47 protein-coding genes, 2 tRNA genes and 2 pseudogenes (1 of these 51 only partly in view) are annotated in these 57,671 nt (G+C 71.1%); 10 read left to right on the forward strand and 41 right to left on the reverse strand.

All coding sequences use genetic code 11. From position 1 onward, the window contains the following. The 7 genes from ACPT94_RS00215 to hrcA all read right to left on the reverse strand — a co-directional run. A protein-coding gene (locus tag ACPT94_RS00215; protein ID WP_425244765.1) for a S41 family peptidase crosses the window boundary here: on the reverse strand, positions 1-665 show its beginning. 2,596 nt of this gene lie to the left of the window's left edge; the window shows 665 of its 3,261 coding nt (coding positions 1-665); the start codon lies at positions 663-665; its stop codon lies beyond the left edge, outside the window. 61 nt (positions 666-726) lie between these two features. Beyond that, the gene (locus ACPT94_RS00220; RefSeq protein WP_425244766.1) at positions 727-1,278 is read right to left on the reverse strand and encodes a hypothetical protein; all 552 of its coding nucleotides are present in this window, start codon (positions 1,276-1,278) and stop codon (positions 727-729) included. Positions 1,279-1,399: 121 nt separating this feature from the next. After that, entirely contained in the window at positions 1,400-1,792 is a 393-nt protein-coding gene (locus ACPT94_RS00225; protein ID WP_360340975.1) for a VOC family protein, read from the reverse strand. Positions 1,793-1,846: 54 nt separating this feature from the next. Continuing rightward, the gene (locus ACPT94_RS00230; RefSeq protein ID WP_360340972.1) at positions 1,847-2,593 is read right to left on the reverse strand and encodes a 16S rRNA (uracil(1498)-N(3))-methyltransferase; all 747 of its coding nucleotides are present in this window, start codon (positions 2,591-2,593) and stop codon (positions 1,847-1,849) included. After that, positions 2,590-3,681 (reverse strand): nitronate monooxygenase, encoded by a 1,092-nt coding sequence (locus ACPT94_RS00235; protein WP_360340969.1) that lies wholly within the window; start codon positions 3,679-3,681, stop codon positions 2,590-2,592. Before ACPT94_RS00235 ends, ACPT94_RS00230 begins: the two co-directional genes overlap by 4 nt. A 146-nt stretch (positions 3,682-3,827) precedes the next feature. After that, the gene (dnaJ, locus tag ACPT94_RS00240; RefSeq protein WP_360340966.1) at positions 3,828-4,964 is read right to left on the reverse strand and encodes a molecular chaperone DnaJ; all 1,137 of its coding nucleotides are present in this window, start codon (positions 4,962-4,964) and stop codon (positions 3,828-3,830) included. Further along, positions 4,965-5,981 (reverse strand): heat-inducible transcriptional repressor HrcA, encoded by a 1,017-nt coding sequence (gene hrcA / locus ACPT94_RS00245; protein WP_189937794.1) that lies wholly within the window; start codon positions 5,979-5,981, stop codon positions 4,965-4,967. It lies immediately after the preceding gene. A gap of 162 nt (positions 5,982-6,143) precedes the next feature. Here hrcA and ACPT94_RS00250 point away from each other — a divergent pair, with 162 nt between their 5' ends. Both ACPT94_RS00250 and ACPT94_RS00255 read left to right on the forward strand, forming a co-directional pair. Next, a complete protein-coding gene (locus ACPT94_RS00250; protein ID WP_425244767.1) occupies positions 6,144-6,887 on the forward strand; it encodes an MBL fold metallo-hydrolase in 744 nt (247 codons plus the stop codon). 31 nt (positions 6,888-6,918) lie between these two features. Continuing rightward, positions 6,919-7,791: a DUF3097 domain-containing protein gene (locus ACPT94_RS00255; RefSeq protein ID WP_360340960.1), complete on the forward strand. Its 873-nt coding sequence runs from the start codon at positions 6,919-6,921 to the stop codon at positions 7,789-7,791. Here the strand turns inward: ACPT94_RS00255 and ACPT94_RS00260 are convergent. The 3 genes from ACPT94_RS00260 to ACPT94_RS00270 all read right to left on the reverse strand — a co-directional run bounded on the left by ACPT94_RS00260 (position 7,769) and on the right by ACPT94_RS00270 (position 11,660). Beyond that, the gene (locus ACPT94_RS00260; RefSeq protein ID WP_360340957.1) at positions 7,769-8,347 is read right to left on the reverse strand and encodes a Uma2 family endonuclease; all 579 of its coding nucleotides are present in this window, start codon (positions 8,345-8,347) and stop codon (positions 7,769-7,771) included. The two genes, ACPT94_RS00255 and ACPT94_RS00260, sit on opposite strands and share 23 nt — an antisense overlap. Positions 8,348-8,446: 99 nt before the next feature. Continuing rightward, positions 8,447-9,679 carry a radical SAM family heme chaperone HemW gene (hemW, locus tag ACPT94_RS00265; protein WP_360340954.1) on the reverse strand — a complete coding sequence of 411 codons (1,233 nt, stop codon included), beginning with the start codon at positions 9,677-9,679 and terminating at the stop codon, positions 8,447-8,449. 49 nt (positions 9,680-9,728) lie between these two features. After that, a complete protein-coding gene (locus ACPT94_RS00270) occupies positions 9,729-11,660 on the reverse strand; it encodes a SpoIIE family protein phosphatase (RefSeq protein ID WP_360340951.1) in 1,932 nt (643 codons plus the stop codon). 254 nt (positions 11,661-11,914) lie between these two features. Between ACPT94_RS00270 and ACPT94_RS00275 the strand changes: the two are divergent. Together ACPT94_RS00275 and ACPT94_RS00280 are read left to right on the forward strand one after the other, a co-directional pair. After that, positions 11,915-13,592: pseudogene (locus ACPT94_RS00275) on the forward strand (ATP-binding protein); the annotation flags it as partial. Beyond that, positions 13,589-13,882, forward strand: a pseudogene (locus ACPT94_RS00280) (response regulator); the annotation flags it as partial. The pseudogenes ACPT94_RS00275 and ACPT94_RS00280, both read left to right, overlap by 4 nt. Positions 13,883-13,895: 13 nt before the next feature. Here ACPT94_RS00280 and ACPT94_RS00285 read toward each other — a convergent pair. Next, entirely contained in the window at positions 13,896-15,770 is a 1,875-nt protein-coding gene (locus tag ACPT94_RS00285) for an AMP-dependent synthetase/ligase (protein WP_360340945.1), read from the reverse strand. 198 nt (positions 15,771-15,968) lie between these two features. Then, on the reverse strand, positions 15,969-17,837 hold the full coding sequence (gene lepA / locus ACPT94_RS00290; protein WP_360340942.1) for a translation elongation factor 4: 1,869 nt from the start codon (positions 17,835-17,837) through the stop codon (positions 15,969-15,971). 252 nt (positions 17,838-18,089) lie between these two features. On the opposite strand from lepA, the gene rpsT reads away from it, so the two are divergent. Next, entirely contained in the window at positions 18,090-18,356 is a 267-nt protein-coding gene (rpsT, locus tag ACPT94_RS00295; protein ID WP_360340939.1) for a 30S ribosomal protein S20, read from the forward strand. A 303-nt stretch (positions 18,357-18,659) separates the two neighbouring features. On the opposite strand, the gene ACPT94_RS00300 is transcribed toward rpsT, so the two are convergent. From ACPT94_RS00300 to leuS, 9 genes are all read right to left on the reverse strand, one after another. Continuing rightward, positions 18,660-19,058: a nuclear transport factor 2 family protein gene (locus tag ACPT94_RS00300; protein WP_360340936.1), complete on the reverse strand. Its 399-nt coding sequence runs from the start codon at positions 19,056-19,058 to the stop codon at positions 18,660-18,662. 542 nt (positions 19,059-19,600) lie between these two features. Further along, the gene (gene holA, locus ACPT94_RS00305; RefSeq protein ID WP_360340933.1) at positions 19,601-20,587 is read right to left on the reverse strand and encodes a DNA polymerase III subunit delta; all 987 of its coding nucleotides are present in this window, start codon (positions 20,585-20,587) and stop codon (positions 19,601-19,603) included. Positions 20,588-20,858: 271 nt separating this feature from the next. Continuing rightward, entirely contained in the window at positions 20,859-21,104 is a 246-nt protein-coding gene (locus tag ACPT94_RS00310) for a hypothetical protein (protein WP_360340930.1), read from the reverse strand. A 47-nt stretch (positions 21,105-21,151) separates the two neighbouring features. Beyond that, a complete protein-coding gene (locus tag ACPT94_RS00315) occupies positions 21,152-22,048 on the reverse strand; it encodes an arylamine N-acetyltransferase family protein (protein ID WP_360340927.1) in 897 nt (298 codons plus the stop codon). Between the two features lie 4 nt (positions 22,049-22,052). Next, the gene (locus ACPT94_RS00320) at positions 22,053-24,806 is read right to left on the reverse strand and encodes a ComEC/Rec2 family competence protein (protein ID WP_360340924.1); all 2,754 of its coding nucleotides are present in this window, start codon (positions 24,804-24,806) and stop codon (positions 22,053-22,055) included. 170 nt (positions 24,807-24,976) lie between these two features. Next, positions 24,977-26,098, reverse strand: a complete 1,122-nt coding sequence (locus ACPT94_RS00325; protein ID WP_360340921.1) for a ComEA family DNA-binding protein — start codon at positions 26,096-26,098, stop codon at positions 24,977-24,979. Positions 26,099-26,277: 179 nt separating this feature from the next. Continuing rightward, complete coding sequence (locus tag ACPT94_RS00330) at positions 26,278-27,123, reverse strand: DegV family protein (RefSeq protein WP_360340918.1); 846 nt, start codon at positions 27,121-27,123, stop codon at positions 26,278-26,280. Positions 27,124-27,207: 84 nt separating this feature from the next. Continuing rightward, entirely contained in the window at positions 27,208-27,942 is a 735-nt protein-coding gene (locus ACPT94_RS00335; RefSeq protein WP_360340916.1) for a hypothetical protein, read from the reverse strand. A 165-nt stretch (positions 27,943-28,107) separates the two neighbouring features. Next, positions 28,108-30,978 (reverse strand): leucine--tRNA ligase, encoded by a 2,871-nt coding sequence (gene leuS, locus ACPT94_RS00340; protein WP_425244768.1) that lies wholly within the window; start codon positions 30,976-30,978, stop codon positions 28,108-28,110. A 436-nt stretch (positions 30,979-31,414) separates the two neighbouring features. Between leuS and ACPT94_RS00345 the strand changes: the two genes are divergently transcribed. Both ACPT94_RS00345 and ACPT94_RS00350 read left to right on the forward strand, forming a co-directional pair. Continuing rightward, the gene (locus tag ACPT94_RS00345; RefSeq protein WP_360340910.1) at positions 31,415-32,743 is read left to right on the forward strand and encodes a ferric reductase-like transmembrane domain-containing protein; all 1,329 of its coding nucleotides are present in this window, start codon (positions 31,415-31,417) and stop codon (positions 32,741-32,743) included. Next, entirely contained in the window at positions 32,740-34,350 is a 1,611-nt protein-coding gene (locus ACPT94_RS00350; protein WP_360340907.1) for an NADH-ubiquinone oxidoreductase-F iron-sulfur binding region domain-containing protein, read from the forward strand. The genes ACPT94_RS00345 and ACPT94_RS00350 overlap by 4 nt, the downstream gene beginning before the upstream one ends. A gap of 178 nt (positions 34,351-34,528) precedes the next feature. Here ACPT94_RS00350 and ACPT94_RS00355 read toward each other — a convergent pair. The 4 genes from ACPT94_RS00355 to ACPT94_RS00370 form a co-directional block, all read right to left on the reverse strand. Beyond that, positions 34,529-34,601 (reverse strand) — tRNA-Ala (locus ACPT94_RS00355). Between the two features lie 134 nt (positions 34,602-34,735). Beyond that, positions 34,736-34,969, reverse strand: coding sequence for a hypothetical protein (locus tag ACPT94_RS00360; RefSeq protein ID WP_003976229.1), 234 nt, complete (start codon positions 34,967-34,969; stop codon positions 34,736-34,738). Positions 34,970-34,972: 3 nt separating this feature from the next. Further along, positions 34,973-35,146: a hypothetical protein gene (locus ACPT94_RS00365; RefSeq protein ID WP_360340904.1), complete on the reverse strand. Its 174-nt coding sequence runs from the start codon at positions 35,144-35,146 to the stop codon at positions 34,973-34,975. Positions 35,147-35,215: 69 nt separating this feature from the next. Then, on the reverse strand, positions 35,216-36,694 hold the full coding sequence (locus tag ACPT94_RS00370; protein ID WP_425244769.1) for an MFS transporter: 1,479 nt from the start codon (positions 36,692-36,694) through the stop codon (positions 35,216-35,218). A 94-nt stretch (positions 36,695-36,788) separates the two neighbouring features. Here ACPT94_RS00370 and ACPT94_RS00375 point away from each other — a divergent pair, with 94 nt between their 5' ends. Continuing rightward, positions 36,789-37,685, forward strand: a complete 897-nt coding sequence (locus ACPT94_RS00375) for a helix-turn-helix transcriptional regulator (protein ID WP_360340901.1) — start codon at positions 36,789-36,791, stop codon at positions 37,683-37,685. A 70-nt stretch (positions 37,686-37,755) separates the two neighbouring features. Here ACPT94_RS00375 and ACPT94_RS00380 read toward each other — a convergent pair. The 7 genes from ACPT94_RS00380 to ACPT94_RS00410 form a co-directional block, all read right to left on the reverse strand. Further along, positions 37,756-37,828 (reverse strand) — tRNA-Ala (locus ACPT94_RS00380). A gap of 118 nt (positions 37,829-37,946) precedes the next feature. Further along, positions 37,947-38,633, reverse strand: a complete 687-nt coding sequence (locus tag ACPT94_RS00385) for a histidine phosphatase family protein (RefSeq protein WP_360340898.1) — start codon at positions 38,631-38,633, stop codon at positions 37,947-37,949. Next, positions 38,633-39,076, reverse strand: coding sequence for a ribosome silencing factor (gene rsfS / locus ACPT94_RS00390; protein WP_360340895.1), 444 nt, complete (start codon positions 39,074-39,076; stop codon positions 38,633-38,635). The genes ACPT94_RS00385 and rsfS overlap by 1 nt, the downstream gene beginning before the upstream one ends. A 102-nt stretch (positions 39,077-39,178) precedes the next feature. Continuing rightward, positions 39,179-40,912 (reverse strand): LCP family protein, encoded by a 1,734-nt coding sequence (locus tag ACPT94_RS00395; RefSeq protein WP_360340892.1) that lies wholly within the window; start codon positions 40,910-40,912, stop codon positions 39,179-39,181. Positions 40,913-40,928: 16 nt separating this feature from the next. Further along, entirely contained in the window at positions 40,929-41,555 is a 627-nt protein-coding gene (gene nadD / locus ACPT94_RS00400; RefSeq protein ID WP_189937735.1) for a nicotinate-nucleotide adenylyltransferase, read from the reverse strand. A gap of 79 nt (positions 41,556-41,634) precedes the next feature. After that, positions 41,635-41,799, reverse strand: coding sequence for a hypothetical protein (locus ACPT94_RS00405; protein ID WP_356559726.1), 165 nt, complete (start codon positions 41,797-41,799; stop codon positions 41,635-41,637). 151 nt (positions 41,800-41,950) lie between these two features. After that, positions 41,951-42,112 (reverse strand): hypothetical protein, encoded by a 162-nt coding sequence (locus ACPT94_RS00410; RefSeq protein ID WP_360340888.1) that lies wholly within the window; start codon positions 42,110-42,112, stop codon positions 41,951-41,953. Positions 42,113-42,254: 142 nt separating this feature from the next. On the opposite strand from ACPT94_RS00410, the gene ACPT94_RS00415 reads away from it, so the two are divergent. After that, a complete protein-coding gene (locus tag ACPT94_RS00415; protein ID WP_360340885.1) occupies positions 42,255-43,346 on the forward strand; it encodes a M48 family metallopeptidase in 1,092 nt (363 codons plus the stop codon). Positions 43,347-43,360: 14 nt separating this feature from the next. Here the strand turns inward: ACPT94_RS00415 and ACPT94_RS00420 are convergent, their stop codons facing one another. The 5 genes from ACPT94_RS00420 to proB all read right to left on the reverse strand — a co-directional run bounded on the left by ACPT94_RS00420 (position 43,361) and on the right by proB (position 48,473). Beyond that, positions 43,361-44,431 carry an SCO2583 family membrane protein gene (locus tag ACPT94_RS00420; RefSeq protein ID WP_360340882.1) on the reverse strand — a complete coding sequence of 357 codons (1,071 nt, stop codon included), beginning with the start codon at positions 44,429-44,431 and terminating at the stop codon, positions 43,361-43,363. Positions 44,432-44,564: 133 nt separating this feature from the next. After that, the gene (locus ACPT94_RS00425) at positions 44,565-45,149 is read right to left on the reverse strand and encodes an SCO2584 family spore wall biosynthesis protein (protein ID WP_489686578.1); all 585 of its coding nucleotides are present in this window, start codon (positions 45,147-45,149) and stop codon (positions 44,565-44,567) included. 148 nt (positions 45,150-45,297) lie between these two features. Next, a complete protein-coding gene (locus ACPT94_RS00430; RefSeq protein WP_360340876.1) occupies positions 45,298-46,584 on the reverse strand; it encodes a glutamate-5-semialdehyde dehydrogenase in 1,287 nt (428 codons plus the stop codon). 98 nt (positions 46,585-46,682) lie between these two features. Beyond that, a complete protein-coding gene (locus ACPT94_RS00435; protein WP_360340873.1) occupies positions 46,683-47,210 on the reverse strand; it encodes a DUF8830 family protein in 528 nt (175 codons plus the stop codon). A gap of 156 nt (positions 47,211-47,366) precedes the next feature. After that, the gene (gene proB, locus ACPT94_RS00440; protein ID WP_360341006.1) at positions 47,367-48,473 is read right to left on the reverse strand and encodes a glutamate 5-kinase; all 1,107 of its coding nucleotides are present in this window, start codon (positions 48,471-48,473) and stop codon (positions 47,367-47,369) included. Between the two features lie 237 nt (positions 48,474-48,710). On the opposite strand from proB, the gene ACPT94_RS00445 reads away from it, so the two are divergent. Continuing rightward, positions 48,711-50,096 carry a polysaccharide pyruvyl transferase family protein gene (locus ACPT94_RS00445; protein WP_425244770.1) on the forward strand — a complete coding sequence of 462 codons (1,386 nt, stop codon included), beginning with the start codon at positions 48,711-48,713 and terminating at the stop codon, positions 50,094-50,096. A 192-nt stretch (positions 50,097-50,288) separates the two neighbouring features. Here ACPT94_RS00445 and ACPT94_RS00450 read toward each other — a convergent pair whose 3' ends face one another. The 4 genes from ACPT94_RS00450 to obgE all read right to left on the reverse strand — a co-directional run bounded on the left by ACPT94_RS00450 (position 50,289) and on the right by obgE (position 57,634). Then, a complete protein-coding gene (locus ACPT94_RS00450) occupies positions 50,289-51,509 on the reverse strand; it encodes a glycosyltransferase family 2 protein (RefSeq protein ID WP_360340867.1) in 1,221 nt (406 codons plus the stop codon). 249 nt (positions 51,510-51,758) lie between these two features. Further along, positions 51,759-53,831 (reverse strand): hypothetical protein, encoded by a 2,073-nt coding sequence (locus ACPT94_RS00455; RefSeq protein WP_425244771.1) that lies wholly within the window; start codon positions 53,829-53,831, stop codon positions 51,759-51,761. A 178-nt stretch (positions 53,832-54,009) separates the two neighbouring features. Beyond that, positions 54,010-55,509 (reverse strand): SDR family NAD(P)-dependent oxidoreductase, encoded by a 1,500-nt coding sequence (locus ACPT94_RS00460; protein WP_425244772.1) that lies wholly within the window; start codon positions 55,507-55,509, stop codon positions 54,010-54,012. A 679-nt stretch (positions 55,510-56,188) separates the two neighbouring features. Further along, a complete protein-coding gene (gene obgE / locus ACPT94_RS00465; RefSeq protein ID WP_360340858.1) occupies positions 56,189-57,634 on the reverse strand; it encodes a GTPase ObgE in 1,446 nt (481 codons plus the stop codon). Between the last annotated feature and the right edge of the window lie 37 nt (positions 57,635-57,671).

Raw genomic sequence — 57,671 nt, forward strand, 5'->3', positions numbered from 1 at the left:
TCGGCGAGCGACGAGTAGAGCGCCCCGGTGCCCTCGTGGTCGGAGAGGAAGGCGATCCGCTCCCCCACCCACACCGGGTACTCGATGTTCCCGTCGAGTTCCTCGTGCAGCCGCACGAAGTCGCCGTCGCCCTCCCGGTCGATCCACAACTTGCCCGCCGTCCCGCCCCGGTAGCGTTTCCAGTGCGCGGCCTCGCGCCCCATGGGCGCGGACAGCAGCACGGTGTGCGGGCCGTAGGCCACGGCGCCGACGGGCCCGTACGGCAGGGTGGTGGCCGGTCCGCCGTCGAGCGGGACGGCGCGGGCCCATGTGCGGCGCAGGCTCGCCTGGTCGTGGGCAGCGAGGGCGAGGACGTGACCTTCGGGGGTCCAGCCGCGCACCTGGGTGCGGGGACTGCCCCAGTAGGTCAGCCGGGTGGCGGGCCCGCCGTCGACGGGGGCGACGTGCACCTCGGGCGCGCCGTCGCGGGTGGAGGTCCAGGCGACGGTGGTGCCGTCGGGCGAGATGCGGGGCAGGGAGACCGGCACGTTGTCGGCGCTGACCCGCCAGGCGCGCCCGCCGTCGAGGGGGGCGAGCCACACGTCGTCCTCGGCGGTGAAGGCCACCAACTCGCCGTGCAGGTGCGGGAACCGGAAGTACGCAGCAGGCGTCGCGGACTGTGTCACCCGATCACTCTAGGCAAGGACACGGGCCCAGGTCAGGGGTTTCGATCAGTTCCCGCCCTGCTCACTTGCCCTCGGCCCCGCAGTACGTGGTCTCCTGGCACCAGACGGTCTTGGTCACGGTCACGGTGACCGTGGGCCGCCCCGGTTGCGCCGGCTGCCCGGAACCGGGCGGCGCGACGGGCGAGGGCGTGGCGGACTTGCAGTCCCCGAGCCCGCTCACCCGGAAGAGCTGCTTGTTTCCCACGTTCGCCTTCAGGTCCCCCCGCACACACGAGCCGTCGACCGCCCGCGTGACCTGCCCGGTGACGGTGATGTCCCGTCCGTCGCCGGTCTCCCCCTCGCAGTCGACGGACGCGACGGTCTGCACACCGGCGCTGCTCCCGCCGCCCCGGTCGTCTCCGTAGTCGGCGGTGCAGGTCAGCCACCGCACGTCCACGTCCCGCCGCTCGATCTCGGCCGTCGCCGTCCGGTCGGTCGTGTACGCCACGGTCGCGGCGCTGACCCCACCGGGCTCGCATGCCACGACTCCGCCGACGGCCACGACGGCGAGCCCCGTCACAGCCACCGCGCGCATCGCGTACGGCCGGAGCCGAATCCGTCCCGAAACCCCCATGCGGGGCAGCCTGCCACCGTCCCGGCGGTCGCGGTAGGGCGCATACGGCCACTCGTCACCCACGGTCCACGCCGGCCGCGCGCGGGAGTTGGACAGCGGGAGCTGTTCCCGTGCCCAGCCGTCAGCCGCGCAGCAGCAGCCACTCCTGGAGTTCCACGAGGTTGCCCTCCGGGTCCTTGACATGGGCGACGCGCATGCGGTCGGTCATATGGGCGGGGCCGTGGACGAGGGTGGCGCCGCGGGCGGTGATCTGCGCGCAGTAGGCGTCCAGGTCGTCGACGCGCAGCGCCACCAGGGAACGGTGACCGCTGGCCTGCTCGCCCAACTCCCCGAGCACCTCCGCCATCATCGCCCGGTCCTGGACGGCGATCCCCGCCGAACCGGTCGCGGGGGAGAACTTCTCGTACGGCCCCTGCTCCGCCCCCGACTGTGGCTTGAGGCCGAGGACGTCGGCGTAGAAGCGGTAGCAGGCGGCGAAGTCCGTGACGAGCAGCCGCACTTGGGCGAGTTCCACGGTGTACTCCCGGAGGGCAGACGACAAGAAGACGGGCAGTCGGACAGGCAGGGGTCAGGACCAGCGGCCGGTGCGGCCCAGGATCAGGGCCGCGGCCGCCGTCCCGGCGGTCGAGGTGCGCAGCACGCTCCGCCCCAGCCGGTACGCCCTGGCTCCGGCCTCCTCGAAGAGCGCGAGTTCCTCGGGGGAGACGCCCCCTTCGGGGCCGACGACGAGCACGATCTCGCCCTCGGTGGGGAGGTGGGCGGTGGCGAGCGGCTCGCTGCCGTAGTCGCGGTCCTCGTGGAGTACGGCGGCGAAGTCGGCCCGGGCGAGAAGTGCCGCGACCTGCTTGGTGGTCGCCGCGTCCGCGACCTCGGGGAAGCGGACCCGGCGGGACTGCTTGCCGGCCTCGCGGGCGGTGGCCCGCCACTTCGCCAGCGCCTTCAGCCCGCGCTCGCCCTTCCACTGCGTGATGCAGCGGGAGGCGGCCCACGGCACGATCGCGTCGACGCCGGTCTCGGTCATCGTCTCGACGGCCAGCTCGCCGCGGTCGCCCTTGGGCAGGGCCTGCACGACGGTGATCCGCGGCGACTCGGCGGGCTCCTCCACCAAGTCCCGCAGACGCACCACCAGCCGGTCCTTGCCCTCGGCGGCGACGACCTCGCCCTCGGCCCAGCGCCCGGCGCCGTCGGTGAGGACGACCGTCTCACCGGCCCGCAGCCGCTTCACGGAGACGGCGTGCCGCCCTTCGGGCCCGTCCAGCACGAACTCGGCGCGGCCGGAAGGGAGTTCCTCGACGACGAAGACGGGCGCGGTCACCGGCCACCGTCCTCGTCGCCGGTGCCACCGCCCGGCAACACGGCCCGCGCCGCGCCGGCCTCGGCCACCAGCACCTCCACCAGCTCACCCGCCGGGAGCTCGCGGGCCATCCGGTGCCCCTGCCCCGCCCACAGCGCCATGCCCTGTGCGTCACCGGCCTTGGCGGCCGCCTTGCGCAGCGGCGAGGTGAGGTGGTGGACCTCCGGGTAGGCGGCGGGGGCGTACGGGCCGTGCTCGCGCAGGAACCGGTTGACCAGGCCGCGGGCCGGGCGGCCGGAGAAGGCGCGGGTCAGCTCGGTGCGCACGAAGAGGGGGTTGGTCAGCGCCTGCTTGTGCACGGCGGCCGCGCCGGACTCGGGCGTCGCCAGGAACGCCGTGCCCATCTGGGCCGCGCTCGCGCCCGCCGCGAGGACCGCGGTGATCTGGCTGCCGCGCATGATGCCGCCGGCGGCGACGAGGGGCAGGCTCACGGCCTCCCGGACCTGGGCGAGCAGCGAGAGCAGCCCGATGCCGGACCCGTCGTTCTCCGAAATGTCTCGGTGGGTGCCCTGGTGTCCGCCGGCCTCCACGCCCTGCACGATCACCGCGTCCGCGCCCGCCTGCTCCACGGCGAGGGCCTCCTCGACGGTGGTCGCGGTGACGAGCGTGAACGTTCCGGCGCGGCGCAGGGCATCCAGCACGTCCCGCTCGGGCACACCGAAGTGGAAGGACACCACCGGCACCGGGTTGTCCAGCAGCACGGCCAGTTTGGCGTCGTAGCCGTCGTCCCGGCCGCTGTCGGGGTCCCCCAGCTCCGTCTCGTACCAGGCGGCCTCGCCGGCCAGCTGGTGGGCGTACACCTCGACCGCACCGGTCTCCGCGTACTCCGGCTGCGGCATGAACAGGTTCACGCCGAAGGGACGGGCCGTGAGCCCCCGCAGCTGCTTGATCTCCTGGTACATGCCGTCGGCGGTCTTGTACCCGCCGGCCAGGAACCCGAGCCCGCCGGCCTCGGACACGGCGGCAGCGAGCTGCGGAACGGAGACGCCGCCCGCCATGGGGGCCTGCACGATCGGGTGAGGGAAGAGATCGGTCAGCGCGGAGGACATGACGGCATGTTGTCACGTCCTCCGAACAAGTCCGAATCCGGCTGTCCGTTTGGTTCTCGGACTGCCGAGTCGGGTGGTGGGCGGGCGAGACCGGGGTCCAGGGGGGCGGAGCCCCCTGGCGGGTCGAAGGGGCGGAGCCCCTTCCCTCACCGACCGTTGAACGCGTCCTTCAGCCGCGAGAACAGCCCCTGCTGCCCGGGCTGGAACTGCCCCTGAGGCCGCTCCTCGCCCCGCAGCTTCGCCAGCTCGCGCAGCAACCGCTCCTGCTCGGGATCCAGCTTCGTCGGCGTCTGCACCTCCACGTGGACGATGAGATCGCCGCGCCCGCCACCCCGCAGGTGCGTCACACCCCGTCCGTGCAGCGGAATCGACTGCCCGGACTGCGTGCCGGGCCGGATGTCGACCTCCTCCAGCCCGTCCAGCGTCTCCAGCGGCACCTTCGTGCCGAGCGCCGCCGCGGTCATCGGGATGGTGACCGTGCAGTGCAGATCGTCGCCGCGCCGCTGGAACATCGGGTGCGGCAGCTCATGGATCTCGACGTACAGGTCACCGGCGGGACCGCCGCCGGGCCCGACCTCGCCCTCACCGGCGAGCTGGATCCGCGTGCCGTTGTCGACACCGGCCGGAATCTTCACGGTGAGCGTCCGCCGCGACCGCACCCGTCCGTCGCCCGCGCACTCCGGGCACGGCGTGGGCACCACGGTCCCGAAGCCCTGGCACTGCGGGCAGGGCCGCGAGGTCATGACCTGGCCGAGGAAGGACCGCGTGACCTGCGACACCTCACCGCGCCCACGGCACATGTCGCACGTCTGGGCGGTGGTCCCCGGCGCCGCGCCCTCACCGTTGCAGGTGGAGCAGACGATCGCCGTGTCGACCTGGATGTCCTTGGTGGTGCCGAAGGCCGCCTCGTCGAGGTCGACCTCCAGCCGGATCATCGCGTCCTGACCCCGACGGGTACGCGAGCGCGGCCCGCGCTGGGACGCCGTGCCGAAGAAGGCGTCCATGATGTCGGAGAAGTTGCCGAAACCACCGGCTCCGAAGCCGCCCGCGCCGGCGCCGCCGGCCTGGGAGAGCGGGTCGCCGCCGAGGTCGTAGACCTGCTTCTTCTGCGGGTCCGACAGCACCTCGTAGGCGGCGTTGATCTCCTTGAACCGCTCCTGGGTCTTCGGATCCGGGTTGACGTCCGGGTGCAGCTCGCGGGCGAGCCGCCGGAAGGCCTTCTTGATCTCTTCCTGCGACGCGTCGCGGCGCACGCCGAGGACGGCGTAGTAGTCCGTGGCCACTTACGACTCCGCCAGGATCTGTCCGACGTACCGTGCCACTGCGCGTACCGCTCCCATCGTTCCCGGGTAATCCATGCGGGTCGGTCCGACCACGCCGAGCTTGGCGACTGCCTCGCCGCCCGAACCGTAGCCGACCGACACCACCGACGTGGAGTTGAGTCCCTCGTAGGCGTTCTCGTGACCGATGCGGACGGTCATGCCCGAATCTCCCGCCTCGCCCAGGAGTTTGAGGAGCACGACCTGCTCCTCGAGGGCCTCCAGGACGGGCCGGATGGTGAGGGGAAAGTCATGTCCGAAGCGGGTGAGATTGGCGGTGCCGCCGATCATCAGCCGCTCCTCGTTCTCCTCGACGAGGGTCTCCAGCAGGGTGGAGAGCACCGTCGAGACCGTGCCGCGGTCCTCCGCCTCGAAGGCGTCCGGCAGATCCTCCACCAGACGCGGCACGTCCGTGAACCGGCGGCCCGCGACCCGGCTGTTCAGCCGCGCGCGTAGATCCGCCAGCGAGGTCTCGCCGAACGGCGCCGGGCAGTCCACCATCCGCTGCTCGACCCGCCCGGTGTCCGTGATCAGCACGAGCATCAGGCGCGCGGGCGCGAGCGAGAGGAGCTCGACGTGCCGCACGGTGGACCGGGTCAGCGACGGGTACTGCACGACGGCGACCTGCCGCGTGAGCTGGGCGAGCAGCCGTACCGTCCGCGCCACGACGTCGTCGAGGTCGACGGCGCCGTCGAGGAAGTTCTGGATGGCCCGCCGTTCGGGGGCCGTCATCGGCTTGACTCCGGCCAGCTTGTCGACGAAGAGGCGGTACCCCTTGTCCGTGGGAATCCGCCCGGCGCTGGTGTGCGGCTGGGCGATGTACCCCTCGTCCTCCAGGGCGGCCATGTCGTTGCGGACCGTCGCCGGGGAGACGCCGAGGTTGTGCCGCTCCGTGAGCGCCTTGGAGCCCACCGGCTCCTCGGTGCCCACGTAGTCCTGGACGATGGCGCGCAGTACCTGGAGCCGTCGTTCACTCAGCATGCGCGCACACCTCCAGAAAGTCGTCCCCTTGGCGCCTTGCCTGGCACTCTTCACTTCCGAGTGCCAGCGCCCCCGGCCCAGTGTACGGCCGTGGGGTACGCCGTGGGCAAGGTCGGTCCCGTCGCACCCCGCCCGGGAAGGTTGTCCCGCTAGCGTCGCCTCATGACGGTGACTTGGGAAGAGCTCGGGTGGGAGCGGGTCGCGACGGGCGTCGGGCGGTGCCGCCTGCCGGTGTGGGACTGCACGGCCGGGCTGGTCGTCGGGCGTGAGGCGGCGCTGATGGTGGACGCGGGGTCGAGCCTCGCCGAGGGGACGCGGCTGCGGGTGCATGCGGAGGAGCTGGCGGGTCACCGTGTGACCCATCTCGCGCTCACGCATCCCCACTTCGACCATGTCCTCGGGGCGGCGGCGTTCGCGGGCGCGGAGGTGTTCGCGGAGGTGTTCGCGGAGTCGGTGCTCACGCGCAAGGGCCTCGGGGCGGAGGAGCTGCGCGCGGACGCGGTACGCAACGGCCTGGACGAGACGGCGGCGACGGAGGCCGTGGACACGCTCGTCCGCCCCCGCCACCTGGTCTCCGGGGAGTGGACCCTCGACCTGGGCGGCGGCAGGCAGGTCCTGCTGGCGAACGTGGGCCCCGGTCACACCGCGCACGACCTGGCGGTCCTCGTCCCCGGAAGTCCCGGCTCACCGGAGGTGGTGTTCTGCGGCGACCTGGTCGAGGAGTCCGGCGAGCCCCAGGCCGGCCCCGACGCCGTACCCTCCCACTGGCCTGCCGCTCTCGACCGCCTCCTCGGGCTCGGCGGCGAGGACGCGCTGTACGTGCCCGGTCACGGGGCGGTGGTGGACGCGGCGTTCGTCCGGGCGCAGCGGGACGCGCTGGCGACGCGTTTCGGCGTGTCGCCGTGAACGGCTCCCGGCTTCTCCTATCGTCATCCGAATGCGCCCACCCGTCTCCCGCCCCCGCCCTTCCAACGAGGGCCCTACGGGCCCGCGCCCTCGTACGTACTCCGCCGACCTGACCCCTCCCTGGAAGAAGCCGAAGCCCGTCCCCGAGGTCCCGGCGGAGCCCGGCCTGGTGGTGGAGGAGCCCGGCACCGGTTTCTGCGGCGCGGTGATCCGCTGCGAGGCGGGCACGGTCACCCTGGAGGACCGCTTCGGCAAGCACCGGGTGTTCCCGCTGGAGCCGCGCGGTTTCCTGCTGGAGGGCCGGGTGGTGACGCTGGTCCGGCCGTCGTCGGGCGGTCCGGTACGACCCACCCGTACCGCCTCCGGTTCGGTCGCCGTCCCCGGCGCCCGCGCGCGGGTCGCCCGCGCCGGCCGCATCTACGTCGAGGGCCGGCACGACGCCGAACTGGTCGAGAAGGTGTGGGGCGACGACCTGCGCATCGAGGGCGTGGTCGTGGAGTACCTGGAGGGCGTGGACGACCTGCCGTCGATCGTGGCCGAATTCGCCCCGGGGCCGGACGCGCGGCTGGGCGTCCTGGTGGACCATCTGGTGCCGGGTTCGAAGGAGTGGCGCATCGCGCAGTCGGTGACGAGCGAGCACGCGCTGGTGGTGGGCCACCCGTACATCGACATCTGGGAGGCGGTGAAGCCGTCCTCCCTGGGCATCGAGGCCTGGCCGCGCGTGCCGCACGGGCAGGACTGGAAGACGGGGGTGTGCCGGGCGCTGGGGTGGCCGTCGGAGAACACGGGGGCGGTGTGGCAGGCGATCCTGGCGCGGGTGGGGTCTTACAGGGACCTGGAGCCGGAGCTGCTGGGGAGGGTGGAGGAGTTGATCGACTTCGTCACGGGTAGCGGTGAGGCCTGACGTTGGGGAACGTTCCGAACTCGCCGGTGTCCAGTTCGAGCCCCAGCTCTTCCAGCGGCAGCGGCTCGCCAAACTTTGCGATGTGCTGCGTCCGGTAGTCGGCGTCCTCGCCCTTCCCCTCTGGCTTCGTCAACAGGACACACTGCGCCATGATCGGATCGACGATGAGATAGGCGGGCACGTTGCCTGCGGCGTAGATGGAACGCTTGACGCCGTAGTCCCGGTGGACGCTGGTCTTGGAAACGACTTCGACGACCATCGTGATCAATTGGCACGGCAGCAAACGCCCCGAACCGGGCAGGACGTCACGTGCCACGACCACGAGGTCCGGAACCGGCTCGCTTGCCTCATCAACGAGGTCAACGTCCTGGGTCTGGAGGGGATACCAGCGATCCAGCGGGATCTGCCGCTCCGTGAGCAGCACGATCAGGTTGTGCACCAGATCAGGGCTGGCCATCATCACGATTTCCCCCCGCAGAAGCTCTACTTTGAGTCCATCGGGCGGCTCAAAACCTTCGAAGAACTCTGCGACTCCACGTTCGTCCACAGCGGTCATCTCCGTGGCCTCCACATTCGCCGCTTACTGTCAGCGGCAGCCTACGAACCAGGTTAGGGACCGAACGCCCGTTGCGCAGGGATTCACTCGCCGGAGTGATCAGTCCACCAGGTCCCGCACCACAGCGTCCGCCAGCAGCCGCCCGCGCAGTGTCAGCACCGCGTGCCCCTCCCCGTACGGGCCCTCCTGAAGCAACCCGTCCGCCAGCGCTTTGCGCGCCGCCGCGCGCCCCTCCTCCCGCAGCAGCGACAGCGGCACCCCCTCCCGCAACCGCAGCTCCAGCAGGATCCGCTCCACCCGCCGGTCCTCGTCCGAGAGCAGCTCACGCCCCGCCCCCGGCGAGCGCCCGGCGGCCAGCGCCGCCGCGTACGCCCCCGGATGCTTCACGTTCCACCACCGCACCCCGCCCACGTGCGAGTGCGCGCCCGGCCCCGCGCCCCACCAGTCCGCGCCCCGCCAGTACAGCTCGTTGTGCAGGCAGCGGCCCGCCTCGGAGGTGGCCCAGTTCGACACCTCGTACCAGTCGAAGCCCGCCGCTGACAGCGTCTCCTCCGCGATCAGGTACCGGTCCGCATGCACGTCGTCGTCCGTCATCGGGACCTCGCCCCGGCGGATGCGACGCGCCAGCTGGGTGCCCTCCTCGACGATCAGCGCGTAGGCGGAGACATGATCCGGCCCCGCGCCCAGCGCCGCCTCCAGCGACGCCCGCCAGTCGTCGTCCGACTCCCCGGGCGTGCCGTAGATCAGGTCCAGGTTCACGTGCTCGAAGCCCGCCGCCCGCGCCTCCGCGACGCAGGCCTCGGGGCGGCCGGGTGTGTGCGTGCGGTCCAGGATCTTCAGTACGTGCTGCTTCGCGCTCTGCATGCCGAAGGAGATCCGGTTGAAGCCTCCCCGGCGGAGGGTGGCCAGGTAGGCCGGGTCGACCGACTCCGGGTTCGCCTCCGTCGTGACCTCCGCGTCGGCCGCGAGCCCGAACTCGTCGCGGATCGCGCCCAGCATCCGTACGAGGTCGTCGGCGGCCAACAGCGTCGGCGTGCCGCCGCCGACGAAGACCGTGCGGACCTCGCGCGGGTCGTCCCCGAGAACCTTCCTCGCCAGCCGGATCTCGTCGATCAGGGTTTCGGCGTAGTTGTCGCGGGAGGCGAGGACACCGCCCGTGCCGCGCAGTTCGGTGGCGGTGTAGGTGTTGAAGTCGCAGTAGCCGCAGCGGGTCGCGCAGTAGGGGACATGCAGATAGAAGCCGAGGGGGCGGTCGGCGGCCCCGGCGAGCGCGGAGGCGGGCAGTGCACCGTCGGCGGGGACGGGCTCGCCGTCGGGGAGTGCGGAAGGCATGTGTTCCATTGTCCCGTACGTCCGCACGGACCCCGGATCGCCCGGTCGATCAGGCCTGCTCCGCCTGCAGCACCAGCAGTGCCAGGTCGTCCTCCGGCGGCTGGCCCCCGAACTCGTGCACCAGCCTGCGGATGCGCTCGGCGATCAGCTCCGCGTCCAGCCCCACGCAGCCGGCCAGCGCGGTGGCGAGGCCGTCGCCGTCGTCGAACTGGCGGGAGCCCGATCGCCGCTCGGTGACGCCGTCGGTGACGCACAGGAGGCTGTCGCCGGGGCGCAGGTCCAGGGTCTCACTGGTGTAGGTGGCGTCCTCGACGACGCCGAGCAGGGTCTGGGGGTGCGCGGCCGTGGTCACGCTGCCGTCGGGGCCGAGCCGCAGCGGCAGCGGGTGGCCGGCGGAGGCGAGGGTGCAGTGGATGCCGCCCTCGTAGGGGGCCAGCTCGCCGTAGAGGAGGGAGAGGAAGCGGGTCTGCGGGCCGTCGCCGGGGTCCGCGGGGCCGACGAAGGCGCGGGCGGCGGCGTCGGCGGCCTCGGTGGCGTCGTCGAGGAGGAGCTGGTTGAGGCGGTCCAGGACGTCGGCGACGCCGTAGCCCTCGCGGGCCAGCAGTCGCAGCCAGGGGCGGGCCAGGCCGATGACGACGGCCGCCTCCGGGCCCTTGCCCTGTACGTCGCCCACGGCGAAGCACCAGCGGCCGTCGCCCGCCGGGAACAGGTCGTAGAAGTCGCCGCTGGGCCCGCCCTGCTCGCGCGGCTCGTAGACGAGGGCGCTGCGCACTCCGGGGATCTCGGCGACCGCGCCGGGCAGCAGTCCGCGCTGCAGGACGGCGCTGATGGTGGCCTGGCGGGCGTACTGGCGGGCTGCGCCGATGGCGAGCGCCACGCGGCGGCCCAGGTCCTCGACGAGGCCGGTGACCTCGTCGGGGAAGCGCAGCAGTCCGGTCCGTCCGATGACGAGCGTGCCGAGGGGGCGGCCGCCGGCGATCAGCCGGTAGGCGAGGGCGGCGCCGTGCGGGCCGAGCGCGGTGGCGGGCCAGGGATGGGCGGCGGGCCCGGAGCGCAGGTCGTCGGGTGGGTGCGGCGGGTCCTTCTCCAGGGCGCGGCGCAGTTCCTCGACGTGGTTCTCGTTGACGTGCCAGACGCGGGCCAGCCGCGGCCCCGGACCGCCCGTGCCGCCGCCCCAGCCTCCGGCGCTCCGGTGGGCGGCCCCCCAGCGCCCGCTGAGCTCGTCCTCCAGCCAGACCGCGCACCAGTCGGCGAGCCGCGGCACGAGCAGCTGGCCGGTGAGGGCGGCGACCAGGTCCTCGTCGAGCTGCCCGGCGAGCAGGTCGGAGGCCTCGGCGAGGAAGGAGAGGGCGCCCCGGCCCAGCCAGTCCCCGTCATGGGCGGAGGGGTGGGGTTCGGGGGCGAGGGCCTCGGCGAAGATGAGGGCGGTGGCGGGGGTGCCGTCGGCGGCGCGGGGTTCCGGGAGCTGCGCCTCCTCGTGCGCCCCGCGGGGCGCCAGCCGCGCCCACACCGTCTTGGTACCCCTGCGGTACGTCACCCCCCACGCGTCGGCCAGCGTGGCGACCAGGCGCAGTCCGCGGCCGTACTCGGGGGTCTCGTACGGCGTGTCGGGGGTGCCGTCGCGTGGTGCGCGGGAGGGGTGGTGGTCGGTGACCTCGACGACGACGGCGCAGGTCTCGGGCTCCTCCTCCAGTCGGCAGACCAGGTCGACGTCGGTGCCGGCGTGCACGACGGCGTTGGTGACCAGTTCGCTGACGACGAGTATCGCGTCCTCGGCGAGGTCCCCGAGGTTCTCGGCGCCGGGCAGTCCCGGCCGGGCCCACTCGCTCAGCGCGGCGCGGACCAGGTCGCGGGCGGAGCCGGGGGCAAGGGAGCTGCCGGCGAGGGTCGCGCGGGTGTGCGGCTGCGGGTGTCCGCCCGTGTACGCGGGCGCACCACCGGCACGGGCCACGGTTTCCCGTTGCGTCGGAATGGCCCCCATGGACAGCTCCCCGAGCAGTCGGACGATTCAGCCTCGGTCGATGGCGACAGAGTGACAGACTGACCCCGCCCATAAGCGCCGAGTTACCGAAGTGGGCCGTCATGAGTGAGAACAGTGCTCCGCATGTGCTCGAAGACGGACGGATTGAGACCGGGATCCGAGCAGACGGACAGACTGAGGCCGGAATCCGAACAGACGGACGGGACGAAACCGGGGTTTGGGCGGACGGACGGTTCGCGACGAGGATCCGGGAGTCCGAGCTCCGCCCGCTGCTCGCCGCGATGACCTCGGCCCGCGACGGCGACTTCACGAAACTGCCGGAGACGGGCGAGGGGCTCGTGGCCGAACTGACCGCGGTCTTCAACCAGATCCTCGACCGCAGCCTCCACTTCAACACCGAGGTCCGCCGTGTGAAACGCGAACTGGTCCGCTACGGCCGCCTCGACGAGCGTCTCTCGGCGAGCCCGGGCCAGGGCGGCTGGACCTCGCGGGTGGTGGCCAACCTGCGCGAGACGACCCGCGCCAAGGACTGGCTGGAGTCCAACCTGGCCCGCCTCGCCGCGCTGATGCAGGGTCACCGGGATCTGATGGAGGTCGCCGACCTCATCCTGCGGGAGCTGACCCCGCTGGTGAACGCGCAGTACGGCGCCTTCTACCTGGCCGACCCGGAGGAGGACCCGGCGGTCCGCAGCACGGTCCCCGCCAAGGGCCTCGCCTTCATACCCCGACGGCCATCTCTCCGACCAGGAAGTGCAGTTCGCGACGACGATCCACCGCTCGGGCTCGGACCTCCTCCAGCTGATCAACGACATCCTGGACCTGTCGAAGATCGAGGCGGGCCGGATGGACGTACGCCCCAAACGCCTGCCGCTGATCAAACTGCTCGACTACGTCCACGCGACCTTCCGCCCGCTCACCCTGGACCGGGGGCTCGCCTTCGAGGTGGCGGTCGGGGAGGACGTACCGCGCGAGATGTACTCGGACGAGCAACGCCTCCAGCAGATTCTGCGCAACCTGCTCTCCAACGCGATCAAGTTCACCGCGAGCGGCCGGGTGGAGCTGCGCGTGCACCGTGTGCGGGACCCCGAGCACCGATGGGGGTCCCCCCGCTCGAGCGAAGCCGAGAGTGGGGGAGTCCAGGGCAGCGACGAGGTGATCGCGTTCGCGGTGTCCGACACCGGCATCGGCATCGCCCCCCAAAAACTCCCGGTGATCTTCGAGGCGTTCCAGCAGGCCGACGGCACGACGAACCGCAAGTACGGCGGCACCGGGCTCGGTCTGTCCATCAGCCGCGAGATCGCGGGCCTGCTGGGCGGCCGTATCGTCGCGGAGAGCGAACCGGGCAAGGGCTCCACCTTCACCCTGTACGTCCCGGTCGTCAGCCCCGGCCACGGAGCCGCCGCCGAGGAACCGCGACCTCCTTCGGCACCGCCGGCCGAACCCCTTCCGGCCGGACACGACAACGACGACGCGTGGCCGACCCCGACCAAGCTGGAGGCGTGGCAGGCGGGCCGCGCCGGTCAGGTGCTGCCCGGACGCCGGGTCCTGATCGTCGACGACGACATCCGCAACGTCTTCGCCCTGACCCATGTCCTGGGCCGCGTCGGCATGCCGGTGCTGTACGCGGAGAACGGCAGGGAGGGCATCGAGACCCTCGAACGCAACCCGGACGTCGAACTCGTCCTGATGGACATCATGATGCCGGAGATGGACGGCTACGAGACCATCACCGCGATCCGCCGCACCCCGCGCTGGGCGGGCCTGCCCATCGTCGCCCTCACCGCCAAGGCGATGCCCGGCGACCGCGAGAAGTCCATCGCCCGCGGCGCCAACGACTACGTGCCCAAGCCGGTGGACGTGGACCGGCTGCTGACAGTGGTGTGCGCGCTGCTGGACCCGGAGGGTGCGGAGGGCGAGGAGCAGTCGTCATGAGGGCTGATGCCATGTCCGACGAGCGCGCCGCGATCCTCCTGGTCGACGACATGGAGGACAACCTGATCGCCCTGGAGTCCGTCCTGGCCTCCCTCGACCAGCCGCTCGTACGGGCGCGTTCGGGCGAGGAGGCCCTGAAGGTCCTCCTGCGCCGTCGCGTCGCCCTCGTCCTCCTCGACATCCGCATGCCGGGCATGGACGGCTTCGAGACAGCCGCCGACGTCAAACGCCTCGACCAGACGAAGCACGTCCCGGGAGCGAGCGACCACGACGACGCCGCGGCCGCCCGCGCCCCGAGCGCCTCTACTTCTCGCGGGTCCCCTCGTACATCTCCTCCAGCAGGTGCTGGTACTCCCGCTCCACCACCGGCCGCTTCAGCTTCAGACTCGGTGTGATCTCCCCGTGCTCCACATCCAGGTCCCGGGGAAGCAACCGGAACTTCTTGATCGTCTGCCACCGCTGAAGGCCGGAGTTGAGCTCCTCCACGTACCCCTCGATGAGGGCGACGGTCTCCGGGGCGGCGACCACCTCCGCGTACGACTTGCCGCCCAGCCCGTTCTCCTCGGCCCACCCCAGGATGGACACCTCGTCGAGGGCGATCAGCGCCGTGCAGTAGTTCCGGTCGGCGCCGTGCACGAGGATGTTGGAGACGTACGGGCACACGGACTTGAACTGTCCCTCGACCTCGGTGGGGGCGACGTACTTGCCGCCGGAGGTCTTGAAGAGGTCCTTCTTGCGGTCGGTGATCCGCAGATACCCGTCGGCGGACAGCTCGCCGATGTCCCCGGTGTGGAACCAGCCGTCCGGCTCCAGCACCTCAGCGGTCTTCTCGGGCAGCTTGTGGTAGCCCTCCATGATGCCGGGCCCGCGCAGCAGGATCTCGCCGTCCTCGGCGATGCGCACCTCCGTGCCGGGCAGCGGCTTGCCGACCGTGCCGGTGCGGTAGGCCTCACCGGGGTTGACGAAGGAGGCCGCGGAGGACTCCGTGAGGCCGTAGCCCTCCAGGATGTGGATGCCGGCGCCGGAGAAGAAGAAGCCGATCTCCGGGGCGAGGGCGACGGAGCCGGAGACACAGGCACGCAGCTTGCCGCCGAACGCCTCGCGGATCTTGGCGTACACCAGCGCGTCGGCGACCTTGTGCTTGGCGGACAGGCCGAAGGGGGCGCTCGCGGTGCCGGTGCGGCGGAAGTTGTCCTGGCTGACCTTGGCGTACTCGCGGGCGACCTCGGCGGCCCACCGGAAGATCTTGTACTTGGCCGGGCTGCCCGCACGCGCCTTGTTCGCGATGCCGTTGTAGACCTTCTCGAAGATGCGCGGCACGGCCGCCATGTACGTCGGCTGGACGACCGGAAGGTTCTCGATGATCTTGTCGACGCGGCCGTCGACGGCGGTGACGTGCCCGACCTCGATCTGCCCGGAGGTCAGCACCTTGCCGAAGACGTGCGCGAGCGGCAGCCACAGATACTGCACGTCCTCCGCGCTGATCAGTCCGGTCGCGGCGATCGCCTTCGCCATGTACGACCAGTTGTCGTGCGGGAGGCGCACGCCCTTGGGGCGGCCGGTGGTGCCGGAGGTGTAGATGAGGGTGGCGAGCTGGTCCTTGGTGATGGCGCCGACCCGCTCCTTGATCAGCTGCGGCTCCTTCTCCAGCCGGGCCGCGCCGCGCTTCTCCAGCTCGTCGAGGGTGAGGATCCAGTCGGCGGTCTCCACGCCGGACGGGTCGATCACGACCACGTGGGTGAGGTCGGGCAGCTCGGCCCGCTTCTCCACCGCCTTGGCCAGCTGGGCCGCGTCCTCCGCGATCAGCACCCGGCTCTCCGAGTCGGACAGGATGTACGCCGATTCGTCGGCGTTGGTCTGCGGGTACACCGTCGTCGTCGCCGCGCCGGCGCACACGATGCCGAGGTCGGCGAGGACCCACTCGATCCGGGTGGCGGAGGCGAGCGCCACGCGCTGCTCGGGCTGGACGCCCAGCTCGATCAGACCGGCCGCGATGGCGTAGACCCGGTCGGCGGTCTGCGCCCAGCTCAGCGACTTCCAGTCATCCGGACCCTGGCCGGACGCGGGCGGCACGGGGTAGCGGTACGCCTCCGCGTCCGGCGTGGCCGACACGCGCTCAAGGAAGAGGCCCGCGACGGACGGCGGACGGTTCTCGATCAGTGTCTGTGTGTCGCTCACGACATCCTCCGGGGCCCGCGACGATGCGGCTGGCTCAGTGCGGCTGTTGTTTAACTCGCGAGTAACTATCGAGCAGGGACAGAGTAGAGGGCGACCGCCCGGCACGTAAGGGGTCACGTACTGTCACTTTCTACAGACCACAGGCATCGGGCCCGCCGCGCAACAGCGCGACGGGCCCGTGCACCGGCGGGATCCCGGTTACTTCTTGCTCTTGGCCGAGCTTCCGCTCTCGTCGCTGCTCAGCACGGCGATGAAGGCCTCCTGCGGAACCTCCACGGAACCCACCATCTTCATCCGCTTCTTGCCTTCCTTCTGCTTCTCCAGCAGCTTGCGCTTACGGGAGATGTCGCCGCCGTAGCACTTGGCGAGGACGTCCTTGCGGATGGCGCGGATGGTCTCGCGGGCGATGACCCGCGAGCCGATGGCGGCCTGGATGGGCACCTCGAAGGCCTGCCGCGGGATCAGCTCGCGCAGCTTGGCGACGAGCCGCACCCCGTACGCGTACGCGGCGTCCTTGTGGGTGATCGCCGAGAAGGCGTCGACCTTGTCGCCGTGCAGCAGGATGTCGACCTTGACCAGGCTGGAGGTCTGCTCACCGGTGGGCTCGTAGTCCAGCGACGCGTAACCACGCGTCTTCGACTTCAGCTGGTCGAAGAAGTCGAAGACGATCTCGGCGAGCGGGAGGGTGTAGCGGATCTCGACCCGGTCCTCGGAGAGGTAGTCCATGCCGAGCAGGGTGCCGCGCCGGGTCTGGCACAGCTCCATGATCGAGCCGATGAACTCGGTCGGCGCCAGGATGGTGGCCCGCACGACCGGCTCGTACACCTCGCTGATCTTCCCCTCGGGGAACTCGCTCGGGTTGGTGACGACGTGCTCGCTGCGGTCCTCCATGACGACCCGGTAGACCACGTTGGGCGCGGTGGCGATCAGGTCGAGGCCGAACTCGCGCTCCAGCCGCTCCCGGATCACGTCCAGGTGGAGCAGGCCGAGGAAGCCGACGCGGAAGCCGAACCCGAGGGCGGCGGAGGTCTCCGGTTCATAGACGAGCGCCGCGTCGTTGAGCTGGAGCTTGTCCAGGGCCTCGCGCAGCTCCGGGTAGTCGGAGCCGTCCAGCGGATACAGACCGGAGAAGACCATCGGCTTCGGGTCCTTGTAGCCGCCGAGCGCCTCCGTGGCGCCCTTCGCCTGGCTGGTGACGGTGTCACCGACCTTGGACTGACGGACGTCCTTCACACCGGTGATGAGGTAACCCACCTCACCGACACCGAGGCCGTCGGCCGACAGCATCTCGGGCGAGTTGGTGCCGATCTCCAGCAGCTCGTGGGTGGCGCCCGTGGACATCATCTTGATGCGCTCACGCTTGTTGAGCTGCCCGTCGATGACACGGACGTACGTGACCACACCCCGGTAGGAGTCGTACACGGAGTCGAAGATCATGGCGCGCGCGGGCGCGTCCTTGACGCCGACCGGCGCGGGGATCTCCCGCACGACCTTGTCCAGCAGCGCGTCGACGCCGACGCCGGTCTTGGCGGAGACCCGCAGCACGTCGTCCGGCTCGCACCCGACGAGGTTCGCCAGTTCCTCGGCGAACTTCTCCGGCTGCGCGGCCGGCAGGTCGATCTTGTTCAGCACCGGGATGATCGTGAGGTCGTTCTCCATCGCCAGGTAGAGGTTGGCGAGGGTCTGGGCCTCGATGCCCTGGGCGGCGTCGACGAGGAGGATGGTCCCCTCGCAGGCGGCCAGCGACCGCGAGACCTCGTAGGTGAAGTCGACGTGCCCGGGGGTGTCGATCATGTTGAGGATGTGCGTGTTGCCGGGATCCTGGGTCGGAGCCCACGGCAGACGCACCGCCTGGGACTTGATCGTGATACCGCGCTCACGCTCGATGTCCATGCGGTCGAGGTACTGAGCACGCATCTGCCGCTGCTCGACCACACCGGTCAGCTGGAGCATCCGGTCGGCGAGCGTGGACTTGCCGTGGTCGATGTGCGCGATGATGCAGAAATTGCGGATCAGAGCCGGGTCGGTACGGCTCGGCTCGGGCACATTGTTAGGGGTCGCGGGCACGCAGGGTCCTGATTCTTGAGGTATCCGCAGAGGCAGCGGCTCGGGTCGGATCGATACGTAGGTTCCATGGTCCCACGGGCGGCGACCGAGGACCGGTTTGGGCCACTGACCGGGCCACTGGTAGCCTGGGTGGCTGTGTCTCATGCCCTCTCAGCGCGAGGCACGTCTTCAAGAAATCACCTGGTACGGGATCCGGAACCTCCATGCCCGGAGCACTCCTGGCCCCGTGCCTGAACCTGAAAAGGCTCTTTCGTGGCGAACATCAAGTCCCAGATCAAGCGGATCAAGACCAACGAGAAGGCTCGACTGCGCAACAAGGCCGTCAAGTCCTCCCTGAAGACCGCGATCCGCAAGGCCCGTGAGGCCGCCGCCGCGGGTGACGTCGAGAAGGCCACCGAGCTGCAGCGCGCTGCCGCGCGTCAGCTCGACAAGGCCGTCTCCAAGGGTGTCATCCACAAGAACCAGGCCGCCAACAAGAAGTCGGCGCTTGCTTCCAAGGTCGCGTCCCTCAAGGGCTGAACCCCTTTTTGATCTGACCGGATCCCCCGGGATCCGACGCGCCGGAAGGACCCAGGGCGGGCCCTCTCTCATCCGCTCCCGACCGGCCCCACGAGCTCATACGCGGCCTGCGTTCGCCACGCGGGTATGAGCTCAAACGCTTGAACCGAAGGCCCCGGCGCCGAGCCCTTCCCCAGGGCGGGCGCCGGGGCCTTCGGCGTGCCCTGTGCGGCTTGGGCGGGGGGCACGCGGCGGCCCAGGCGGTGGGCAGGCGGCGGCGCAGGCGGTGGGCACGCGGCGGCCCAGGCGGTGGGCGCGCGAGGGTCACGACCAGAATTCGTTGCTCTTGTCGATGTTCTCGAGGCACTCGTCAAGATCGCTGAACTTGTCTCCGACGATCCGGAAGACGATGCCTCCCTTTTCGTCGAGGTGCTTGCTGCCCCGGTCGGCGGTGAGGCGGTGCACGGAAAGGGCATGCCCACGGCCGTCGACGAACACATTGAGCAGCTCCACCCGGAACGACCCGTCGGTCTCCGAGGAGAGCCGGGCGTAGTAGTCGTTGATGATCGAGTCGAGCCCCTTGAAGTCCCCCGACAGCGGGTGGGAGCCAGGCACGTGGTGGGTACAGTCCCCGGTCATCATTCCGCGCAGGGCGTCCATGTCCCCGCGCTGGAAGGCTTCGTAGCCCTTGCGGACGAGCATGGTGTGCGGGTGTTCAGCCATGGCGATCGCCACCTTTCCCAGTCCGGCGACGGACGGCTGATACGCACGATTCTCCTCCGCGGGGAGGGAAAGGCCACTGGATCACCTGAGTTGGCGGCCGTGGGGGCGGCCCCGGGGGCCCCGGGGGGCGGCTCCGGAGAGGGCCGCGGGGCAGCCCGGGAGCGGCTCTGGGGAGGGCCGTGAGGGCCGCGGGGACCAACCGCCGGATGGCGACCTCGGAGTGGTGGCCCGGAGTGGCGGCCTCGGAGTGGTGGCCCTGACTGGGACGGCAGCGCTGGGATGGCGACCGTCGAGTGGCGGCCTGGGGCGACGGTCCCCGCGGTGGCAACCCTGAGGGGCCGCCTTCGGTGACCGCCGTCCCCATGGCGGCAACCCTGAGGGGGCACCTTCGGTGACCGCCGTCCCCATGGCGGCAACCCTGAGGGGGCACCTTCGGTGACCGCCGTCCCCATGGCGGCAACCCTGAGGGGGCACCTTCGGTGACCGCCGTCCCCATGGCGGCAACCCTGGGGGCCGCCTTCGGTGACCGCCGTCCTACCGACCTACCGTCCCCTCGACCGAGCCGCCCGCGCGATGGCCACCACGGCCTTCTCCAAGGCGTACTCCGGATCGTCCCCGCCGCCCTTCACCCCAGCGTCGGCCTCGGCCACGGCCCGCAGGGCGACGGCCACCCCGTCCGGTGTCCACCCCCGCATCTGCTGGCGCACCCGGTCGATCTTCCACGGCGGCATGCCGAGCTCCCGCGCGAGATCGGCCGGCCGGCCCCCGCGCGCGGAGGACAGCTTGCCGATCGCCCGTACGCCCTGGGCGAGCGCGCTGGTGATCATCACGGGCGCGACGCCGGTGGCCAACGACCACCGCAGCGCCTCCAGCGCCTCGGCGGTCCGCCCCTCCACGGCCCGGTCGGCCACGGTGAAGCTCGACGCCTCGGCCCGTCCCGTGTAGTACCGCCCGACGACGGCCTCGTCGATGGTGCCCTCGACGTCGGCGACGAGCTGGGACACAGCGGAGGCCAACTCCCGCAGATCACTGCCGATGGCATCGACGAGCGCCTGACAGGCCTCGGGTGTGGCGGACCGCCCGGTCGCCCGGAACTCCTGTCTCACGAAGGCCAGCCGGTCCGCCGGCTTGGTCATCTTCGGACAGGCCACCTCCCGCGCCCCTGCCTTGCGCGCGGCATCCAGCAGCCCCTTGCCCTTGGCCCCGCCCGCGTGCAGCAGCACGAGCGTGATCTCCTCGGCGGGCGCCGAGAGATACGCCTTCACATCCTTGATCGTGTCGGCCGACAGATCCTGCGCATTGCGTACGACCACGACCTTGCGCTCCGCGAAGAGCGAGGGGCTGGTCAACTCGGCGAGCGTGCCGGGCTGCAGCTGCTCCGGGGTCAGGTCACGTACGTCCGTGTCGGCGTCGGCGGCCCTCGCGGCAGCCACCACCTCCTGCACGGCACGGTCGAGCAGAAGGTCCTCCTGCCCCACGGCAAGCGTCACCGCGGCAAGAGGGTCGTCATTCGCAGTCTTCCTGGCCATCGCCCCAAGCATGGCACGGCCCACTGACAACGAAGCTGACCTACCGCCGCCCACAACCGCAGACGCCGCCCGCCACCGAGGCCGACACCTACCCCACCCTGCCCGACGCACCGCCGCCCGCCGCCCGCCGCTGCGGGCAATCGTGCCGCTGGGGCGGCACGGGTGGGCGCGGCGGCACCCCGCCAACGCCGGGCCGCGCGACCCACCCGTCGGCACCAGCGCAGGACCGCGCACAACCAAGCCCGGCCTTCAAGCACTCCCCGCGGCAGCCCTACGGCTCCTCCCGCCACCCATCCCACTCCCCGGCAAACGCGTCCAACTCCCCGGGATCAAGCCGCCCCTCCTCGTCCCGCAGCACCACCAGCCACTGCGCGTCCTCCGCATCGTCCTCCCCGGCCAAGGCGTCCCGGACGACCTGCGGCTCCTCCCGCACCCCGAACCGCTCCCCGAGCGCCTCGACGACCTCCTCCGCAGCGTCACGGTCGGGCAGCACCAGTACATGTCTCACATCGCTCACGCGGCCATTTTCCGGCACTCCCCTCCGAACCCGACCCCGGCCCGCCCCTACGCCGTCTCGACCCCGCGCACCACCGGCACCCTCTCCAACTCGATCCCGAACCTCTCCCGATACACCGCCAGCACCTCCTCGTCCCCCGCCAACTCCCGTTCCTCACTCCGCCCGTCGGCGCCCGTCACCTTCAACCGGCGCCCGCTGAGCGTGATCCGCCCTCCGTCCTCCGTGACCCGCGAACAGACCAGCGACTTCGTGAAGTGGGACTCCGGCGAGGTCTGGTGCCACCAGGCCCCGGCCAGGAAGTCGCCCAGCGCCCGGGGCCGCACCTCCAGCCGGTACTCACGGACACCGTTCCGCAGAACGTCCAGGTCGGCGTGTCCCGCCGCTCCAGCCCCCTGCCCCGTCCCGGTGACCCGCCCCGCCCCGCCCTTCACCCCGGCCGCGTCCGGCCCTGCCTCCACGATCCGGAACAGGCCCCCGGGGTCCTGCTGTTCACCCCGGTGGTCCCACTGGAGCGGGTAGTGGCTGTGCGCCCCGAACCCGACGTCGGCCAGCCACTCCCCCGCGTCCACCGTCCGCACCAGCAGCGCGAGATGGTCGTACGGGATCCCGAGCCGTCCCTTCTCTCCGTAGACCCGCCCCGCGAGCAGCGTCACATCGAACCCCAGGGTCCTGAGCAGCGCCCCGAACGCCCCGTTCAGCTCGTAACAGAACCCTCCCCTCCGAGCCTCGACCACCTTCTCGACCAGCCGTTTCTCCTCCAGCACGATCTCCTCACCGAGGTGGATCGACAGATTCTCGAAGGGGACGTTCTGCAGGTGCCGCAGATGCAGCTCCCGCAGGACGTCGACCGTGGGCCACGCCGGATACGCGGCCCCGAGCCGGTGCAGATAGGCATCCAGCAGACGGGCATCGAGCGGTGAGGGGGCGACCTGTGCGGAGTCCATGCCCTCAGTCTCCCGCCACCCGCAGCTCCGCGCCCGTACCGGTGACCGCCAATGCCCCGTCCACATCGGTCCGCATCACCACCGCGCCCGTGGCCCGCAACGCCGCGACCGTACTGGGCGCCGGATGCCCGTACGGGTTGTCCTCGCCGCACGAGATCAGCGCCAGCCGAGGCGCCACCACGCGTATGAGGTCCGGGTCCTGATAGGCCGACCCGTGGTGAGCCACCTTCAGCACGTCCACCCCGCCCAGCAGCCCGGCCGCCGGCGACCGCGACAGCGCCTGCTGCGCCGGGGGTTCGAGGTCCCCGAGCAGCAGCATCCGCAGCCCGCCCGACCGCACCAGCAGCGTCACGCTCGCGTCGTTCGGCCCCTCCGGCTCGGGCACCGGACGGGCCGGCGGCCACAGCACCTCCCACTCGAGCCCACCGAGCCGCCGCCGCTCCCCCGCCACGGCCCGCACGACCGGAACCCGCCGGGCCTGCGCCTCCCTCCGCACGAAGTCCACCTGGTCCACCGGTTCCTCGAACCCCGTCGTCTCGATCGCGCCCACCGCCCGTCCCCGCAGCACCCCCGGCAGTCCCGCCACGTGGTCGGCGTGGAAGTGGGTCAGCACGACGAGCGGGACCCGGGTGATGCCGAGCGTGCGCAGACACCGGTCGACCAGCGCCGGGTCAGGCCCGGCGTCCACCACCACGCCGGTGCCCTCACCCGCCGCGAGCACCGTCGCGTCGCCCTGCCCCACGTCGCACATCGCGAACCGCCAGCCCGGCGGCGGCCAGCCCGTGACGACCCGGGTCAGCGGCGGCGGTTGCACCACGACGAGCAGCAGCAACGCCGCACAGATCGCGCACAGCCACGGGTGCCTCAGCACCCGCCGCCCGAGCAGCACCACCCCAGCCGTGGTGAGGGCGAGCAGCAGCGCTCCGCCCCAACTGCCCGGCCAGTCCACCCCGGCACCCGGCAGCGCCGCCCCGGTCCGCGCCACACGCGCGATCCATCCGGCGGGCCAACTCGCGCACCACGCCAACGCCTCGGCCACCGGCATCACCACCGGTGCCGTCGCCAGCGCCGCGAACCCCAGCACCGTGGCCGGCGCCACCGCGAACTCCACGAGGAGGTTGCACGGCACCGCCACCAGACTCACCCGCGCCGACAGCACCGCCACGACCGGCGCACACAGGGCCTGCGCGGCCCCCGCGGCCGCCAGCGCCTCCGCGAGCCGCGGCGGAACCCGGCGCCGCCGCAGCGCGGCACTCCAGCGCGGCGCCAGCGTCAACAGCGCTCCCGTGGCGAGCACGGACAGCAGGAACCCGTAACTCCGGGCCAGCCACGGGTCGTACAGCACCAGCAGCAGGACCGCCGTCGCGAGCGCCGGGATCAGGGATCTGCGGCGGCCGGTCGCGAGGGCGAGCAGCACGACGGCTCCGCAGGCCGCGGCCCGCAGCACACTCGGGTCGGGCCGGCACACCACGACGAACCCGAGCGTGAGCGCTCCGCCGAGCAGCGCGGTCGCCCGGAGGGGGATCCCCAGCCGGGGCGCCAGGCCCCGGCGCTCGACCTGCTGGGCCAGACCCGGCGGTCCCAGCAGCAGGGCGAGCATGATCGTGAGGTTGCTGCCGGACACGGCCAGCGTGTGGGCGAGGTCCGTCTCCTTGAAGGCCTCGTCCAGCTCGGGCGTGATCCGTGAGGTGTCCCCGACGACCAGTCCCGGCAGCAGCGCCCGGGCGTCCGGGGGCAGTCCGTCGGTGGCCGCCCGCAGCCCCGCCCGCAACCGTCCCGCGAACCGCTGGGCCGCCGACGGCCGCCCCACGACCGTCGGCCCCGCCGGGTCCCGCACCCGCAGCACGGCCGCGATCCGGTCACCACCCGTCAGCGCGGGGGCCAGCCGCCCGGTCACCCGCACCCGGGTGGACGGCAGCAGCCCGAGCCACGACCCCTGCGCCGGGCGGCGAGCCAACCTCGGGTGTCCCCCACCGCCCGAGCCCTCCCCGACGTCCACGACCAGCAACACCGGCGTCCGTGTCGCCATCGCCGTCCCGGCCGACGTCTCCACACCCCGCACCTCCGCGTCGATCAGCACGGAGTCCGGGGTCATGCGGTCCCCTCTCACCCGCGGCCGGGCAAGCCGCGGATCGGAGGTGATCTCCAGCTCGGCCGTGACGGTGGCGTACTGCCGCGCCAGCTCCGGCACCGGCCCTCGGCGCAGATCGGCCCCGTGCAGCCCGGCCGACGCGGCGGCCCCGGCGGCACAGAGCAGCACCGCGGCCACGGTCACCCGCGGCCACCCGCCCCGAGCACCTGCCACCTCGCCCCGCCGTCCCGAAAGTTCCGCCCTCCCCCCTCCCGACGCCCGCTCACCCCGCCCACCGGAAGCGCCCTCACCCCGCTCTCCCGACGGCCACTCACCCCGCCGGTCCGAAGGCTCCGCACCCCGTCGTCCCGACGCCCGCTCACCCCGCCCACCGGAAGCGCCCTCACCCCGCTCTCCCGACGGCCACTCACCCCGCCGGTCCGAAGGCTCCGCACCCCGCCCTCCCGACGCCCGCTCACCCCGTCCCCCGCGCCACCGCACACCCAGCAGGAGCCCAGCGGCCAGCGCGCAGACGAGCACGACGCCGGTCACCACCCCCGGCGACGCGTCCAGCGCCAGCGCCGCCGTCGCCCAGGCTGCGAGCGCGGGTGGTACGAGCCGGAGATCCACCGGGCCTTCCTGGCGCGGGTGCGCGTTCCCCAGCCGCTTTCCCGAGGCGATGTGCACGGTTCGCCGGGATCGAGGGCCCGGGCCACCCGCACCGACCTCGCCCGCGCGTCCCCCGCCCGAGCCCACACGGGGGCTGCCCGCACCACCTCCCTCCGCGCCGGCGCCACCTCCGTCCACGCCCACACCACCGGACCCCGAGTACGCCGACAAGGCGCCGTCGTCGCCCCTCATGGCCGCACCAGTTCCCGCAGATCGGCAAAGCGCCGCTCGCCGATGCCGTTCACCTCACGCAACTCGTCCACCGAACGGAAACCACCGTGCTGCGTCCGGTAGTCGACGATGTGCTGCGCCAGCACGGGCCCCACGCCCGGAAGCGTGTCGAGTTGCTCCACCGTGGCCGTGTTGAGGGAGACGGGAGCCGCCGGCGCGCCTCCCACAACGCCACCCACCGGAGCCGCCCCCGCCCCTGCGGCACCGCCGACCACCGGCCCGCCCACGACGACCTGCTCTCCGTCCACGAGAAACCGGGCACGATTGAGGCCGTCGGTGTTCGTCCCCGGCTTCACCCCGCCGGCCGCGCTCAGCGCGTCGACCACCCTGGAACCGGCGGGAAGCCTGTGGATCCCGGGCTTGCGCACCTTGCCGCTGACGTCCACCACGATCTCGGCAGCCGGCGTGCCCGCGGTTCCCGTCGCTCCGGCCGGAGCGACAGGCTCGGCCGACCCGCCCCGCTCCTGCGCCCCGTACGGAGCCGCCGCCCGCACCACCTCCGGCGCCTGCACGGACTCGGCCCGCCCGGCCCAGAAGTGCTGCACGGCGAAGACCGCGACGGCGACCACGAGAACGGCGAGAGCGAGCACACTCCTGCGCTCCAGCCCACAGCGGGCCTGCACCCACACCGGCATCCGCTCCCGCAGTGCGAGCCCGGCCCGCTCCCACCGGCCACCCGCGCCAGGAACAACCCCGGCCACGTCCACCCCGGTGGCAGGCGGCCCACCGACCCCGGCAGACGACTCACCATCCCCGGCGGCAGAGAGTGCACCGGCTTCGGAAGGCGGAGGACCGTCGATGGCGACGCCCGGCTCCTCCGCCTCAACGTCCGCAGCCTCGTCCTCGTGACCGGCACCGCCACCCGTCGGTGGCGGTCCCATCCCCAACTCCCTTCGTTCTCCGCCCTGTTCACCGAACAGCACCTCCGCCCGCCGGCGCAGTTCCTCCGCCGGGGCATGACGGTCCCTCACCCGGCCCCGGGCAGGGGGCCGTCGGTGTCGGATCCGTCCGTCGGAGCCAGGTCCTCGCCCGGGTCCACTGGTCGCGGTCGTCGTACGTGAGCGTGATCGAAGTGCCATGCCACGAGGATCGGCCACTTCACGACACCGCGACGATCTTGCTCCATTTCCGTGGACGGCGACCCGGTTGTGGACAACTGCGCCACCCACAAGAGTGGCTCAGAGACTTACCGCACCTCGGACGCTCACCACGCCGCGCACGCTCACCACGCCGCGCACGCTCGCCGCGCCCCGCACGCTCACCGAGCGGAGACCACAGCCCCCAACAGCCCAGGCCCGGTATGCGCCCCGATCACCGCACCGACCTCGCTCACATGCAGCTCGCCAAGACCCGGGACCCGAGCCCGCAGCCGCTCCGCCAGCGCCGATGCCCGATCGTGGGCGGCGAGATGATGGACGGCGATGTCGACCGGCGCGCTGCCGGCCCGGTCGGCGACCAGCTCCTCCAGACGGGCGATCGCCTTCGACGCCGTCCGCACCTTCTCCAGAGGCTCGATGCGCCCCCCGTCGAGCTGGAGCAGCGGCTTCACCGCGAGCGCCGAGCCCAACAGGGCCTGCGCGGCACCGATCCGGCCTCCGCGGCGCAGATAGTCGAGGGTGTCGACGTAGAAGTAGGCGGAGGTGCCGGAGGCCCGCTTCTCCGCGGCCGTGACCGCCTCGTCCACCGTGCCGCCCGTCTCCGCGGCCTCGGCCGCCGCCAGCGCGCAGAAGCCGAGCGCCATCGCGACCATGCCGGTGTCCACCACCCGCACCGGCACCGGTGCCTCACGCGCCGCGACGACCGCCGCGTCGTAGGTGCCGGACAACTCGGCGGAAAGATGGAGGGAGACGATGCCGGTGGCGCCGGACTCGGCGACCTTGCGATAGGTCTCCGCGAACAGTTGGGGACTGGGGCGCGAGGTGGTGACGGAACGTCGCTTCTGCAGTGCCTGCGCGAGAGAACGGGTCGAGATCTCTGTGCCCTCGTCGAGTGCCTGGTCGCCGAGGACGACGGTCAGGGGCACCGCGGTGATGCCGTGGCGCTCCATCGTCCGCCGCGGCAGGTAGGCCGTTGAATCCGTGACGATAGCGACATGGCGGGACATGAGCTGGAGGTTACCTGGCGTAGCGCCCGGACGGCAGACCGGCCCCTCCTGGGCGGCCTGCCCCGGCACGCATCCGTGACGACGTCAGGTGGTGCTCTCGGGCCGGGGCTTCTTCTGCCAGGCGTAGGTGGGACGCGGCCCCGGCGGGGTGATGGCGGGCCGTGTCGGCTGTTCCGCCGCGCGCGAGCCGGGCGTCTCCGGCCAGGTCTGCTGTCCGCTCGCGCTGTCGGTGGCGGACGCCTCGGGCCACGGCGGCGGTGTCTGCTCGGGGGCCGAGCTGGTCCAGTGGCGCAGGGCGCCGGCCTCGACGTCGATCTGGGCGCTGAGGGTGTCCAGGTCGTCGTCGGCGAAGCGGCGGGCCCGGTCCCGGGCCGCCCAGCGCAGCGAGTCCGCGGATGCCGTGATGCGCTCGGTGCGCTCCCGCAGCGACGGCAGCCGCTCGGCGAGCGTGGCCCGGTCGGGCTCGGACTCCATTCGTTTGAGCTCGCCGTCCAGCTCGTGTCCGTGGGCGCTGAGGCGCTGGAAGAGGCCGAGGGACTCCTTGAGGGACTCGTCGTCGGCCACGCCCGCGTGCAGCGCGTCCTGGGTGGCCCGCATCGAGGTGCGCAGCTTGAGGCGGAGCTGGGCGATCTCGCCGGCCGGTCCCGGCTGGGCGAAGGACTTGGCCCGCAGGGTGTGGTCCTCGACCGTGCGACGGGCGCTGGTGATGGTGCGGTCCACGCTGCGCTTGGCGGCGCCGACCACCTTCACCGTGGCGTAGGCGCCGAGCGCCAGGAACAGCACGAAGAGCAGGGCGACGACTGCGATCACTGCTTCCACGAGCTCCTCCTCCGGAACCGGTCGCGGCACACCACGCGCCGCTCTTTCAACGGTAAACGCAACGGGCAGGCCCGGAGTTCCAGAGAAACCCCGAACCTGCCCGTAGGGGACCACCCGGAGACGTGCTCACGGCCTCATGTGCCGCCGCGCGCCGGCCCCGCGGCGTCACGCCGGAACGATGTTCACCAGCTTCGGCGCCCGCACGATCACCTTGCGGATGCCCGCACCGCCCAGCGCGTTGACGACGTTCTCGTCGGCCAGCGCGACCTTCTCCAGCTCCTCGTCGGAGATGGCCGGCGACACCTCCAGACGCGCCTTGACCTTGCCCTTGATCTGCACGACGCAGGTCACGGTCTCGTCCACGACGTACGCCGGGTCGGCGACCGGGAAGTCGTGGTGGACGACCGAGTCGGTGTGACCCAGCCGGCGCCACAGCTCCTCGGCGATGTGCGGAGCCAGCGGCGCGACCAGCAGCACCAGGGACTCGGCGACGGAGCGCGGCACCGCTCCGCCGGCCTTGGTCAGGTGGTTGTTCAGCTCGGTGATCTTGGCGATGGCGGTGTTGAACCGCATGCCCTCCAGGTCCCCGCGGACCCCGTCGATCGCCTTGTGCAGCGCCCGCAGCGTCTCCTCGTCCGGCTCGGCGTCGACGACGGTGACCTCGCCGGTGTTCTCGTCGACGACGTTGCGCCACAGCCGCTGCAGCAGGCGGAACTGGCCCACCACCGCGCGCGTGTCCCACGGCCGCGACACGTCCAGCGGACCCATCGCCATCTCGTACAGGCGCAGCGTGTCGGCGCCGTACTCGGCGGCGATCTCGTCCGGCGTGACCGCGTTCTTCAGGGACTTGCCCATCTTGCCCAGCAGGCGGCTGACCTTCTCGCCCTGGTAGTAGTAGGCGCCGTCGCGCTCCTCCACCTCGGCGGCCGGCACCGCGATGCCACGGCTGTCGCGGTAGACGTAGGCCTGGATCATGCCCTGGTTGAACAGCTTGTGGAACGGCTCGGCGGACGAGACGTGCCCCAGGTCGTACAGGACCTTGGACCAGAAGCGCGCGTACAGCAGGTGCAGCACGGCGTGCTCGGCGCCGCCGACGTACAGGTCGACGCCGCCGTGCGGCCGGCCTTCGCGCGGGCCCATCCAGTACTGCTCGATCTCCGGGTCGACCAGCTTCTCGCTGTTGTGCGGGTCCAGGTAGCGCAGCTCGTACCAGCAGGAACCGGCCCAGTTGGGCATGGTGTTGGTCTCGCGGCGGTACCGCTTCGGCCCGTCGCCCAGGTCCAGGGTGACGTTGACCCATTCCTCGTTGCGCGACAGCGGCGTCTCGGGCTGGGTGTCGGCGTCGTCCGGGTCGAAGGTGCGCGGCGAGTAGTCCTCGACCTCCGGCAGCTCCAGCGGCAGCATCGACTCGGGCAGCGCGTGGGCGATGCCGTCCTCGTCGTAGACGATCGGGAAGGGCTCGCCCCAGTAGCGCTGGCGGCTGAACAGCCAGTCACGCAGGCGGAAGTTGACGGTGCCCTCGCCGATGCCCCGGGACTCCAGCCACTCGGTGATGCGCGCCTTGGCCTCGACGACGCCCAGGCCGTCCAGGGAGACCTCGTCGTTCGACGAGTTGATGATCTTCGCGTCGTACGACCCGAAGGCGTCCTTCCAGGTGGAGGTGTCCGTACCCCGGCCGTCGGTCGGCTCGACGATGCAGTGGATCGGCAGCTCGAAGGCGCGCGCGAACTCGAAGTCGCGCTGGTCGCCCGCCGGCACGGCCATGATCGCGCCGGTGCCGTAGCCCATCAGCACGTAGTCGGCGATGAAGACGGGGATCTGCTCGCCGTTGACCGGGTTGGTCGCGTACGCGCCGATGAAGACGCCGGTCTTGTCCTTGGCCTCGGCCTGGCGCTCGACGTCGGACTTGGAGGCGGCCTGCGCGCGGTACGCGGCGACGGCCTCGGCCGGGCTCGCGTGGCCGCCGGTCCACACCTCGTGGGTGCCCTCGGGCCAGGCGTCCGGGGTGAACTTCTCGACCAGCGGGTGCTCGGGCGCCAGCACCATGTACGTCGCGCCGAACAGGGTGTCCGGGCGGGTGGTGAAGACGGTGATGCGCTCGCCGTCCACGGGGAAGTCGACGCGGGCGCCCTCGGAGCGGCCGATCCAGTTGCGCTGCTGCAGCTTGATGGCCTCGGGCCAGTCCAGCGCGTCCAGGTCCTCCAGCAGCCGGTCGGCGTAGGCGGTGATGCGCATGTTCCACTGGCGCAGCTTGGCCTTGAAGACCGGGTAGTTGCCGCGCTCGGAGCGGCCGTCGGCGGTGACCTCCTCGTTGGCCAGCACGGTGCCCAGGCCGGGGCACCAGTTGACCGGCGCGTCGGAGGCGTACGCCAGGCGGAACTCGCCCAGGACGTCGGCGCGCTCGGCGGCGGTCAGCTCGCTCCACGCGCGCGTGTGGCCCGATACGGGGCGCTCACCGGACTCGAACTGCGCGATCAGCTCGGAGATCGGGCGGGCCTTCCTGGCCTCGTCGTCGTACCAGGAGTTGAAGATCTGCAGGAAGATCCACTGGGTCCACTTGTAGTAGTCCGGGTCGATCGTGGCGAAGGACCGGCGCTTGTCGTGGCCCAGGCCCAGCCGACGCAGCTGGGCCTTCATGTTCTCGATGTTGGCCTCGGTGGAGACACGCGGGTGCGTGCCGGTCTGCACGGCGTACTGCTCGGCGGGCAGGCCGAAGGCGTCGAAGCCCAGGGTGTGCAGGACGTTGTGGCCGGTCATGCGCTGGAAGCGCGCGAAGACGTCGGTGGCGATGTAGCCCAGGGGGTGGCCGACGTGCAGGCCCGCACCGGAGGGGTACGGGAACATGTCCATGATGAACTTCTTGGGCCGCGCCACGACCTCGGCGTCTCCCGCCAGGTCACCCTTCGGGTTCGGCGCCGCGTAGGTGCCGTCGGCGTCCCAGACGTCCTGCCAGCGTGCCTCGATCTCGGCTGCCATGGCGGCCGTGTAGCGGTGCGGCGCGGCCACCTCGGCGGCAGCGGGGTTCGTCTCGCTCATGATCCTCAAAGCTCCATCGATCGTCTCTGCCAGCGGCTGTCACACTCGGGAAACGAAAAATCCCCTCGCACAGGAGGGGACGCCGCGCCGATTCCGAACCGTCCGTTCACCGGCGTTCGGGACTGATCAGCGCGGCTCGCTAAGCAGAAGGCGTACGGCACGCATGGCCTCAGGGTACCGCAGCCCTTGAGCAGGCCGCGACGCGCTTCCGTATGCCTGATCGACGCGGCGTCGCCCGGCGCCGGCACGAGCAGAACCGAGCAGAGCTTGAACCTAGGTCAAGGATTACTTCGCGTAACAGCCGCTAAGGGACATCGCAAGCGCCCCATTGTCCTTTGATAACAACGCAATAACTCAAATCGCGTACCCATCGGTATGGCGTCCACTTAGAGTTCAGCAGCGGGACCGCTTTCCCGAACTGCTCGGAGTTGCCCCCATGAACCCTCGTCGTAGTAACAGCTCGCTCCCCCAACCGGGCCGGTCGGCCTACGGGGTGGCGTCCGCTGTCGTCCTGGTCCTGATACCCGTGATCGTGCTGGTGGGAGGTGACCGCTTCCGCGAGTTCCTGAACTTCGGCGCGGGCGTGCTGTCCCTCGTCTCGCTCAGCTGCTCGGTGATCTGGGGTCTGGTCGCGCAGGACCGGATCTTCCTGAACACACGCCAGCGGATCGTCGGCCAGGCCGTCCACCGGACGTTGGCGGTCGCCTCGATCGCGTTCCTGCTGCTGCACATCACCACGAAGATCGCGCTGGACCACACCCAGTTCATCGCCGCGATCATCCCGTTCTCGCTCGGCGTCACCGGGATCGGCGGCCTGATCGGCCTGGGCTCCGTGGCCGGGCTGCTGATGATCTTCGTGGGCATCACCGGCGCCCTGCGCAGCAGGTTCGCCTCTCCGGCCCCGGTCGCGGCGCGCTGGCGTGCGATGCACATGCTGGCCTATCCGGCCTGGTGCGCCGCACTGATCCACGGACTCTACGCGGGTCGCCAGGCCAAGCCGATCTTCGTGATCCTGTACGGCCTCTCCGTGGTGGGCGTGATGGCGGCCCTCGCGCTGCGTTCGGCCCCGCGCCCGGTCAAGCGCAGGCTCGCCGACCGGATCGCCGCGATCCTGGGCACCGAGGAGCCGGCGGGCCGCGACGCCCTCGAAGAGAGCCGCGCGCGCGTGGCGGAGGCCTCCTCCCGGGGCGCCGGCGGCGGCTCCTCGGCGCTGCCCGGCTACGAGGGCCGCTCGTCGTCGTCCGACACGATGAGCTCCACGCGCATGTCGCCGCAGTCGCCCTCGTCGTCCCCCCTGTTCGACGCGCCCGCCACGCCGGAGCCCGCCAACGGCTTCGCGGCCGCCTACCGCGCAGTGTCGACGCCCCCGCGCGCGCAGCAGCCGTTCGCGGCCGACCAGACCGCGCGCATGGACCTGCCGTTCGACGTGCAGGCCACGGAGGCGATGCCGCGCGTCGACAGCGGCGGCAGCACCTCGGGCAGCTGGCCGATCCCGTCCCCGCCGCCGGTCGGCGAGGCGCCCCCGTCGGTCTACGACCCGCTCCAGGACACGGGATTCAACATCCCGGTCTATGGCAATTCGGGCGCCGGTGGCTACGCCGGGAGTGACGTGTACGACACCGGTGAGACGAACACCGCGTACGGCACGTACAACTCGAACGACACGTACAACAGCGGTCCCGCCAATGAACCATCTCCCGGAGCGTCGTTCGACGCCCCGGGTTCGGGCGAACCTTGGAACACGCCTTCCGGAGGCTATAGGTGAACGAGGCCCTGCCCGACGTCCCAGAAGTCCGCGTGGTCGGCCTTCCGCAGCTCACGTCGGGCTTCGACCTTGTCGAGAGACTCGATCTGCCCATGCACCTGAAGGTGCATGGGCCCCTTGAGCCGATGGGCGGAGAGAAGCTCGCGCAGCTCTCCGAACGCATCAACCTCAAGGGCCGCGGCGGCGCGGGATTCCCGTTCCACAAGAAGTTGCGCTCGGTCGCCGACGCGGCGATCAAGCGTGGTGTACGGCCGGTCGTCGTCATCAACGGCAGCGAGGACGAACCGGCCTGCCGCAAGGACACGGTGATGATCAACCGTGCCCCGCACCTCATCCTGGACGGCGCGCTGCTGGTCGCGGAGGCGCTGGGTGCCCGCACGCTCGTGGTGGGGGTCACCCGCGAATCGACCCAGCGCTCCATGGAGGCCGCGCTCGCCGAGCGCGGCCTCAGCAACGGCCGCCGTTCGGCGCTGAAGGCGTTCGTCCAGCGCAACCCGATCCGCATGGTCACCGGCGCCGCCGCGTCGCTGATCCGCTCCATCGACGGCGGCCCGGCGATCCCGCCCGGCCGCAAGGTCAGCGCCTCGCAGAACGGCGTCGGGGGCGCCCCGACCCTGCTGTCCAACGCCGAGACGTTCGCCCAGCTGGCCATCGCCGCCCGCATCGGCCCGGAGCGTTACGGCAACACCGGCCTGTACGACGAGCCCGGCACCGTCATGCTGACGGTCTCCGGCGCCGTCGCCCGCCCGATGGTGATCGAGGTCCCCACGGGCGTCCCGCTGCGCTACGTCCTCCAGCTGGCCGGCGCCCCGCCGGTCCCGCAGGGCGTGCTGACCGGCGGCTACCACGGCAAGTGGATCGACGCGGCGACCGTCAACGAGGCGGTCGTCTCCCGCAACTCCCTCGACGCGGTGGGCGGGGCACTCGGCGCCGGCGCGATCCTGCCGATCAGTCAGGAGACCTGCCCCCTGGGCGAGTCGCTGCGCGTGGCCCAGTGGCTGGCGGAGGAGAGCGCGGGACAGTGCGGTCCCTGCTACCTCGGTCTGCCGGCCGCGGCGCGCGGCATGGAGGACATCCTCAACGGCGGTGGCCCGGCCGCCCTGGAGGCACTGAAGCAGGTCGCCAAGAACGTGAAGCGGCGCGGCGCCTGCTCGCACCCGGACGGCTCCGCGATGTTCCTGGAGTCGACGATCAAGGCGTTCACGGACGACCTGGCGGCGCACGTCCTCGGCAACGGCTGCGGACGGCCCGTGGAGGGCGTTCTGCCGCTCTTCGAGGGCGGCATGACCCCGACGGGCATCCCGGGCGGCGGCGAGCCCGCGGACACCGGTGACAGCCGCCAGAAGATCTTCGTCGACTGGACGCTGTGCCGCGGCCACGGTCTGTGCGCGGACATCCTCCCGGAGGTCTTCCAACTCGGCGCCGACGGCTTCCCCACCGTCGCGCAGGCGAAGGTGCCGCGCTACGCCGAGGCGAAGGCCCTGCGCGCGGTGCGCCGCTGCCCGGCCCTGGCCCTGCGCATCGAGGAGGACACGCGCGGCCAGGCGCCCTCCCGCAACCTCCCGGTCCTCTCCCAGGGCCGCGGCCGCCGCGCCCTGGGCCGCTGAGCCCGTACGACGACGGGGCCGCCTGGAGACAGGCGGCCCCTTGTGCGTTCCGGGCCCTCTCACGCCTTCCCGGAACCTTTGTGCGCCTTCCAGGAACCCGTGTGCGTTCTCGGCCGGCGACCACGCGCGACAACGCAAAAGATCCCGCCGGATCATTCCGATCCGGCGGGATCTGCTGTGGAGCTAAGGAGAATTGAACTCCTGACCTCCTGCATGCCATGCAGGCGCTCTACCAACTGAGCTATAGCCCCTTGCGGCCAAGCGGCGGAACCGCTTCTCGACCTGGCCTTCGGGTTTCCCCGGCGGCGACGCCAACATTACACGGTCCAGGGGGTGGACCACCAAATCGTTTCCGTTCTGTCCGCTTTGGGGGCGGAAAGTCAGGTCAGGCCGTCACGAACGAGTAGAACCGCTTGAGGGTGCAGTGCTCCTCCAGGAGCCGGCCGTAGATCGGCTCGCCCTCCAGCTCCCGGTACGTCTCGATCGGGTCGCCTTTTATGATCAGCGCCCGCGCGCATTCCTCGCACCAGTACTGGTAGTCGGGGTTGACCGGCTCCATGTCGCGGACGATCGGCGTACCGCTGCCACACCAGTCACACTTTCGCCTGTGCGCACCCATCGATCAGCTCCAGCTGTGGCCGCAGGCCGTGCACACGTAGGAGATCCCGCCGTTGTCCCCGAGAACCTGGGCCACGAACGCGGAACCGCAGGAAGGGCAGCTGAGCCGGGTGGCCGTTTCCCGTGTCAACGCTGCTTCGGAGAGGTGACCGACCTCTCCGAGGATGCTCGCAGGCATCGCTACTCCCTCCCGTCGGGCCGCGCCCCCTTCCGGCCGTTTGATTCTGCCACGGCCGGGCCAATACGGTCAGCGACGCCTTAGTACCAGTCCGGACACGGCACCCAGCGCGGCTGTCGCAGCGAGCGCGAACATGCATGTGAGAAGCGCTTCCGAAGAGGTATACGCCTCCGGGGCCCCAAGTGACTCAAGCCGGTTGAAGAACAGTGTGCCGAAGGCGGCGACACCGATCAGCTGCCCGAGCTGGGTGACGGTGGCGAGCAGCCCGCTCGCATCCGCCGCGTCCTCGGGGCGTACGGCGGCCAGGGCCCGGGTGAGCGTCGGGCTGAAGGCGAGCGCGAGTCCGGCGCCCACGCCGGCGTACGCGCCGTACACCCAGGCGCCACCCTGGTCGCCGCCCCTGAACGCGAGCCCCACCGCGGCCACGGACAGCGCGGTGAGCGTGAACCCGGCCGGGGCCAGCGCCCGTTGCAAGGCGGCGGGCCAGGTGCGCCAGGTCAGGCCGACCACGCCGAAGACGACCGCGGACGGCACGAAGGTGAGACCGGCGCGCAGCGCGCTGAAGCCGAGGCCGCCCTGGACGTGCAGCGTGAGCACGAACAGGAAACCGCCGTTGACGGCCATGACGGCCGTGATCCGCAGGACGGCGAGTCCCATGCCGGGACGACGCAGCACATGGGGCGCGATCAGCGGGGCGCCGCCACGGCGGGCGAGACGCCACTCGTAGCCGCAGAACAGGGCGAACAGCAGCGCGCCGGCCGCCAGCGACAGCCAGGACCACCGCGGCCAGTCCTCCTCCTGGCCGAGCACGAGCGGCACCGTGACCGAGGAGACGGCCACGCCGAGCAGGACCAGGCCGGTTCCGTCCAGGCCGCGTGCGCTCTCCGGCTCCGTCCCGCCGCCGCGCGGCAGGACGCGCCGGCCGACGGCGAGCAGGACGAGGCCCACGGGTACGTTCACCAGGAACACCGGCCGCCACCCGCTGCCCAGCAGGTCGGCGCTGACCAGAACGCCGCCGACCACCTGCCCGGCCGCCGCGCCGACGGCCAGGACCGCCGAGTACGCGCCGAGCGCCCGGACCCTGGCCTCACCCGTGAAGGTGCGCTGGATCAGGCTCAGCACCTGGGGGATCATCACCGCCGACCCGGCGCCCTGCACCAGCCGGAACACGATCAGCTCGGTGCTGCCCTGCGCCAGTCCGCAGGCGAGCGAGGCGGCCGTGAAGAGGCCGAGCCCGACGAGGTGGACCCTCCCGTGGCCGAACCGGTCGCCGAGCCGTGCGCCGGTGATCAGCAGCACGGAGTACGTGATGGCGTAGCCGGCGACGACCAGTTGGAGATCGGCGCCGGATGCGTGCAGGTCGGAACCGATCGTGGGGGCCGCGACGTTCACGATGAAGACGTCGAGCAGTGCCATGAACTGGGCGGCGAGCACGACCGCGAGCAGCCGGCGAGGCCGATTGTCAGTGCCAGGGTCTTTACTGGCAGCAGGAGTTGGAACGGGCGGTACGGCCGCGGGATCGGGGGTCGTCCGGGGTGTCGTCGTCATGCCGTCGAGCGTGACGAGGGTCCGGTACGGGTGCCGAGAGCCCGCCGATGCTGGTACTGACAGCACCTGGCAGGGGACGGGTGGGGGATCGACCATGGGGGACGTGACGATGGGCACGAGCACAGCGGCGGGGACGCGGTCAGCTGCGGGGCCGAGGGCGGAGGCGGCACCGCGGCGCCGGCCGGAGCTGGCCGCCTTTCTGCGCAGCAGGCGGGCGCGGGTGACACCGGCCGACGTCGGGATGCCGCCGGGGCTGCGGCGGCGTACGCCCGGGCTGCGGCGCGAGGAGGTCGCCCAGCTCTCGGGCGTGGGCGTCACCTGGTACACATGGCTCGAGCAGGGTCGGCCGATCAACGCCTCGGCGCAGGTCCTGGACGCCGTGGCGCGCACGCTGCGGCTCGACCCGCCCGAGCGGGAGCATCTGTACCACCTGGCGGAGGTGCCGTACGCGTCGGAGCCGGAGGCCCTGGTGCAGAGCGTGGGGCCGGAGATCCAGGGCATCATCGACGCGCTCGTGCCCCGCCCGGCGGTGGTCTACAACTCGCGGTACGACATCCTCGCCGCCAACGCCGTCTACCGGGACCTCTTCATGACCCCGACGAACGTCTCCGCCACAACGCCGGCCAACGCGCTGTGGGGGCTGTTCACGGCGGACGAGGAGGACTGCCCGCTGCTGTTCCGGGATACGGAGCTGCCGGTGATGGTGGCGACCCTGCGGGCGGCGTACGGGCTGCATGCCGGGGAGCCCGTGTGGGAGGACTTCATACGCAGGCTGTCCGCGGCGAGCGAGCTGTTCGCGCGGCTGTGGGAGACAGGTGACGTGGCGGAGCCCGGCCGTCGGGTGAAGGTCTTCCGGCACGCGACGGTGGGTGAGCTGCGGATGACGTCCATGTCGCTGTCGATCAACGGGATGCCGGAGTGCCGGATCGTGGTCTACACACCGGAGGACGAGGAGACGGCGCGACGCGCGGCGCTGCTGCGGAGGCAATGAAAAATCCCGCCCCCTGAAGGACGGGATCTTCTACAACCGATCTTTGACAACTCCACAGAGTGTCGATCAGTGGAGCTAAGGAGAATTGAACTCCTGACCTCCTGCATGCCATGCAGGCGCTCTACCAACTGAGCTATAGCCCCTGGTGCCACACAGCGGAGCCGCGTGGTGTTTCGCCCCGCTCGGCGGGGCGAACAAGAAGAACTCTAGCCTGCGACCTGCCGGAAAGTGAAATCCGGGCGCCGGGCCGCCTCGGGACGCTCAGTCGTCGTCGCCGAGCACCGGCTCCGGCAGGGTGCCGGCGTTGTGCTCCAGGAGGCGCCAGCCGCGGGCGCCCTCGCCGAGGACGGACCAGCAGCAGTTGGAGAGGCCGCCGAGGCTCTCCCAGTTGTGGGCCTCCAGGCCGAGGAGGCGGCCTATGGTGGTGCGGATCGTGCCGCCGTGGCTGACGACGACGAGCGTGCCGTCCTCGGGCAGCTTCTCGGCGTGCCGCAGCACGACGGGGGCGGCGCGGTCGGCGACCTCGGTCTCCAGTTCGCCGCCGCCGCGGCGGACGGGCTCGCCGCGCTTCCACGCGGCGTACTCGTCGCCGTACCGGGCGACGATCTCCTCGTGCGTCAGCCCCTGCCACACGCCCGCGTACGTCTCACGCAGGGCCTCGTCGTGGGTGACGTCCAGGCCGGTGAGCGCGGCGAGCTCGGCGGCCGTGTTCGCGGCCCGCGACAGGTCCGAGGCGACGATCGCGTCGGGCCGGAGGGAGGCGAGCAGCCGGGCGGCGCGGCGGGCCTGGGCCAGGCCGGTCTCGGTGAGCTGGACGTCCGTGGTGCCCTGGAAGCGGCGCTCCACGTTCCAGGAGGTCTGGCCGTGCCGCCAGAGGATGACGCGGCGGCCGCGGCCAGGCGTGCGGCCGGCCGCGGCGGAGGCGGCCGCGGCGCCCGGTGCGGTCATCACCACTCACCGCCCGGCTCGGCCGCGTCCTGGGCGGCCTGCAGCTTGGCGTGCTCCTGGGCCTTGCCGCGGGTGGCCTTGGCGTCCTCGGGCAGGTCCAGCTCGGGGCAGTCCTTCCACAGCCGCTCGAGGGCGTAGAAGACGCGCTCCTCGCTGTGCTGGACGTGCACGACGATGTCGACGTAGTCGAGCAGGACCCAGCGGGCCTCGCGGTCGCCCTCGCGGCGCACCGGCTTGGCGCCGAGCTCCTTGAGGAGGCGCTCCTCGATCTCGTCGACGATCGACTTGACCTGGCGGTCGCTGGGGGCGGAGGCCAGCAGGAAGGCGTCCGTGATCGACAGCACGTCACTGACGTCGTAGGCGATGACGTCGTGCGCGAGCTTGTCGGCTGCCGCCTGGGCGGCGGCGTTGATGAGTTCGAGAGAGCGGTCGGTGGCGGTCACTACATGGCTTTCCGTCGGCGGTCGTTTGCCCTCAAGGGTCTCACGGACCGCCGACGGCACCCCATGTGATCGAGGCGGTCACGCCGCTGGTGGCGGGTGCGGCTAGGACGTCGAGGGCTTGTAGTCCTGGCCGAGGACGACCGCCACGTCCGCGTTGGCGGTGACCGTGCCCTTCTTCACGGCGCTGGTGGGCAGGCCCAGGGTCTTGGCGACCTCGGTGGCGTTCTCCTTCTCGGCGGCGTCCGCGTAGAGCACCTTGGAGGCGGACTGCGTACCGGAGGGCGTGCCCGCCTCCAGGAAGGTGAAGCCGCCGTTGAGGAGCACCACGCGCGCGTCCTCGGTGTTGGCCTTGGTGCCGCTGGCGTTCTGGACGGAGACGCTGACGGCCGCGTCCTTGTCGGGGCTCTTCGCGGTGCCGCCGAGGACGTTCTTGACGACGCTCGCGCCGGCCGCGGCGCTGAGCGTGCCGTCGGCCTGGACGGGCAGCAGGGCGGTCTTGTAGTCGCCGCCCTTGGCGAGGTCGGCGAGTCCGGCGAGGAAGGCGCCGAGGTCCTTGTCGGTCAGGGAGGGGTCGAGGATCTGGGCCAGGGTCTGGATGGTGACCGTGGCGCCCTGGGCATCGGAGGACACCTTGCGCAGCACGCCCTGCATGACCTGGCCGAACCGCTCCAGCTGGGCGTTCTGGGCCTCGCCCTCGGCGCGGTAGGTGGCGTAGGCGACGGCCATCTTGCCGCTGAGGGTCTGGTCCTCGCCCTTGTTGACGAGGGGGGCCTGGCCCTTCTTCTTGGCGGCCGGGTCGGGGACGGCGGTGTCGGTGTCGACCTCGATGTTGCCGACGAGGTCGACGAGGTTCTGCAGATAGGGCGTGTCCAGCCGCCAGGTGCCCTGGATGTCGGTGCCGAGGACGGTGTCCAGCGCCTGGCGGGTGCCTTCGGAGCCGTCCTCGTCGACGGACTTGGCGAGGGTGGTCGTGGTGCCGTCGTCGGTGGTGACGACGAGGGAGTTGGGCAGCAGGACGGTGGTGCCCTGCTTGGTGGTGGTGTTGTCGACGAGCAGCACGGTGGAGGTGCCGCCCTTCGCGGTGTCGTGCAGGTGGACGACGATCACGTCACGCTTCTGGGCGGTGCCGGCCGTGGTGGTGCCGGCCTTGGAGTCCTCGGACGAGGACAGTCCGGGCAGCTTCCCGGCGTACCAGAGGTAGCCCACTCCGCCGACCGCGGTCAGGGCGAGGACGACGACCAGGGCGACGAGGCGGCTGCGGGCGCGGCGCTTGGCCTCCTCGCGGCGCTCGGTGCGGTTCTCGGTGAAGTTCAGCCAGTCGATGACGTCCTCGGAGTCGCCGTTGGGCTCCTCGACGAACGCGAACTGCTCGGTGTGGTACTCGCGTGGGGTCCGCGCCGGGGCTTCCGCCTCCGCGTCGGTCTCCGGCGGTCCGGCCTGGTGCGGGATGTACGCGGTCTGTTCGGCGACGCGGGGCTGCTGCCCGCTGGTGGCGGTCTGCCCGTAGGGGTCGTACGGGGCCGCGGTACCGGCGCCGCCCTGCTGGGCGTACGTGCCGGTGCCGTAGGGGTCGTGGACCGGGGCCTGCCGGCCCGTGTCGTAGGCCGGGGTGGGCGGCTGCTCACCGGTGTCGTACGGGTCGTATGCGTGCGGCTGCTGCTGCTCGCCCTGGGCGTACGGGTCGTAGCCGTAGCCCTGCTGCTGCCCGTACGGGTCGTAGGCCTGCTGCGGGATCTGCTGGGACGGGACCTGCCGGTACACCGGTTGCCCGTACTCGTCGTAACCGACGAGCTCGTACGGGGTCTCTCCGTAGCCCGCGTCGTATCGGTCGTTCACCGGTACCCCTCTCGGCTCACTCGCCGCGGTACAGCTCGCGCTTGTCGATGTAGCGCACGACTCCGTCCGGCACCAGATACCAGATGGGGTCGCCCTTGGCGACTCTCGCGCGGCAGTCGGTGGAGGAGATGGCCAGGGCGGGGACCTCGACGAGGGAGACGCCGCCCTCGGGGAGGCCGGGGTCGTTGAGGTGGTGTCCCGGGCGGGTGACCCCGATGAAGTGGGCGAGGGAGAACAGTTCCTCGCTGTCCCGCCAGGTGAGGATCTGGCCGAGGGCGTCGGCGCCGGTGATGAAGAAGAGGTCGGTGTCGGGGTTGAGGGCCCGCAGGTCGCGCAGGGTGTCCACGGTGTAGGTGGGGCCGCCGCGGTCGATGTCGATGCGGCTGACGGAGAACTGCGGGTTCTCGGCCGTCGCGATGACCGTCATCAGGTAGCGGTCCTCGGCCGGGGAGACCCTGCGGTGGCTCTTCTGCCACGGCTCGCCGGTGGGGACGAACACGACTTCGTCCAGGTGGAACTGCGCGGCGACCTCACTGGCCGCCACGAGGTGCCCGTGGTGGATCGGATCGAACGTTCCGCCCATGACGCCGAGGCGGCGCTTGCCCGGGTTCGACGGGCCGGTAGGCATGTCCTGCTCTCCCATGCGTGCAGACCCTACCGGCCCCGCCTGAGGGCACCGGCCGGCCGATGCCCGGAGTGCCCCGGTACGGACATGGTGCGCCTCAGCGGTCGCGGTTGAAGCGAGTGGTGATCCACAGCAGGAGCAGCAGGATCAGGAACGCGCCACCGCCGGTCACCAGCGGGCTCAGGCTCTCGTGGTTGCCACCGTGCTCCTCGCCCTCGGCGGCGAGGGTGACCAACTGGGCAGCGGCGCTGTGGAAGCTCATCTTCGGCAGGACCTATCCGGTGTGGGCGGGATAAAGATGTCGGCCCATCGTAAGCGGGCGCCTCGCCGCCCACTACGCCGACTCCACTGTTGGGCAGACCGTGCGGCGCCTCGCCGCTCCCCGTCCGCCCCGGGGGAACCTTCCCGCGCCCTCAGTCGTCCTTCCGCTTGTAGCCCCGGAGCAGGAACCAGGCGGTCAGTGCACAGCCCAGGATCATCACGATCAGGACGATCCGGAGCAGGTTCCCCGCCCCCTGCTGCTGGGCGGCGTCGGCGGCCTGGGTGAACCAGGTTGCCGCGGGGTTGTGCTCCATGGCGCGGGACTCCTTCGGTGTGGTGCCCGTCCACCGTAACTCCGCCTAGGCTGGGCCCCGCTTCGGGGGCGCAAAGGGCTGCACAAAGGTCCGCAAAAGGACCAGACATACGAGGGCCACACCTACGCACATGGGGGATGACATGTCCGATGACGGCCACGAGCAGACCGGTCACGAGAACGTGCCGAGCAGGCAGCGCAGGCGCTTCCCGGGAATCTCCTCACGTGCGTACGAGCACCCGGCCGATCGTTCCGCCCTGGTCGCGCTGCGCAAGCTGAGCGGCTTCGACACCGTCTTCAAGGCGCTGAGCGGGCTGCTGCCCGAGCGGAGCCTGAGGCTGCTGTTCCTGTCCGACTCGGTGCGCGTCTCGGACCAGCAGTTCGCGCACCTGAACGACATGCTGCGGGACGCCTGTTACATCCTGGACCTGGAGAAGGTCCCGCCGATGTACGTCAACCAGGATCCGCAGCCCAACGCGATGTGCATCGGCCTGGACGAGCCGATCATCGTCGTCACCACGGGCCTCGTCGAGCTGCTCGACGAGGAGGAGATGCGGGCGGTCATCGGCCACGAGGTGGGCCACGCGCTGTCCGGCCACGCCGTGTACCGCACGATTCTGCTGTTCCTGACCAACCTCGCTCTCCGGGTCGCCTGGATCCCCCTCGGCAACCTCGCGATCATGGCGATCGTCACCGCGCTGCGCGAGTGGTTCCGCAAGTCGGAGCTGTCCGCGGACCGGGCCGGGCTGCTCGTGGGCCAGGACCTCCAGGCCTCGATGCGCGGCCTGATGAAGATCGCCGGCGGCAACCACCTGCACGAGATGAACGTGGACGCGTTCCTGCAGCAGGCCGAGGAGTACGAGGCCGGCGGCGATCTGCGCGACTCCGTCCTGAAGATCCTCAACGTGCTGCCCCGCTCCCACCCCTTCACCACCGTGCGCGCGGCCGAGCTGAAGAAGTGGGCCGAGTCCCGCGACCACCAGCGGATCATGGACGGCCACTACCCGCGGCGCGCCGAGGACAAGGACACCTCGGTCACCGACTCCTTCCGCGAGTCGGCGGCGCACTACGCCGACCACGTCAAGAGCTCCAAGGACCCCCTGATGAAGCTGGTCAGCGACATAGCGGGCGGGGCGGGCAACCTGGGCGGCCGGGTCCGTCGCGGCTTCGACGGCTTCACCAGCGCCCCGCCGCAGGACGGGCCGACGGACACGCCCCCGCGCGACGACGACTGACCGTACGGCTCAGTTCACACCTTCGGCTGGGCACTCCCCGCCAGCGATCCGCACAGTGCGGTCGCCCCGCCCGTCGCGTACGGGTCCGTGCCGGCCGGGCCGCCCGCCTTGGCGGTCTGGCCGGCGAGCAGGGGGCGCAGATGGTTCGTGGAGTCCTCGCCGCAGGACAGCGGGCCGGCCTGGACGTAGGAGACGATCAGCTGGGTCTGGCGCAGCCGCAGGTCGTCGCGGTCGAAGCGGAACTGCAGCTCACGGCGGACGGTGAACAGCGAGGCCGGTGTCTTCGCGTCGGCCCCGGCGGGCCGCAGGGCGTACACGAAGGTGTGATCGGCTGTGACCTCGAGGGTGGTGGAGTCGGCCTCGGCGGCCTGGAGCGTGCCCTGGACGCGGATCCTGCGGTCGGCCAGCTCGGCCCGGGCGGGGTCGAAGCGGACCAGCCACCCGGTCGGCGCGTGCCGTCCGTCCGGGGCCGGGTGAGTGAAGCTCTCGTCGAACTGGTCGAGCTGGTCGGGGTCGATCAGCACCCGCACCGGCCGCACCTGCTGCCCGGTGAGCACCTCCGGGTCGAGGGAGGAGCGCACGATGTAGTCCTTGGCGGTGGTCAGGGCGGTGACGACCTGGCTGTCGGAGAAATGCGCGGTGCGCCGGGAGGCGGGCAGCGGGATGCCCTCGGCGCCGATGCGGTACTGCGCGGCCGGGCTGCGCGCGTACAGGTACTCGGGGTCGGCGGTGCCGGGCACGGCGCCCTGTGGGGCGAGCGGGATGACGGTCATCCGCAGGGGTTCCACGGGCCGGCGGGCGGCCGGGTTCTGGTAGGGGTGGCGGACCCCCATGTAGATCGCGGTGCCGAAGGCGAGGGCGATCAGGAGGACGAGGAGGAGCGCCTGCCGGGACAGGCCCCGGTGCAGGGGTGGGCGGCGGCGGACGGCGGGGGCGTGGTCGGCGATGCGCTCCTGGGCGGAGTACTCCTGGAGGCGGGCAGCACGGACGAACGATTCGTCGAAGACGACGGATCGGTACTCGTCCTCTCCTCCACCGGGTGCTCCCTCGGGTGTCCCCTCCGGTGGCTCTCCGGGCCCGCCCATACTTTCAGAGTAGGTCTCGCGGAGCTCGGGTAAACGCCCTGCTGCGCGACAAGTTCTGACAGGTTCTCGTCCACCGGACGGCCCGTTTCCGGCCGCTGCGAGGGCCCGCTGCCGGACCCCCACGACTGCTGTGTCAGGGCGTGCGCGGGACCGCCGAGACGGGTGGCCGGGAGTGGTCGGCGGCGGCGGACGGAGCCGGTCCGGCCCCTTGTTCCAGCCCGGTCGAGGCAGGGGACGGCACCTGCTCCCGGTTGCTGGAGGAGGCGCCCCGGTAGACCGCGGCGAAGGCCAGCGCGACCATGCCGACGCCCATGACGAGGGCGAGCACCCAGGCGACGGGACGGTGCCACCGGACCTGCTTGCCGTACGTGCCGAAGGTGCCGTAGCGGCGGTCCCAGGCTTCGGTGTCGTCGGCGTCGTCCAGCTCGTCGTAGTCCGGATCATGGCCGAATCCGCCGGGGCCGTCGGGACCGTACGGATCGTCGTAGCGGTCGCCGCGGGCGCGGGTGCGGCGGGCTTCGGCCTCGGAGGCCTCGGCTCTCGCCTGCGCGGCGGCCAGGAGGCGTTCGACGGCGGTCGGCTCGTGCACCGGTGCCGCCTGTACGAAGGCCTCGTCGAAGACCACGGAGGCGAACTCTTCGTCCGACACCCCGCGGTCGTGGTCGTCGTCGGGCTCCCAGCCGTCAGAGAACGGCGTGCCCCCCACGTCCTCCGGCACGGATCCAGAGTAGACCTGGGGGTTCAATTTGGGCAGACGGTATGGAAATTCATCCGCCTGATGAGACACCTCTCACGGGACCCCGCTCCCGCCCGCTCGGGGCCCCGCTCCCGCCCACGCGGGGCGCCGCACGCCCCGGCGGTCTTCGTCAGCGCCGTACGTGCCCGTCGCCCGTGACGATGTACTTGGTGCTGGTCAGCTCCGGCAGGCCCATCGGGCCGCGGGCGTGCAGCTTCTGGGTGGAGATGCCGATCTCCGCGCCGAAGCCGAACTGGCCGCCGTCCGTGAAGCGGGTGGAGGCGTTGACGGCGACGGTGGTGGAGTCGACCAGCTGGGTGAAGCGGCGGGCGGCCTGCTGGGAGGTGGTGACGATGGCCTCGGTGTGGCCGGAGGTCCACAGCCGGATGTGCTCGACGGCCTTGTCGAGCGAGTCCACGACGGCGGCGGCGATGTCGTAGGAGAGGTACTCGGTCTCCCAGTCCTCGGGCGTGGCCTCGACGACGGTCGCCTTGGAGTCCTTGGCGTACGCCAGCACGCGCTCGTCGGCGTGGACGGTGACCCCGGCGTCCGCGAGGGCGTCGAGGGCGCGGGGCAGGAACTCGGGGGCGATGTCCTGGTGGACCAGGAGGGTCTCGGCGGCGTTGCAGACGCTGACCCGCTGGGCCTTGGAGTTGATCAGGATCTCGATCGCCATGTCGAGGTCGGCGTGGGCGTCGACGTAGACGTGGCAGTTGCCGGTGCCGGTCTCGATCACGGGGACGGTGGACTCGGCGACGACCGTCCGGATGAGGGAGGCGCCGCCGCGCGGGATCAGGACGTCGACGAGGCCGCGGGCGCGCATCAGCTCACGCACGCTCTCCCGGCTCTCCCCCGGCACGAGCTGCACGGCGTCGGCGGGCAGCCCGGCGCCGCCGACGGCGTCGCGGATCACCCGGACGAGTGCGGTGTTCGACTCGTAGGCGGAGGCCGAGCCGCGCAGCAGCACCGCGTTGCCGGACTTCAGGCACAGCGCCGCCGCGTCCACCGTCACATTGGGGCGGGCCTCGTAGATGATGCCGACCACGCCGAGCGGGACGCGGACCTGGCGCAGGTCGATGCCGTTGGGCAGGGTCGAGCCGCGCACGACCTCGCCGACGGGGTCGGGCAGCGCGACGACGTCCCGTACGTCGGAGGCGATGGCCCGCACCCGCTCCGGGGTCAGGGTCAGCCGGTCGACGATCGCCTCGCTGGTGCCGGCCTCGCGGGCCTTGGCGATGTCCTTGGCGTTGGCCTCGACGATCTCACTCGTACGGACCTCCAGCGCGTCCGCGATGGCGAGCAGCGCGTCGTCCTTGGCGGCCCGGGGCAGCGGCGCGAGGTCGGCGGCGGCCGCCTTGGCGCGGTAGGCGGCCTGGGTGACCGGGGAGAGGGCGTCGTACGGCGAGAGCGTGGTCATACCGGGAAGGGTAGTGCGCCCGACCGGCCCGTCCACCGCTCGTTCCACACCCCGAGACGCGTGCCGAGACGCGTTCCGGGGCGTGCGCCGGGCCGGAGTCAGAAGGGGTGAACTCCGACAGGGGCAGCGGGCCGTGGGCCGTAGCCCTCGGCGATGCGCTGGTGGTAGGTCTGGCGGTCGATGACCTCCAGACCGACGATCTCCCAGGCCGGCAGCCCGGCCGTCTGCCGGTGCTCGCCCCACAGACGCAGGGCGACGGCGGCCGCGTCGTGCAGGTCGCGCGCCTCCTCCCAGTAGCGGATCTCCGCGTGGTCGACGGCGTAGCGGCTGGTCAGGAGGAAGGGGTGGTCGTGGGCGAGTTGTTCGAGGGCACGCCGCAGCTCCTTGAGGTCGGCTTCCTCGCCCGAGACGCTCAGTGTGACGTGCCACAGGCGGGGCAGGTCCTCGGGCCGCGTCTGCTCCGGTCCGTCGGTCTCGGGTCCCCGGTACTGGTCGCCGGCCGCCACGCTGGTCAGGGCGCGCTCCTCGCCGGCCACGCGTGAGGACGCCTTGCCCGCCGAGGACGCCTTGCCGGCCCCGCCGGTACTCCCACGCGCCGCTGCCACCCCAGGGCGCACTCGTCTCACGACGGCCTCCTTTACGCAGCGCTCGTGCGGATGTGGTCCCAGGACAAAGTTGAGCAGGCCGCACGGCTCCGTGGGGCGGTTTCACGGAACGTCCCCCACCGGTACGGGTCGTTCGAGCCCGTCCGGGAGCGGCCGTTCGACCGGTCGCGACAGGCCCTAGGGGTGCAGGATCACGAGGTCGTCCCGGTGGACGACCTCCCGCTCGTACTCGGCTCCCAGCTCACGCGCCAGTTCGCGGGTGGACCGGCCGATCAGCCGGGGGATCTCCTTGGCGTCGAAGTTGACGAGGCCACGGGCCACCGCGTGCCCCCGGCCGTCGCGCAGCTCGACGGGGTCGCCCGCGCTGAACTCGCCCTCGACACCGGCGATACCGGCCGGCAGCAACGACTTGCGGCGCTCGACGACCGCGTGGACCGCCCCGTCGTCCAGAGTGAGCGAGCCCTGCGGGGTGGAGGCGTGCTGGAGCCACAGCAGGCGGTCGGCGGAGCGCTTGCCGGTGGCGTGGAAGTAGGTGCCGGTGTCGCCGCCGGAGAGGGCGTCGGCCGCGTGGACCGCGCTGGTGAGGACCACGGGGATACCGGCGGCGGCCGCGATCCGGGCGGCCTCGACCTTGGTGACCATGCCACCGGTGCCGACGCCCGCCTTGCCTGCGCTGCCGATCTCGACGTGCGCGAGATCCTCGGGACTGCGCACCTCCGCGATCCGCGAGGTCCCCGGCTTGCTGGGGTCGCCGTCGTAGACGCCGTCCACGTCGGACAGCAGCACGAGCAGGTCGGCGTGGACGAGGTGGGCGACGAGGGCGGCGAGCCGGTCGTTGTCGCCGAAGCGGATCTCGTCGGTGGCGACGGTGTCGTTCTCGTTCACGATCGGGAACGCACCCATCGCCAGCAGCTTGTCGAGGGTGCGGGAGGCGTTGCGGTGGTGGGCGCGGCGGCTCATGTCGTCGGACGTCAGGAGCACCTGGCCGACGCGGACGCCGTAGCGGGCGAAGGAGGCGGTGTAGCGGGCCACGAGCAGGCCCTGGCCGACGCTCGCGGCGGCCTGCTGGCGGGCGAGGTCCTTGGGACGGCGGCGCAGACCCAGCGGGGCGAGGCCGGCGGCGATGGCGCCGGAGGAGACGAGGACGATCTCCTTCTCTCCCCCGCTGCGGCTCTTGGCGAGGACGTCGACGAGCGCGTCGACCCGGTCGGCGTCCAGGCCGCCCGCGGCGGTGGTCAGCGACGAGGAGCCCACCTTGACGACGATCCTGCGGGCCTCGCGCACGGCCTGCCTTGCCCCTGCCACCTTGTTCTTCGTCCCCTCGCGTAGGCCACGACTGCCCACCAGGCAATCTACGCGAACGGGGGCGCAGGCCGCGCGCGGGTTTCACTCCCCGGACAATCGCGCACCGTAGCCATTTACTGACCGTTTGCGTACGGCAAAAAGGTTGTATAGGTTCCAGATGGAACTTGAAGAGAATCAAAATTTATTCTGAAGTTTGTGTCACTTAAGGTTCGCTCTGTGAAGCGCATACTCCTCAGATCGGGGAAGAGCCCCTTCGACGTCGTCCCCGTCGAGGACGCCCTCCACCGCGACGTGATCGCCACCAACTCCGGCAACCTGATCTTCAGCGATGCCGCGCACAAGATCCTCACCACGCCGGACGCCGAGGTCTTCTCCAACGGCATGCGGACCGACGTCTCCGCGGCCGCACGGATCAACGAGGAGTACGACGCCTTCGTCGTACCGCTCGCCAACGCCTTCAGGCCCACGTTCGAGGCGTCGCTGCAGCGGCTGACCCGGCTGATCGGCAAGCTGAAGATCCCGGTCGTCGTGCTGGGCGTCGGCGCGCAGACCGGGGTGACCTACGACCCGGCGCGGCTGAAGCCCATGGAGCCCACGGTGCGCGCCTTCTGCGCGGCGGTGCTGGAGCACAGCGCCTCCATCGGCGTGCGCGGCGAGTTCACCGAGAAGTACCTCAACGACATGGGTTTCCGGGACGTCGAGATCATCGGCTGCCCGTCGATGTTCATGTACGGCGACAAGCTCACCGTCGAGAAGCGGGCGGCGGAGCTGACGCCGCGGTCGCGGATCGCGGTGAACGGCTCGCACACCGCCGTGCGCGGCGGCGGCCTGCACAAGATCATCACCCGGACCCACGCCCAGTACCCGCACCTGCGCTACATCGGCCAGAACCTCACCGACGCCAAGCAGCTGTACTGGCGGGACGTGGACTCTCCGGCCGGCAAGATCACCGAGATGCCGACCCACCCCGGCCACCCGATGTACCAGGAGGACAAGGTCCGCGTGTACATCGATCCGGTCACCTGGATCGACGACCTGCGGGACTTCGACTACTCCTTCGGCTCACGCATCCACGGCAACATCGCGGCGCTGCTGGCGGGCACGCCCGCGACCGTGCTGGCCTTCGACTCGCGCACGCTGGAGCTGTGCCGCTTCTTCGAGATCCCGCACCGGCTGCTGAGCGAGGTGCCCGCGGACCTCGACCCGGCCGACCTGTACGAGGAGGCCGACTTCGGCGCGCTGACCGGCAACCACCGCGAGCGCTTCGACCGATTCACGGCGTTCCTGGACAAGAACGGTCTGGAGAACACGTTCACGCACGGCGACGGCGGCGAGGCCTTCGAGAAGAAGCTGCGGTCGCTGTCGTTCCCGGCGGGCGTGCGGCCGTGGAACGACGCCGACCTGGCCTCCCTGACGAGCCGGTTCGGGTGGCTGCAGCAGCGCATCGTCGAACTGGACAACCACAACGCGCAGCTGAAGCGAGAGCTCGCCAAGTCCAGGGTCGGGGCCAAGGCCGCGGCCGCGTTGCCGACTGCGTCGATCTATCGGCGGGCCCGGCGGGTGGTGGGGCGTCCGCTGCGGCGGGCGTTGAAGTCGAAGTAGGGTTCCGCCGCGCGGCAGGGGGGCGCGCCGTCGGAGTGACCGGCCGTCGCCAGGTGCGGGTCGGCTGTGGCCTGTCGCGCCCGCGCTGCGGAGCCGCGCATCGGGACAGCCCCACGCCTCTGACCTGAGCACATCACGTCGGCCCGGCACCCCGGTCGGCCACCTCACGTCGGCCGCCCCCGGCCGGTCGCCTCACGCCGCCGTCGCGCTTCTCGGGGTCGTTCTGCGCTGGGACAGGGTGCGGCGTATTTTGCGCGTCGCGCGGCGCAGGAAGGACTCGGTCGAGCCCTGGCGCCAGCCGGGGTACGCCTTGGCCTCGCGGGGTTCGGCGAGGTAGACGCGGTCGGGGACGCCGGCCGTCTTGTCGCGGAAGTGGGGATAGGCGAGGTAGAGGCGGGTGCCGCGCTTCTCCAGGACGGGGGTGGGTTCGGTCTTGGCGTTGATGAACTCGATGACGTCCGCGAGGAGATCGGGGCGCTGCTGGGCCACCAGATGCAGCCGCAGGCGTTCGTGCACGCGGAGGCGGTGGGCGACGCCCTCGTTCCAGTAGGCGTCCATCAGCGGCTTGGCCAGCTCCATCTTGGTGCGCCGGATCTCCTCGTCGTTGCGGAGGAACACCGGGCCGAACTGCGGCAGCACCGTGACCAGGAAGGGGCGGACCATGAGGACGTCCCGCTTGGCGCCGGGCGGGAGCATCCGCGCGAGCAGCTCCATCAGGGCGCGCGCGGAGTCGAAGCGCAGGGTGTAGCTGCCGCTCTTCGTCACATGCTTGCCGTCGGTGCGGCCCACCAGGTAGTAGCAGGTGTAGTCGGCGAGGACGGAGACGCCGTCGGCCCGCAGATACGCCTCCATCGTGAACAGCGCGTCCTCGCCGGTCCACAGGGACTCGTCGAAGCGCATGCCGTGCCGCTCCAGCATCGCGCGGCGGAACAGCTTCTGCGCGCTGAGCGTGAACTTGATGTTGGAGGAGAAGACGTCCGTACGGTCGAGGGTCTTGCCCCACATCGACCCTGGTGGCTTGCGGTTGATGCCCTCGACGCGGCCGAGGACCACGTCCGTGCCGTTCTTGTCGGCCATGGCGACCATGCGTTCCAGGGCCTCGGGGCCGAGCCGGTCGTCGGCGTCGAGGAAGAAGACGTAGCGGCCGGTGGCCTTGGCGAGGCCGACGTTGCGCGGGCCGCTGGGGCCGCCGGAGTTCTCCTGGTGGATGACGGTGACCGCCATGGGGGCACGGGCGGCGAACTCGTCCAGGCAGTCCCCGGTGCCGTCCCGGGAGCCGTCGTTCACCGCGATGACCTCGATGCGCGCCGGATCCATCGACTGCGCCTCGACCGATGCCAGGCACTCGACCAGGTACGGCATCGCTTCGTAGGCCCCGATGATCACGGTGACATCAGGCTCCGCCAGGGTCACTCTTCCACCTCGTCACGCACGTTTTCCCTCAAGCCCATGATCTGACGTTCGGATAGACGGAGGATTACAGAAAGGGGTTGCCTCTGTTGCCGCCCTTCCTCAGTGTGTGCCGCGTCACAGGAAACGGAAACGACTCGGCCCCCGGAGAGAGATCTCCGGGGGCCGAGCCGTGGGGACGGGCCGGGGAATCGGGCCAGGGGGACCGAGCCGGTTCCAGGCCGCTTCGGGGCGGGCGGTCTCAGTCCGTCGTCACGCCGTCGTCACGTCTTCCGCTTCCGCCAGTTCCGCCCCGTGGAACGCCGCGGCGCCCCGGGACTCCTGGCCGACGTTGCGGGCCTCGGCCTTGAGCGCGAGGTTGGCGACCGCGGTGTTGAACTGCTGGATGGAGGTCGGCTCGTCGGGGCCGAGCAGGTACTCCTTGAGCTCCTTGCGGTCCTCGGCCAGCGGGTCTGCGGCCGGGTCCCGTACGGCGTCCAGCAGCTGGTCGAGCTCGGCGGCGCTGTTGGTCAGGATCACGGCGGCGCGCACGGCGGTGTTCTGCCGCTTGAACTCCTCCACGCCCAGCTCCGCCGAGTCCGTGACGGCGTACGGCTTGCCGCTGGCGATGAAGTCGGAGACGACGCTGGAGATGTCGGAGACCATCGCCTCGGAGGCGTTGAAGCAGTCGTACAGACGCGGCTCGGTGCCCGAGATGACGCGGTGCTCGAAGGTGGGGAAGGAGCGCCAGTAGGCGTCGTTCCACTCGGCGCGCAGCCGGGCGGCCTCCTCGTGCTTGCGCATGTCGACCAGGCCGTCTCGGCTGGTCACGGCCTCGTCGGCCTTCTCGTCGAAGGCGAGGGACAGCGCGTCCAGACGGGCCTTGAGGCGGGTCAGCTCGGCCTTCGCCCTGGCCTGGGCGGCCGGGTCCGCGGTGAAGCGGGGATCGGCGGCGCGCTCGGCGGCGGCCTTCTTGATCAGCGCGATGATCCGGCGGTGTGCGGCGCCGGCCTTCTTGCTGCGAGTGCCGGTGAAGGGGTGCGGCTTGTACAGGACACGGACCGGGGGTTCGGCCGCGACCAGCTTCTTCACGATGTTCTCGCCGGCCAGCAGGAGCGAGGTGTTGCCCGGGTTGTCGTCCCAGCCCTCCCAGGTGGGCGCGTACAGGATCGTGGGGATCCTGTCCTCGGGCGCGCCCTTCCACGGCTCGATCGGCGCGAGCTGCGGGCGGCCGACCTCGACGATGTCCTCGTCGCGGATGCCGACGTCGGCGATGGCGTAGCGGTCGCGGCCGGCGCGTCCGGCGGTCCACACCTCGTCGTACACCTTGCTGAACGGGTTGACGCTGGCGGCCTTGTCGCTGTCGCCGTGGCCGATGAAGACGTGCTTCATGGTGGGGACGCGCAGCATGTGGATGTTCTTGCCGACGTTCGCCGCGTACAACGTGACCCGCACCGTGGACAGGTCCAGGTTCATCAGGTGCACCCCGCCGGGCACGCAGATGACGGGGACCGTCGTGGGCGCCATCTTCGCCAGGATCTCGCGCTCACGAAGAATGATCAGCGGACGGGAGTCCAGCTGCTCCATCGTCTCCAGCCACATGTTGACCTGGTAGGCGGAGTCGGGTGAGCCGGAGAAGTACAGCACCGTCTCCGGACGGTACTCGCGCAGCCAGGCGCTGATGCCCTTCAGGACCTTGTCGGCCCTCGGCGGGATCCGCTTGGCCCGCAGGTACGGCGCCAGCGCGACGACGTACAGCGTGCCCAGGGCCAGGGTGACGCCGACGCCGACGAAGCCGGCGAGCTTCACCTCCGCGAGGGCGTAGACGAGCAGACCCACGACGGCCGCGAGGTCGAGGTGGAGCATCTTCACACCGGCCCGGCGCAGCAGGAGGCGCGGCGGGGCGTCCGGGATGGACATCCGGGAGACCAGGTCGACGTTGCGCGTGGCGACCGGCATCTGACGGCGGTTGCCGATCAGGGTGACCAGCGCGCCGTGCGGGGCCTGCAGGCCGAAGAAGATCGTGAAGCAGGCGATCGCCGCGTAGAAGACCGGCTCCTTGGAGAGGTCCAGTCTTGCCAGCAGCAGGATCAGCAGCAGCTCCCGGACCAGGAAGCGCGTCGACAGACCGGCTCTCACCTTGCCCAGGAGGCTGATGAGGTAGCTGCCCTTGCGGTGGAGATAGAGGTCCGCAAGGTACGTCACGGCGGCCGCGGCGGCGAAGGCGGGGACGCTCGGGACGAGCGCGGCCAGCATGAGGCCGGGGTAGCCCAGCGTCATGAGGGCCGCCGCGGCCAGCTCGGCCGCGCTGCCCACCCGGGCGACGCGAATAGCGGTGCTTATCACGGAGGAACCTGCTCTGGGAGGGTTGCCGGTCATAGAGGTCGTAGCAGCCGGAAAAGTCCGTAAGACCCAGAAAATCCCTTGTGAAGAGTTTCGGGAGTTTTACGGATTCAGGCCTCTGTGAACTCTCCGTAAACCGGAAGCCACAGAGGCCTGAATTCCAATGGCTATTTGCGGGTGATTATGCCATGCCGCCCTGTCGGTCGAGCACGCCGGCCAGGGCCTGCTCGAAGCCGGAGGCGCGGCTGGCGTCGGCCGTCGGGTCCTGCTGACGGACGTCGATGACATGCCCGGTCAGCTCGGACAGCAGCACGTCGAGGGAGGTGCGGGCGACCGCCTCGGAGGACAGCAGGCTGCCCGCGGGCTCCTGACCGAAGGCCTTGGTGCGCATCGGGGTCGCCGTGCGCTCCGGGTTGATGCAGTTGACGCGGATGCCGTCGCCGGCCCACTCGTCGGACAGGGCCTGGGTGAGGTTCACCATGGCGGCCTTGGTCGAGGAGTAGAGGCTGTACTCGGCGCGGCCGCGGGTGTAGCTGCTGGAGGTGTACAGCAGCAGCTGTCCCTTGGTCTCGGCGAGGTACTTGTAGGCCGAACGAGCGATCTGCACGGGGGCCAGGTAGTTGACCTTCAGCGCTTCCTCGATGGTCGCGTTGTCGGTCTCGGCGAGCTTGCCGATGCGCAGCACGCCCGCGGTGTTGACGACGTAATCGATCCGGCCGGTCTCCGCGTACGCCTTGGACAGCGCGTCGTCGACCTCCTCCGGGTTCTCGACGTGCGTGCCGGTGGTGGAGCGGCCGAGGGCGTAGACCTTCGCGCCGTAGGACTCGGCGAGTTCGGCGATGTCCTTGCCGATGCCGTACGAACCGCCGAAGACCACCAGGGTCTTGCCGGTGAGCAGTTCGCGGTAGGCGTCCTCGCCGTTCTGCTCGGGGGCGGCCGTGGAGCCGAGCTGGAAGAGCTTGTCGGCGATGAAGACGTCGACCGGCTGCGTCACCTTCATGTTGTACTCGTCACCCGCGACGACGTGGATGGGCACGTCCGGCAGGTAGCGCAGGACGACCGTGCAGTCGTCCGTGGCCTGGAAGTTGGGGTCGCCCGCGGCCACCTCGTACGCCCGGCGGATCGTCGACAGCTTGAACGCCTGCGGGGTCTGTCCGCGGCGCAGCCGGGAGCGGTCCGGGATCTCGGTGATGAACTCGCCGTCCTCGCCGTGCGTGCGCGTGACGATGATCGTGTCCGCGGACGGGATGGCGACGTCGACGGCCTGGTAGCGCTCCAGGGCAGCCACGCAGTCGTCGATGACGCGCCGCGAGAGCAGGGGGCGTACGGCGTCGTGGAAGAGGACGTTGAGGTCCTCGCCCTCGGCCAGGCCCTCGCCCAGGGCGGCGATGGCGCGCTCGGTGGTCTCGTTCCGTGTGGAGCCGCCCTCGATGATCCGGGATACTTTCCTGAACCCGGCCTTGGCCACGATCTTCTCGACGTCCGGCACATAGCCGGGCGCCATCAGCACGATGACGTCGTCGATGGAGTCCGCCTTCTCGAAGGTGGTCAGGGTGTGCTCGATGACTGCCTTGCCGGCGATCTTCAGCAACTGCTTGGGGATCGACAGACCCACCCGCTGACCGGTGCCACCGGCCAGGATCACTGCGGTGGTACGGGGCTTGGCTATGTGCTGGGACACAGGTGACCTACCTTGGGGCGACAGGGAACGGGCAAATGGTCCCACTTGCGGTAACCGCGATGCAAGGTGAGCGCCCTTCAGTGCATATGTGCGCGCTACCCGCCATTCACCTTGCCCTGCTGGTGATTGCGAGACACAAGGTGAACCTTCCTCGGATGCGCTCACTAAATCCTGTGAGTAACTCCACAGGGTGTATGGGATTGCCGAGAGTGACGAGAAAGCAGCTCAGTGGCGTCGGAGCTGCGGCGATCACCACCGGGGAGTGGGGGATCTTCGCGCTTCGCGACATGAGGGTGCACACGTTCTTCATATACACGAGATCATTACCACACCATTACTCGTCAGGATTACGCGGAATTCCTGAGGTGACGCTGAGAGGGGCCTGGGACTTGGATGAGTCCCAGGCCCCTCTCAATGTTCTCCCGGCGTTCTCCCATCGTTTTTCGTCGCACCCGCCGAACGCCCGGCCTGCCGTCCGTCGCCTGGCGGATGTCGAAGAGGTGGTGGCCGCGGTGGTGAGTCTCGCGTGCATGACAAGAAGGGAGACGAAGAGGGACCCGTGGCGGCAGGGCAACAGGTGCCTTGCCACAACGGGTCCCTGGGACTCGGAGAGCCGGGGGCGGCAGTTGCCGCCCAGAGGGGCCGGAAGGGCTGAGGGGCCGGAAGGGGTGGAGGGGGCCTAGAAGGGCTCGAAGCCCTCGAACTCCTGGGACGCCTCGTCCCGTTCGGCCTGGCGGTCACGGCGGCGCTGGGCCGCGGGCCGCGGGGCCTCGAAGCGGTGGTCCTCACCACGGCGGCCGAGCATCTCCGCACCGGCGGTCACGGACGGCTCCCAGTCGAAGACGACGGCGTTGTCCTCGGGCCCGATGGCGACGCCGTCGCCGGACCGGGCGCCCGCCTTCATCAACTCCTCTTCGACACCGAGCCGGTTGAGCCGGTCGGCGAGGTAACCGACGGCCTCGTCGTTGTTGAAGTCGGTCTGCCGCACCCAGCGTTCGGGCTTCTCGCCCCGGACGCGGAACAGCGGCTCGCCGCCGACCTCCTCGCGCGTGACGGTGAAGCCGGCGTCGTCCACGGCCTTGGGCCGGATGACGATCCGGGTCGCCTCCTCCTTCGGCTTGGCGGCCCGCGCCTTGGCGACGAGGTCGGCGAGCGCGAAGGACAGCTCCTTGAGCCCCATGTGGGCGACGGCGGACACCTCGAAGACGCGGTAACCACGCGCCTCCAGGTCGGGCCGCACCATGCCCGCGAGGTCCTTGCCGTCCGGGACGTCGATCTTGTTCAGGACGACGATGCGCGGACGGTTGTCGAGCCCGCCGTACTGCTTGAGCTCCTCCTCGATGACGTCGAGGTCGGAGACGGGGTCGCGGTCGGACTCGAGGGTGGCGGTGTCGAGGACGTGCACGAGGACGCTGCACCGCTCCACGTGCCGCAGGAACTCCAGGCCGAGCCCCTTGCCCTGGCTGGCGCCCGGGATGAGGCCGGGGACGTCGGCGATGGTGTAGACGGTCGACCCGGCGGTGACGACGCCGAGGTTCGGCACAAGGGTGGTGAACGGATAGTCGGCGATCTTGGGCTTGGCCGCGGAGAGCACGGAGATCAGCGACGACTTCCCGGCACTCGGGTACCCGACCAGCGCCACGTCGGCGACGGTCTTCAGCTCCAGGACGACGTCCCGCAGGTCCCCCGGCTCACCGAGCAGCGCGAACCCGGGCGCCTTGCGGCGGGCGGAGGCCAGCGCGGCGTTGCCGAGACCGCCGCGACCGCCCTGGGCGGCGACGAAGGAGGTGCCGTGCCCGACGAGGTCGGCGAGCACATTGCCCGCCTTGTCGAGGACGACGGTGCCGTCCGGCACGGGGAGGACGAGGTCCTGACCGTCCTTGCCGGAGCGGTTGCCGCCCTCGCCGGGCTTGCCGTTGGTGGCCTTGCGGTGCGGGGAGTGGTGGTAGTCGAGCAGCGTGGTGATCGACTGGTCGACGGTGAGGATCACGTCCCCGCCCCGCCCGCCGTTGCCGCCGTCGGGTCCGCCGAGCGGCTTGAACTTCTCGCGGTGGACGGAGGCACAGCCGTGACCTCCGTTACCCGCGGCGACGTGGAGTTCGACGCGGTCCACGAAGGTGGTCATGGTGGGTGCCTCCTGGGGGTCTCCCCGGCCGAAGGGC

Origin of the sequence: Streptomyces aurantiaciflavus (assembly GCF_049808595.1) — a bacterium.
Classification (GTDB): domain Bacteria; phylum Actinomycetota; class Actinomycetes; order Streptomycetales; family Streptomycetaceae; genus Streptomyces.

Excerpts from the sequence above, each read along its gene's own strand:
- ACPT94_RS00420 (WP_360340882.1), bottom strand. The coding sequence starts at position 44,431 with ATGGGCGGGCCCGGAGAGCCACCGGAGGGGACACCCGAGGGAGCACCC.
- ACPT94_RS00370 (WP_425244769.1), bottom strand. The coding sequence starts at position 36,694 with ATGACGACGACACCCCGGACGACCCCCGATCCCGCGGCCGTACCGCCC.
- hrcA (WP_189937794.1), bottom strand. The coding sequence starts at position 5,981 with ATGCTGAGTGAACGACGGCTCCAGGTACTGCGCGCCATCGTCCAGGAC.
- holA (WP_360340933.1), bottom strand. The coding sequence starts at position 20,587 with ATGGCCAGGAAGACTGCGAATGACGACCCTCTTGCCGCGGTGACGCTT.
- ACPT94_RS00300 (WP_360340936.1), bottom strand. The coding sequence starts at position 19,058 with ATGGCTGAACACCCGCACACCATGCTCGTCCGCAAGGGCTACGAAGCC.
- ACPT94_RS00410 (WP_360340888.1), bottom strand. The coding sequence starts at position 42,112 with ATGGAGCACAACCCCGCGGCAACCTGGTTCACCCAGGCCGCCGACGCC.
- ACPT94_RS00430 (WP_360340876.1), bottom strand. The coding sequence starts at position 46,584 with ATGACCACGCTCTCGCCGTACGACGCCCTCTCCCCGGTCACCCAGGCC.
- ACPT94_RS00365 (WP_360340904.1), bottom strand. The coding sequence starts at position 35,146 with ATGCCTGCGAGCATCCTCGGAGAGGTCGGTCACCTCTCCGAAGCAGCG.
- ACPT94_RS00415 (WP_360340885.1), top strand. The coding sequence starts at position 42,255 with ATGTCCGATGACGGCCACGAGCAGACCGGTCACGAGAACGTGCCGAGC.
- ACPT94_RS00250 (WP_425244767.1), top strand. The coding sequence starts at position 6,144 with ATGACGGTGACTTGGGAAGAGCTCGGGTGGGAGCGGGTCGCGACGGGC.
- obgE (WP_360340858.1), bottom strand. The coding sequence starts at position 57,634 with ATGACCACCTTCGTGGACCGCGTCGAACTCCACGTCGCCGCGGGTAAC.
- leuS (WP_425244768.1), bottom strand. The coding sequence starts at position 30,978 with ATGAGCGAGACGAACCCCGCTGCCGCCGAGGTGGCCGCGCCGCACCGC.
- ACPT94_RS00260 (WP_360340957.1), bottom strand. The coding sequence starts at position 8,347 with ATGACCGCTGTGGACGAACGTGGAGTCGCAGAGTTCTTCGAAGGTTTT.
- ACPT94_RS00330 (WP_360340918.1), bottom strand. The coding sequence starts at position 27,123 with ATGTCCCGCCATGTCGCTATCGTCACGGATTCAACGGCCTACCTGCCG.
- ACPT94_RS00325 (WP_360340921.1), bottom strand. The coding sequence starts at position 26,098 with ATGGCACTTCGATCACGCTCACGTACGACGACCGCGACCAGTGGACCC.
- ACPT94_RS00360 (WP_003976229.1), bottom strand. The coding sequence starts at position 34,969 with ATGGGTGCGCACAGGCGAAAGTGTGACTGGTGTGGCAGCGGTACGCCG.
- ACPT94_RS00220 (WP_425244766.1), bottom strand. The coding sequence starts at position 1,278 with ATGGGGGTTTCGGGACGGATTCGGCTCCGGCCGTACGCGATGCGCGCG.
- ACPT94_RS00375 (WP_360340901.1), top strand. The coding sequence starts at position 36,789 with ATGGGGGACGTGACGATGGGCACGAGCACAGCGGCGGGGACGCGGTCA.
- ACPT94_RS00405 (WP_356559726.1), bottom strand. The coding sequence starts at position 41,799 with ATGAGCTTCCACAGCGCCGCTGCCCAGTTGGTCACCCTCGCCGCCGAG.
- ACPT94_RS00315 (WP_360340927.1), bottom strand. The coding sequence starts at position 22,048 with ATGGACTCCGCACAGGTCGCCCCCTCACCGCTCGATGCCCGTCTGCTG.
- ACPT94_RS00235 (WP_360340969.1), bottom strand. The coding sequence starts at position 3,681 with ATGTCCTCCGCGCTGACCGATCTCTTCCCTCACCCGATCGTGCAGGCC.
- hemW (WP_360340954.1), bottom strand. The coding sequence starts at position 9,679 with ATGCCTTCCGCACTCCCCGACGGCGAGCCCGTCCCCGCCGACGGTGCA.
- ACPT94_RS00385 (WP_360340898.1), bottom strand. The coding sequence starts at position 38,633 with ATGACCGCACCGGGCGCCGCGGCCGCCTCCGCCGCGGCCGGCCGCACG.
- ACPT94_RS00345 (WP_360340910.1), top strand. The coding sequence starts at position 31,415 with ATGAACCCTCGTCGTAGTAACAGCTCGCTCCCCCAACCGGGCCGGTCG.
- ACPT94_RS00270 (WP_360340951.1), bottom strand. The coding sequence starts at position 11,660 with ATGGGGGCCATTCCGACGCAACGGGAAACCGTGGCCCGTGCCGGTGGT.
- ACPT94_RS00255 (WP_360340960.1), top strand. The coding sequence starts at position 6,919 with ATGCGCCCACCCGTCTCCCGCCCCCGCCCTTCCAACGAGGGCCCTACG.
- nadD (WP_189937735.1), bottom strand. The coding sequence starts at position 41,555 with ATGGGAGAGCAGGACATGCCTACCGGCCCGTCGAACCCGGGCAAGCGC.